Here is a 46,881-nt window from a genome sequence, read left to right on the forward strand (position 1 = left end):
ACGCTGCTCGTGAATAGACACCGCCAGCAGTTCCACGAGCGTTCCCTTGTTGAACTTCCCGTCACGCTTGCGGGCCGCCTCGACGAGCCACGGCACGTCCCAGCCCTGGTCCTTCGGACCGCGAAGCTGGGTGCGGTTGTCCCGGGAATTATCTCGGCCCTCGATGGAAGCGACTTTCGCTTCATGCAGAGCGGCGGCAGAGACGCCAGATAGTACAGTCATAGAAGTTCCTCCCTCGGAATCGGAATTGGTCATGTGGTCGTACCAGTACTGCGCCCGCTGCATCCAGCGATCATGGTGCTTTTCACCCTGAGCAAGCTGATGCGGGCACGACGTGCTGTGGTACTCCCGGTGATCTCGAATGTTCTTGCCAAAAACAGGCCGCCCCAACCGGTAATAGACGCACAGAGCGGCGGCAAGATGAGCGCCCTCCTCGATCGTCTTATCACTAATCGGCCATCCCTGTTCACCGCCACCAGTATTGGCATGTTCGATACCAATACTGGTTTGGTTCACCGGAAGGTTGTTTGCATGCCAGGCAGTGTCACTGTCCTTGACAAGGCGGCCAATGGTGCCATCCACCTCCACCTGATAGTGGGCACTGGCTTCTCGGATCTGCCACGTATCCCAACAATCTTCAGTGGTCATGTTGACACCAGCATTGTGATGTTTCACAATGTGGTCTATCTTTTTACCTGCTCGACCAACGTGAAAATTTTTATTCATAAGCTTGGTCTTGTCAGGCTCTAGTGTTTTCCAATTTTTCATCTTTCCTCCTTTCCCCTATGAGTAAACACCAACCAAGAAATACGGGCGCAGTCTGCGACAAATCCCGCGAAAGGCAACGGTCAAACAGCGGGGAGGCATACCCAAGAAGCAGCGTCCACCCCGTCGAGCCGGGACGATAAACCCCACCTCACGGCGGTGAACCTGGGGAGTCAACGCACCTCGCTTCTTCACACATGCGACCGTAACGCGCGGTTGCCACCGCCTCGGAAAGATCCTCCCAGGTCGCAGATCTTAAAACAGGCCATTTCCGACCGCAGGTTCGGTAGACAATGTCCTTGGATATCCCAAGACGACGGGCAAGGGCCCTATCCTTTTCACCCGGACGCCGTTCAGACTCTAGTAATTCTATGGCCTTATCCACGGGCCACTCCCTGCAGGAGGGATCGTAGTCGGCACCGATTTTCCCGCTGAACATCTGCCGATAGTGCTCGGCACAGAGGCCGATTCCATAAAAATCTGGCGCCACCCTTGGCAGCCAGCACCCCACTCGAAGGCATTTTGCCATAAAATCGAAACACCCTTCCACAAGGTTCACACAATTGCTTCGCCCGCCACAGGATGGTTCCCCCACTACATCCATTCCGGTAGCGCAAAATTAAAAATTGAAAAACGCCATAGCCTGCTCATCGCTACGCTCGACTCCCGCGGCCGCGCTTCCCCTCATCAAGCACCAGCACCCTTCCCGGGCGAGCCCCCATAGCGGCCAGCGCATCAAGCACGTCCGGCGTTGGCCGCCGCGTCCGTATGGCCCTGCTCCACGTTGAGCGCCCCATTCCCGTGTATCGCGCGATGTCCGCCACACACGTGAGCCCGTGCTTCCTCTTCAACCTGTCCAGCTCGTCCAGATTGATAAGAAAACGATTCATCGATCCACCTCCTCACCTCAAGATGGACCAATTATGAATCGGCCAGTGGCTATATGCAAAGTTTTTGAACCATAACCAGGGCACGATCACAGCGTTCGACCAGGAAGTGGCGGTATTGGTGTGTCAAAATTGATACAGTACAATGGCGGCCATGACAGACCTACGGCAGTGGATTTACTCCCGCAACGGACGCAGGGTAACCGCGGATGAGATAGGGGCGGCGCTAGGAATATCCCGTACCTCAGCAACACGCCGCCTCGTAGCAAACCAGTTCAACGCCAGCGAGATCATCACGCTCTGCAGAGCGTTTGACATCATCCCGCTTCAGGGGCTCATCACCTACGGTCACCTCACCGAGGCCGAGGTCCGGGCGCACCTCGATTCTTCCGGCCAGCTCGTAGAAACGGCCGAAGATGGCGCCCTCGCTCTCGAGCTGGCACGGCGGCTCAACCCCGCAACCCGCGCGGAGGAAATCGCCGACATCGAACGGCACTCCCCGCTTGCCGACGAGGGTCGTCGCTCCGAGGTCACTAGCCTAGAAAGGCGCCGTAAGCAGCGCGATCAAGCGATCGGGGGTACCAGCACTCCCCCCGCGGTCACGGAGGATCTTTATGCTGCCGATAGCTCACTAGACGAGGACGAACTGAGGTGGGAGCGTGGCGAAGAACCTATTGACTGAGAACCTCATCCGTTTGACCGAGGTGGAGGGGATCACCGTGGAGTGGCACTCAGACGGGCCCAAGGGCAAGTGGATTCCCTCTCGCAGAGTGATCAGCCTGCGCCACGACCTCTCCGAGGTGCAAACACGCTGCACCCTTGCCCACGAGCTAGGCCACGCCCACTACGAGCACCCCGCCGGGCACCATCCCCAGCACGAAAACGAAGCGGATAAGTATGCCGCCATGTTGCTCGTCTCCGCATCCGAGTACGCGCTAGCGGAACAGATATACGGCCCGTATCCCGCGCGCATCGCCGCCGAGTTGGGAGTGACGCAGCATCTTCTTGGCGTCTGGCGAAGATTGTGGGAGCAAAAGCGGCTCAGGGAGCGCGTCGCCTAGCGGCGCAGGAGAGCAATTCGGACGGCAAGCGACCACAGCCGGAGGATGGCCCCTCACAGGGTAAAGCCTTCATGCCCGTGCGTCCTCATAACGGATACCAACCAGACGGCCTGCTCGTCCCTTACTTCTCCACCCCGGCGACATCCCCGCGAAGCTGCTCGGGTATGGGAGGGCGTCGCGAAGCAGGCACCAGGGGGCGCAGCGCCTCGATGTGCTCCACCGCTACGCGGTAGCGTCCCTTCCAGGAACGCACATCGCCCTCCAGCCGGGCTACAGCCGTGCGTAACACCGCAGTCTCCTCCCGCAGCTCCTCGATACGCTCATCGCGCTCCGCAAGCCGGGTCTCGGTCCACTCCTGGATGTCATCAACCAAGGCCTTGTACTGCTCGGAAACCGACTTCTCCTTGGCTCCCCTGCTGGTGATCCACGATCCGGCCAGGCCAGACAAGGCGGTCAGGGCGATACCGAGCAGGCTAATCAGCGCGACGCTCATAGACTCATCTCCCATCCCGTCCCCTCCCAAACCCCCAATACGTCAGGGCCACCACCATGAAGTACGTCAGGGCCGTGGCGTACCCGCGCGGGGACTCATCAAGCAGCCACGCGGAAAGATAGAGCAGCCCCCACAAGAAATGCAGCGCCACGCAGATACCTACCGCAGGACCAAGCCCACGATGCAGCATCAGGCACGCCAGGCAGAACGCCCCAGCCGCGAGCCACAAGGCGGCCCACGCCGGCAACGGCAGAACCCGCTCGAGCGCGGGCACGCGATGATCGGCAGGCACCACCGCCGGGAGATAACACACCCCGCGCAGCACCACCCCGACCGTGAGGATCAGCAAGCCCACCCACCGGGAGCGCACAATCAACGCCACCGGGGGCCGATACATCGCATGCCCCGCCACCTGCTAGTCCTCCTGCCCAGGCATGCCCGGCACAACCGCAGCGGTACCCGACTCACCCACACCCGCCGACGCTACGGACGTCAGCACGGAGATCACCGCCGCCGTGGCCGCGATACCCAGCGCCTCGGCCCAGGCGATCTCGTAAATCGGGGTGCCCACCGCCAGCACCGCGATCAACGCCTGCGCCAACGTTTTCACCGCCCGCTCGGCGGTATCAAGCCAAAAAGTCCTCGTCCACATCATCATTCCTCCTTCTTGTAACACCGTGTTCGGTAGCCTCGATATCGCCTGTGAATCCATCCTCGGAAAGGACCGTCTTATGAAGCTCAGTCTGCGACTCACTACCGCCGCCGTGGCCGCCACCACCGCGCTAACCGGCACCGCCACCGCCGGGGCTGCCGAGATCAGCTCGGAAAGCTCCGCAGAAGATTTCCTCTCCCCCGTGCTGATCTATGAGGGGCTGCCCGAACCGATCCGCGAGGGCGTGGAAGCCTACGGGCGCACGTCGATGCTCCTCAGCGGCCCCGGCACGCTGGAGCAGAAAATGGAGCCCTTGGCGGACTACGCCGCCAAGTACTTCCCCCTCTTGGCCTTCTAAGCGATCTTTCCTGCGCGGAGCGCGGCTATCTCACCGCGCAGGGACTTAACCTCAGCGGCTAGGGCGCACAGCTCGTGGATCGCCACCACCAGAAGCTCCACAACGGTGCCCTTGTTCAGATTCCCGTCCCGCTTACGAGCGGCGTCCACGAGACGTCCCAGCCCTGGTCCTTCGGGCCTCGCAGTTGGGCGCGGTTGTCTGCGGATTCACCGGCACATGCGCAGGCCACGAGTTTTCGCCTCGTTGAGTGTGCTCAGGTCTTCCTTATCGAATCGTCAGGTCATGGTCGTTTCTCCCTTCACGGCGGTGCCCCTGATATGTCGCTGTACCTTCTGGATAAAAACGTCCCAGGGGAATCCCGCCCCGGGATCGCTGTGGTCGGTCTCGCCCCACGCTGCCGCGGCGTCACCGTGCCCGCCGATCCCGCGCTTGCCCGCACGCAGATCGGCCCCGTTAATCTTCACTGCGGGGATGCCGTAGCGCTTGCACCAATCCGCCACCACCGCCGCGCCCAGGTCTAGCTGGTGATCGGATACCAGCCAATCGCCCCGGGGAGATGACGCGTAGGCCAAGAAGCTCAGGTGCAACCCCCGCCGGTTGGCGGTATAGCCCGCCGCCCACGGCGCGTAGTCATCGTCGTTGGCGCGCAACGTGCGCTTCGTGCCCACCAGGATCGTGTACGAACCCGTCTTAGATCGGTCCTGCCAGTCCGCCCGGGATTCCAGATCATCGCCACGCGGGCACTCATAGGTATGGATGAACACCGCCTGGCACGCCTTGGGGTCACGCCAGCCAGAGTCGTTGTTGGTCAGGCGAATCACGCTCGCCTGGAATTGATCTATCGCCATACTTGCTCTTCCTTCCTCAATGAGAGACCCCCACCTGCGGACAGGCGGGGCAGGCTGCGACGCGACACCGCTAGGCGAGAATCTTCAGCAGACCTCGGAATCCATAGACGCCGTAGCCCGAGGAGATCGAGATGGGTTGATTGGGGTCCACCTTGTGCGCCGGATTATCCACGTGCGGCCACGAGGACAGGTGCAGGAAGGCGTTGGTCATCGTGCTCTTAGGATGCAGGCTCGGGGCATACATCGCGGGGAGCAGGGCGTGCGGCACCATCAGGTACTCACGCGACCACAACGTATCCGGGTGGTCAGCGATCCGGCACACCGCACCCAGTTCAGAGACGTAGGAGAGTACGACCTTACCGTCGATAACCTGGGCATCGATCTCACCGATAGGCCAATCACCCCTGGGGGTGATGATCGGCGTCGGAGCAACACGGTTCTGCCACTGCCAGCGCCCGTCGGTGAACGCCCAGAACTCCCATGCTTTATCGTCCGTGAGGCGCGTCCAGTGCGCGCGCCGCAGGTAGATGCCGGCACCGTTACCCTTCTTGCGCCCTTCGGGGGTGCCAAACACGTACACGTGCTCGTCGCCGGGCACCATGACCATGCTGATGTTCTGGAAGAAGCGCTCCCAACCGGAGTTCTCCCACTGGTACAGGCGGCCCAGGTTGTTCGCGTGGCGGCACTCCTGCCAATTCTCCGCGTGCCGCTCATTCGACCAGAACCACGCGTTACCGTAGGTGGTACACATCTGCTGGTCGCCAGAGTTAATCCACTGCTTGACGCGGAATCCACTACCCATGTAGTAACCGTTCGGGAGCTGAATCACGTCGTTGGGGATGATGGTAAAGGCGTCGAAGGTGCCCGGGCGGGGCGCACCGTTTCCGATACGCCGGTAGGGCCAGGCTTCCTTGGCTCGCGCACCGCCGACGGCGTTGTCCCACTTCGGTCCGCCCAGGCCTACGCCGTTGAAGGAGCTGGTGCGCAGGATGACCGGGGAACGCCAGCCACAGCCCTTGGCGCTGTCCGGGTCGGTGGCATCGAAGGTATCTCCGAAGATCGCGCCGGTCCACTGGCCCTTACCGCCGGTGAAGAAATAGCCGAGGTCGGTACCTAGGAATCCAAAGCGTGCCGTGGGCTTGATGACGTTGCCGGTCAGGGTGTCCCAACCTGCCGAGAGCCCCGTGGGGACCATAACCATGCCAGTACCTCCTTGAGGTATCGAGGAATACGTACCGGCATGAGGCTAGACCTAAATTAAAACATATGTTCGATATGCGACAATATCTTTCCCTCGGCCCCTCAAAGCACAGCCCAGCGTCGCCGCGCGCTAGCCGTAGAACGGCAGAGGCGCGCGAGATCGACTTCACACTGTCTTAAAACCTCGGGTTCTCCGTCCGCGTGCGCTTGAGCTCGAAGAAATGCGGGTATCCGGCCAGCGTCACGGCGGCGTCGAAAAGCTCGCCCGCCTGCTCGCCCTGGGGCACCCGGGTAATCACGGGCCCGAAGAAGGCGGTATCCCCCAGCTTGACCACCGGGGTACCCACCTCGTCGCCCACGGCGTCCATGGCGCCCTGGTGGTATTCGCGCAGGCGCGCGTCCCACTCGGTGGTGTTCGCAACCTCCGCGTAGTCGGGGTCGAGCCCCACCTCGGCCAGGGCCTGCGCGATCACCTCGTTGTAGGCGCCGTAATCCTTCTTCCCGCCCTGGCGCCCGGGGTGGATGAGGGTGCCCATCGCGGTGTACAGGGCGTCCACCTTCTCCGGCTCCTGGGCCTTGACGGCGGCGAACACGCGGGCCGGCCCCCAGTTGGCCTTCATCTTTTCCATGTATCCGGGGTCCAGGTCGCGCCCCTCGTTGAGCACGGAGAGGGACATGGGCACCCATTCCACCGCGATGTCTCGGACCTTCTCCACCTCCTTGATCCAGCGGGAGGTCTGCCAGCAAAACGGGCAGGAGGCATCAAACCAGAAGGTTACGGGAGTGGTCACGGGTTCTCCTTAGATCGTTACGGCGTGTGACTGCCTCCACGATAGCCGCCCGCCGCGCGGCGCGGCGTCCATAAAGCTCAAGGCCGCTGGGGCCGATCCCATTCTTGGTATCTCCCCATCACTACAATCGGTGGTGATGGCGGCAGGCCGCAACCATGCCCTCAAGGGGCACCACGGCCCCGTGGTAAAAGCGCGTGCTCCAAGCACACCGAGGACAAAGAGAAAGGGATGCCCATGAGTTCCATCAATCTCACCCAACAGGAGGCCCGGGCCCGGGCCGAGATGCTGGACGTGCATCACTACGACGTCACCCTGGACCTCAGCGACCCGGATTCCGGCCAGTTCAGCTCCACGACCACCGTCAAGTTCTCGGTGCGGCAGGCCGGGGACACCTTCCTGGACCTGCGCGCGGTGCGGGTGGACGGGGCGCGCCTGGATGGGGAGGACATCCTCGCCGCCGCGCACCCGGACGGCTCCTACCGCGAGGAGCGCGGCATCCCGCTGCTCGGCCTCACGCCGGGCGAGCACACCCTGCGCGTGGTGGCCACCTGCGCCTACTCCCGCACGGGCGAGGGGCTGCATCGATTCGTCGATCCCGCCGACGGCCGCACGTACCTGTACACCCAGTTTGAGACGGCCGACGCCAAGCGCATGTTCGCCTGCTTCGATCAGCCGGACCTCAAGGCCACCTATTCCTTTACCCTCCACACCCCGGACGATTGGCGGGTCATCGGCAACGCGGAGCAGAGCACGGTGCGCCGCGACGAGCGCACGCTGACGCACACCTCCTCCGTGGACTACCCGCTGTCCACGTACCTTATGGCCGTCTGCGCGGGCCCGTACACGGAGGTGCGCAGCACCTGGACCGGCGAGCTGACCCACCACCCGGAGACCCCGGAGGGGCAGCCGCGCGAGGTCAGCGTGCCGCTGGGGCTGTACTGCCGCAAGTCCCTGGCGGCGCACCTGGACTCGGATCGGATCTTCCGGGAGACCAAGCAGGGCTTTGACTTCTACCACCGCAACTTTGGCTTCGCCTACCCCTTTGGCAAGTACGACCAGATCTTCGTGCCCGAGTTCAACGCCGGGGCGATGGAGAACGCGGGCTGCGTGACCATCCGCGACGAGTACGTGTTTACCTCCCGGACCACGCACTACCGCTACGAGCGGCGCGCGGACACGATCCTGCACGAGCTGGCCCACATGTGGTTCGGGGACCTGGTGACCATGCGCTGGTGGGACGACCTGTGGCTCAACGAGTCCTTTGCCACCTGGGCCGCCTCCATCTCCCAGGCGGAGGAGACGCAGTACGATACCGCGTGGGTCACCTTCGCCGCGGTGGAGAAGGCCTGGGCGTACAGCCAGGACCAGCTCCCCACCACCCACCCGATCTCCACCGACGCCTCGGACATCGAGACGGTGGACCAGAACTTCGACGGCATCACCTACGCCAAGGGGGCGTCGGTACTCAAGCAGCTTCAGGCCTACGTGGGGCGGGAGAACTTCTTTGCCGGGGTGCGCCGCCACTTTGCGGCCCACGCCTGGGGCAACGCCACCTTCGACGATCTCCTCTCCGCCCTGGAGCAGGCCTCCGGCCGGGACCTCAGCGGCTGGGCGGACGAGTGGCTCAAGACCACCGGCATCTCCCGCCTGCGCCCGGAGGTCACGCTGAGCGAGGGCGCCTACTCCTCCTTCCACGTGGTGCAGGAGGAGCGCCCGCGCACCCACCGCGTGGCGGTGGGCCTGTACTCGCTGATCGACGGCTCCGTGGTGCGCACCCACCGCGTGGAGGTGGACCTTCAAGGAGAGCGCACCGAGGTTCCCGAGCTGGCGGGCCAGCCCGCCGCGGACCTGGTTCTGGTCAACGACGACGACCTCACCTACTGCCTCATGGGGCTAGACGACGCCTCCCGGGGCTTTCTGCTCGATAACATCGAGCGGATCGAGGACCCGATGGCGCGCACCCTGTGCTGGTCGGCGGCGTGGGAGGCGGTGCGCGACGGGGACATGCGCGCACGCGACTACGCGGCCCTGGTGGCCCGCGGGGCGCTGCACGAGACGGAGCTGGCCGTGCTGGAGAAGATCCTGGCGCAGGCCGCCACCGCCGTCACCCAGTACGCGGAGCGCTCCTGGGCCGAGTCCGAGGGCCGGGCGCTGCTCGCCTCGCTGCTGGTGGCAGGCGCCCGGCAGGATAACGAGGCCGCCGCCCTGATCTTTGCCCACCAGCTCGCCGCCGTGCCGCTGACCCCCGAGGCCGCGGACTACCTGCGCGGCCTCCTCGACGAGGAGTCCACCGACACGGACCTGCGCTGGCTGGCGCTGACCGCCCTGATCGCCCACGGGGACCTAGGGAACGCCGAGGAGGCGGCGCGGGCCATCGAGCGGCTCGGCGCCACGGACCGCACCTCCTCCGGGGCGCAGGCCGCGCTGCGGGCGCACGCGGCGGTGCCGGAGGAGGGCGCAAAGCGCGAGGTCTTTGCTCAGCTCGTGGCCGGAGACATGTCCAACCTGGAAACCCGCTCCAAGATGGCGGGATTGACCTGGGCGGGCTCGGAGCCGCTGCTGCGGCAGTTCAACGAGGAGTACTTCGAGGCCGCCCCGGGCGTGTGGGATCGGCTGAGCTCGGAGATGGCGCAGCGCACCCTGGTGGGCCTCTACCCCCTCTGGGACGCCACCCCGGAGGCCCTGGACCGCGCGGACGCCCTCTTAGCCGCCACCTCCTCGACAGGGCTGCGCCGCCTGATCCTGGAGAACCGGGACCGGGTTGCCCGCATCATCCGGCTGCGGGAGGCGGACGCCGTGCCCCGGGAGAGCTAGCGCGGGAGAACTAGCGCGGGAGAACTAGGAGGCGGGGTTCTCCTCCGTGACCACCTTGATCTTGGCGATGTCGGAGCGCACGGCATCGTCCGAGTACTCCACGTAGCTGCCGTCGCGGGACTGCGCCACGCGCTGAATCCGCATGATGGGCACGTTGCGGGGAATGTTGAGGTGGGTCTGCTCGGACTGCGAGGGAATGCCGGGGCTAATGATCTCCCACTTGCGCGCGGGGGCCATGTCCCACCGCTTTTCCATCAGCTCGTAGAGGGAGCCCGTGAGATCCTCCTCCAGCATGCCGGGCACGAGGTCCGCCGGGTAATAGCTGTTCTCGATGAGCAGCGGGGTGGTATTGACCGAGCGCAGGCGCACGATGTTGAGCACCGGGGCGTGCGGCGGCAGGTGCAGCGACTGCGAGATGCGCACGGTGGCCTCCATCATCGTGGCGGCGAGCACCTTGGAGTAAACGGATAATCCGCGCTGGCGGAGCTGGATCATCAGCCCCTCCAGGCGGGTCAGCTCCACCGTGGGCGGAACCCCCTTGACAAAGGTGCCGCCGGTACGACCGCGACGACGGTCGATAAGCGCTTCCATCTGAAGAATATCTAAGGCATGACGAACCGTCATGCGCGCCACCCCAAACTCCTCGACGAGCTGCCGCTCATTGGGCAACTTATCGCCTGGGGCGTAATCACCGCGCTCGATCCAGGTTCTCATTTCATCTGCGATGATGACGTACGCAGGACTCTTTCTCGGCATCCGTTCAGGCACCCGTATCACGATACCAATACATGAGCAATTTTGCATATGACGTCTGAGCACCTCGAGATAACTCACGTCACATTTTCACCATCTCCGCCCACATGAAGGGGCCATTCCCGTCCGCTGCGGACGGCACATTTATTGTGCACCCCACAGCAAAATCACCCCCATCAGGGGGAGGCTAAAACCACTCCAGGAGGTTCTCGGCGGAAATGAGACACATCGGAACTCCCACCCCGGGCGCGGTGGTGGCCCCGGCATAGAAAAGCCCTTTGACCTTGTGAGATCGCTGAGAACCACGCAAAAAGGCCGATTGTTTTAGGGTGTGGGATGGACCAATAGCACCGGCCCGCCATGCGTGATACCGCCGGGAAAAGTCCGCCGGACCCACTGTGCGCCGTACCACGATTCTATCCTCCAGGTCCCGCACCCCCGCCGCGCGCGCGATCTGGGCGATCGCGGCATCGGCCACGCCCTCCACCCACGCGCTCGGCTGCCCGTAGGCGCTGCCCGCCCCCAGGTCCTCCCGCGCGGGCACCGGGATGAGCGCAAAAAGGTTCTCGTGCCCCAGCGGGGCCACCCGGGGGTCCGTGGCGGAGGGCTTGCACACGTACAGGGAGCGCGAAGGCCCGGTCCCGCCGAACACGGCGTCAAAGTCCGGTCCCCAGTCCGGGGAGAAGATCAGGTTGTGGTGCCACAGGCCCGGCAGCGCCCCGCGCACCCCCAGCAGGGCCAGCACCACCGAGGGGCCCGGCTCGCGCCGCCGCCACCGGCGCGGCGAGGGACGGTGCCGGGCCTCCAGCAGCGCGGTCTGCGTGTGGTGGACGTCGGCGGCGCTGACCACGGCGTCGGCCGCCAGCCTCCCGCGGGCGGTGCGCACCGCCCGCACGCGCCCTCCCGGGGCCTCGATGCCGGTGACCTCGCAGCCGGTGCGGATCTCCGCCCCGGCCTCGCGGGCCAGGCGGGCGATGGACTCCACGATGGCGTAGAAGCCGCCCGTGGGATACCACACGCCCTGCCGCAGGTCGGTGTGGCTCATCAGGTGATACAGGGAGGGAATCCGCTCCGGGCGGGAGGAGAGGAACACCGCCGGATAGCCCAGGATCTGGCGCAGCAGCGGGTCCTTCGCCACGCCGGCAACCTCGGCCGCCAGCGGGCGGGAAAGCAGCCGCAGCAGGCGCGGCGCCTGGGCGCGCACCTCCGGGGTGAGCAGCTCCCAGGGCCGCTCGAAGGTGGTGTACAGGAAGGTCTCCAGCGCGATGCGGTAGGCGTCCGAGGCGCTGTCCAGGTACCGCCGCAACCGCTCCCCGGAGCCCGGCTCCACGGACTCGAACAGCTCCTCCGCCCGCCCCGTGCGCACCTCCACCCGGCGCTCCCCGTGGAACACCCGGTAGGCGGGGTCCAGGCGGGTCAACCCGTACTCGCGCTCCGGGGTGGTGCCGAAATGCGCGAAGAACCTCTCGTAGGCCTCCGGCATGAGGTACCAGCTCGGCCCGGTATCAAAGCGGAATCCCCCCACCTCCAGGGAACCGGCCCGGCCGCCCAGCTCCTGGTTCTTCTCGCACAGCGTCACCCGGTAGCCCCGGCGCGCCAGCAACGCCGCCGAGGCCAGGCCCGCCACGCCCGCGCCGATGACCACCACATGCCCGCCTGCCATGCCCACCATTCTAGGCGCCTATGATCGTGCCCCATGCACAGTAACCAGATTCATCTCGCCTCCCGCCCCACCGGCTGGCCGCGCCCGGAGAACTTCCGCGCGGTGCGCGCCGAGCTGCCCGCCCTGGAGGAGGGCCAGGTTCGCGTGCGCAACGAGTACGTCTCCGTGGACCCCTACATGCGCGGGCGCATGAGCGACGCCCCCAGCTACATCCCGCCCTTCGAGCTCGACGCCCCCATGACCGGCTCCGCCGTGGGGCGCGTGGTGGACTCGCGCTCCGAGGCCCTGCCCACCGGCGCCCTGGTCACCCACCAGCAGGGCTGGCGGGACGTGGCCCAGGGCCCGGCCGAGGAGTTCCGCGCCGTGGACGACGCCGTCTCCCCCTCCGCCTACCTGGGCATCCTGGGGCTCACCGGCATGACCGCCTACGCCGGGCTCACCCGCGTGGGCGGGCTGCAGCCGGGCGAGACGGTGTTCGTCTCCGGGGCCGCCGGGGCCGTGGGCAGCGCCGTGGGCCAGATGGCCCGCCTGCTGGGGGCACGAACGGTGATCGGCTCGGCGGGCGGGCCGGAGAAGGCCGCCATGCTCACCGAGCGCTACGGCTTTGACGTGGCCCTGGACTACAAGGCCGCGCCCATCGCCGAGCAGCTCCCGGACGGGATCGACGTCTACTTTGACAACGTGGGCGGGGATCACCTAGAGGCCGCCATCGGGGCCATGAACCGCTTTGGCCGCCTGGTGGAGTGCGGCATGATCAGCCAGTACAACCTGGAGGCTCCCCAGCCCGGCCCGCGCAACATGACGGAGATCATCAAGAAGTCCCTGCGCATGGAGGGCTTCACCCTGGGCGATCACCTGGACATCGCACCCGAGTTCCTCTCCACGGTGGTGCCCTGGCTGCGCGAGGGCGCGCTGGTGTACGAGGAGACCGTGGTGGAGGGCCTGGACAACGCCGTGGAGGGCTTCCTCTCCATGATGCGCGGGGGCAACAAGGGCAAGATGGTGGTGCGGGTGTAGCGGTTTCCGCCCCGGGGTGTGGCGGGTGGGGTTCGCCCACGCCACGGCGCGGAATGAAAGGATCGCGCCATTCCACTGCGAGGCAATCGGGAGCCCCACCCGTCACGCGGCGGGATGGTTAGGCCCCGCGAGCGGTCCCCAGACCTCCCCGGGCCACCGCCCACGCCTTGCGCGGCCCCGGCACCCGCACCCGCCGCCGGGTCAGAAGGCCCGCCGGGGTGGCCTCCAGCCGGGACAACAGCTCCGCGTAGACGCCGCGCGCCGCCGCCACCGCGCGGCGCGGGCGCGGCGGCAGCAGGGCCAGGCCCGGTTCCGCGGCGGCCAGGTCAGAACGAATATCGCGCACGATCCGCGCCTTGGCCTCCTCGGACAGGGGCACGGGATAGTACCGCCGCCCCAGCCGGGCGGCGTCCTCCCCCAGGTCGCGCAGGAAGTTGATCTTCTGGAAGGCCGCGCCCAGCCGCCGCGCGGAGGCCCGCATGGCCTCCCGCTCGTGTGGCGCCACCTCCACGCCCCGCACGAAGATCGCCACGCACATCAGGCCGATCACCTCGGCGGAGCCGTACACGTAGCGCTTAAAGTCCTCCTCGCTCATGGGGCGGGGCGCGATGTCCACGCGCATGGAGGTAAAAAAGGCGCGCACCCACTCCTCCTCGAAGCCGCAGGCCCGGGCGGTGCGGCCGAAGGAGTGCAGGACGGGGTCGGGGTAAAAACGGCTGCGCATGGCCGCCAGCGCGGCGCGCTCGTAGGCGTCCAGGCAGGCGGCCACGTCCACCCCGGCCTCGGCGCCCACGCCGTCCACGATCTCGTCCGCCACGCGCACCATCGCGTACAGCGCCCGAATATCGGCGCGCTCGCGGCGGCCAAGCAGCGCCGTGGCCAGGGAAAAGCTGGAGGAATACGCGCCGAGCACGCCCGCGCTGGCGCGGGCGGCGAGGGCGTCGAAGAACTCCAGGCGGCTGTGGCTCACGCCCCGTATGTTATCGGAATCGGCGCGGCAGCTCCGGCTCGCCCAGCCCCAGCATGAGCCGGTTGGCCCACTGGAAGAAGGCCGTGGCGTTGATGACGTCCACGGTTGCAATACTTCCGAACCCGGCGTCGCGCAGCCCGGCCACGTGCCGGGCGCCGAAGGTGACGGGGGTGTGGGTGAGCGCGCGGGCGGCGTCGCGCACCGCGTTCCACTGCGGCGAGCCCAGGTCGGCGGACGGGCCCTCGCTCAGCAGGCGCTCCACGTCCTCCGAGCGCCCGGACTCCCGGATCGCCCGGGCGGCGTGCACGGAGGCGCAGTACACGCAGCCGTTGATCCGGGAGGCCACGGTGGCGGCCAGCTCCCGCTCCGCGCGGCCCAGACCGCCCTCGGTGTTGTAGAAGATGTCCAGGTCCGTGAGGGTGCGGGCACGCAGGGCGCGGGGATCGCGGGCCAGCAGGCGGAAGTACTCCGACTTCTCCCGCTCCGGCTTGATCAGCGCCTCCCGCTGCTCCCGGTTCAGCCTCTCGGCGGGCGGCACCCAGGGGCGCCAGCCCAGGGAGTGGGACACGAAGTGCGCCGGGCGCGCCATCCCCGGGTAGGCGGGCGAAACAAAGCCGGGCGGGGTGGCGTCCTTCAGGGTCAGCGGTAGGCTCAGCGCCCTGATCCCGTGCACCACGCGCGCCTGGAAGGCCACGAAGCCAACGAGCTGGCCCATCGCCACCACCTGGTCCGGGCCCCACCCCTCCTCCGCGAGGTCCGCGACGTCCAGGGCGTTGGCGGAGGCGGGCCGCCAGGCGAGCTGGCGGGCCCAGTGCAGCGCGGCCGGGGCGCGGGGCTCGGGCTCGTCCGCGGCGAGGTCGCGGTAAAACGCCACGGCGTGCGGCACCCCGGCGGACTCCGCCGCGATCAGGGCCAGCCGGTAGCGCAGGCCAGCGGGCAGCAGCTCCCCCTCCAGCAACGCCTCGAAGGCCTCCTGGGCGTTCGCGCGGGCCTGGGGGCGGGCGTCGCGCAGCTCGTCCAGGTACGGGTCGTCGATGAGCAGGGAGATAATGTCCGTCACTTTATGTTCCTCTCACAGGCCCAGGTTGAGCCCGCCGTGCCGGTAGCGCCTCCCCGGCACGGCGTCCAACAGGGCCCTGGTGTAGTCCGATTGCGGGTTCTCGAAGATCTCCTCCGCCGGGGCGTATTCCTCCTGCCTGCCCCGGCGCATCACGCTCACGGTGTCCGCCACCTGGCGCACCACCGCGAGGTCGTGGGAGATGAACACGTAGGTCAGCCCCAGGTCCGCCTGGAGGCGGCGCAGCAGCGCGACGATCTGCGCCTGCACGCTCACGTCCAGCGCCGAGACCGCCTCGTCCAGCACCACCACCTCCGGGTTCACGATGAGGGCGCGGGCCAGCGCCACCCGCTGCCGCTGCCCGCCGGACAGCTCGGCGGGGCGGCGGGCGGCGAGGGCCGGATCGAGGGAGACCAGCTCCAGGTGGCGCCCCACCCGGCGGCGGATCTCGCGGGGAGAGCACCCGCCGAGGTTGCGCAGCGGCTCCCCCACGGAGTACCCCACGCTGCGGCGCGGGTCCAGCGAGGAGTAGGGATTTTGGTACACCATCTGCACCCGGGAGCGCAGCGCGCGCAGGCCCCGGGCGTCGAGCGTGTCCACGCGGGTATCCCCCACCCGCACGGTGCCGGAATCCGGGCGGCGGAAGCCCGCGATCATCCGCCCGGTGGTGGTCTTGCCGGAGCCGGACTCCCCCACGATCGCGTGCGTGCTGCCCCGGGTCACCCGGAAGCTCACGTCGTCCACCGCCGTCACGCCGCCGAAGCTCTGGGTCACACCGCGCACCTCCACCAGCGCGTCCCCCTCCCGCCCCGCGCGCGGGGCGGGAGGGGCGCTGAGCGAGGGGGCGTCGGCAAGCAGCCGCTGGGTGTAGCGATCCTGCGGCTCGGTGAGCACGCGGGCGGCGAGCCCGGATTCGCGCACCCGGCCGCGCTGCATGACCACCACCCGATCCGCGCGGTCCCCGGCCACCGCGAGGTCGTGGGTGATAAAGAGCACGCCGATGCCCCGCTCGCGGCGCACCGAGTCCAGCAGGTCCAGGATCACCTTCTGCACCGTCACGTCCAGGGCGGAGGTGGGCTCGTCCGCGATGATGAGCTCCGGCTCCAGGGCCAGGGCGGCGGCCACGAGGGCGCGCTGCTTGAGTCCCCCGGACAGCTCGTGGGGGTACTGGTCCGCGCGGCGGCGGGGGTCGTCGATGCCCACGGCGGCCAGGAGGTCCACCACCGAGGAGGTGTCCCTGCCGTGCATGGCCAGGGGCTCGGCCACGGCGGCCCCGATGGTCTTGAGCGGGTTGAGGCTGTTGTGCGGGTCCTGCGGGATCAACCCCACGCGCCGCCCGCGCAGCCCGCGCCACTGCCGCTCCGAGTAGGCCGTGACCTCGCGGCCCGCCAGCTCGATGCTGCCGGCGTCGATCCGCGCGTTCGGCGGGAGCAGCCCCATGCTGGCCAGGGCCGTGGTGGACTTGCCCGAGCCGGACTCCCCCACCACGCAGGTGATCCCGCCGGGCTGCACCTCCAGGCTCACCCCGCGCACGGCGCGCACCGGCTCCCGCCCCCTCCCCGCGTGGTAGGAGACGCTGAGGTCGCGGATGGACAGCAACGCGGACACGCTAGATCACCTTCCTCAGCGCATGGGCCAGGTGGTTGGCCGCCAGCACCACCGCCACGACCACCGCGCCCGGCAACAGGGTGAGCCACCCGGCGGTGGCGATGTAATCGCGGCTCTCCGCGATGAGCAGGCCCCACTCCGGGGTGGGCGGGGGCGTGCCGTAGCCCAGGAACCCCAGGGTGGCGAGCTGCAGCATGGCGGAGCCGAACTGCACCGCCGCCAGGGCCACCACCGGGGTCAGCGAGTTAGGCAGCACGTGGCGGTACACCACCTGCCAGGAGGTGGCCCCCGAGCCGTACGCGGCCTCCACGTAGTCCCGCTCCATCACGCCGAGCACCTGGGAGCGCGCCAGGCGGGCGAAGGTGGCCACCGAGGTCACCCCCACGGCGAGCGCGGCCTGCACGGTGCCCTGACCCACCGCGATGATCACGGACAGGCTCAGCAGCAGGCTGGGGATGGCGAGCAGAACGTCCACCCCGCGCATCACGAGGGTATCCACGAGGCCCCGGCGCACCCCGGCGAGCACCCCCACCAGGGTGCCCGCCACGAAGCCGAGCGCCACGGCCACGAGCGCGCCCGCGAGCGTCTGCCGCGCCCCGTACACCACCCGGGTGTAGAGGTCCCGGCCCACCTCGTCGGTGCCGAACCAGTGCTGCGTGCTCGGCGGCAGCAGCGCCGGGGTGCTGCCCCCGGAGATGGGGTCCTGGGAGGTCAGCAGGCCGGGGGCCACCGCCCACGCGAGGGCCACCAGGAGGATCGCCCCGGACAGGACCGACAGGGTGCTCGGGCGCAGGCGCGCAATCCTTGGGATCATGCCAGGGACTCCTTATCCTCGTCGTGCCCGCCCCCGGGGCGGCTGGGGGTTTCGCGTGCGCCGCGCTGTTTATCCCGGGCGGGCCCGGCGGGCTCGCCGCCGTGGGCCACCCCTCGACGCCCCTGGGAAGCGGCGGGGGCGCGCAGCCTCGGGTCCAGCACGGGATAGAGCAGGTCCACCGCCAGGTTGATGAGCACGAAGGCGGCCGCCGCGATCACCACCACCGCCATGAGCACGGCGGTATCGCGCTCCGCCACGGCGGATAAGGTCAGCGCCCCGATGCCGTTGCGGGCAAAGACGTGCTCCGTGACCACGGAGCCGCCCACCAGCTCCCCGAACAACACGCCCGCCATGGTCACGGTGGGCAGCATGGCGTTGCGCAACACCGTGCGCCACACCAGCCACCCGGTGCCCGCGCCGCGCGCCCGAGCGGTGTGCACGAAGGGCTGGGCGAGGACGTCGTCGATGCTGCGCAGCAGCACCTGGGCCAGGGGCGCCGCCACGGGCACCGCCAGCGTGAGCGCCGGAAGGATCAGCCCCTGCGCCGCTGAGGCATTGATCACCGGCACCCAGCCCAGGCGGAAGGAAAAGACCTGGATGAGCAGGATGCCCAGCCAAAAGCTGGGCAGGGAGACCAGCAGCGGCGGGGCGGAGCGCAGCAGCGCGCGGAGCCAGCCGAACGGGCCGAAGCTCGCCGCGAGGGCCACCGCGCCCGCCAGCGCCACCCCCAGCAGGAAGGCCGTGGTGGCCAGGGCGAGGGTGGCGGGCAGGGCCTGCGCGATCAGCTCGGAGACCGCCGTGCCCGAGGAAACTGAGTAGCCAAGCTCCCCGGTGAGAAAGCCGCCCAGGCTGCGCGCGTAGCGCAGCGGGATGGGCTGATCCGAGCCGAAGGCCTCGCGCATCTCCGCGATCTGCTGCGGGCTCAGCCCCAGGGCGGGATCCTCGTAGCGGGCCTGGACGGCGTCGCCGGGCAGGGCGCTCAGCAGCGCAAAGGCCAGGGTGAAGGCCGCCCACAGGACCAGGACGGCCTGCCCCACCCGCCGCGCAATGTGGCTCGCGGTCATCGTCGCTCCTCCGCGTCCTCGGGGCGCACCGAGACCGCGTAGAAGGAGGGCCGCCCGATCGCCTCGGTGCTCATCCCCTCCACGCGCGGGCTCACCCCGTAGACCTGGGGCTCCTCGAAGATCGGCAGCATGTAGACCCGCTCGGAGAGGTAGTCCTGCAACTCGCCCACGGCCCGGGCGCGGTCACCCGGATCGCTGAGCGAGAAGAACTCCTCCACCCGTTGTTGCAGCTCGGGGTCGCCCAGGGAGCCATCCTTGGCCCGGTTGAGCAGGGAGTTGCGGCCCTGCCCGTCCACCCAGTTGGGCAGCACGTCCAGGCTGGCGCGCCCCACCATGGAGTGCCGCACCTGCACCACGTCCTGCCGCTGCATGGCGGCCTGCTGGGCGGCGCGGTCCCCGGGGTAGATGTGGACCTCCACGCCGATCTCCCGGAGCATCTCCTGCACCTTGGTGACCATCTGCTTGGAGCGCGGCTGCGGCACCGCCTCGTTGAAGGTGAGCGAAAGCCGCCGCCCATCCCTCACGCGGATGCCGTCTGGGCCCGAGACCCACCCCGCCTCGTCCAGCAGCCGCCGGGAGCGCTCGGGGTCGAAGCGGTAGTGCTCGGACTCGTCCCGGAACCCCTGCGCGGTGCGCGCCAGCGGGGAGGCCGCCTGCGGGTAGGACCCGGAGAACAGCGTGGCGATGATGAGATCGCGGTCGATGCCGTGGATGAGCGCGCGCCGCACGCGCACGTCCTCAAGCAGCGGGTGACGGAAGTGAAAGTGGAAGGCGTTGTTCACCCCGTTGGTGGGCGCGGAGTACACCCGCAGCCCGCGCGCCGCGAGGTGCTGCTCGTCCGGGGCCTCCACCTGGCGGATCACGTCCGCCTGCCCGGAGGTGAGCGCGCCGGTACGCACGGAGTCCTCCGCCGCGAGGGTGATCTGGAGGCGATCCAGCTCGGCGGGCCCCTGGTGATCCGCGCGCGCCGGGGGCGCCCAGCGATAGTCCCGCCGGGAGCGCAGCTCAAGGTCCGTGCCCAGCTCCTCGTCCTCGATGTAGAAGGGGCCGGAGCCGGACACCGCCGTGGCGTTGCCGGGGGCAAAGCCCGAGGCGTCCAGGTCCAGCGTGGCGTCGGACAGCAGCGCCTGGTTCAGCGCGGAGGTGGCCTGCGGGAAGTCCGGGGCGGGGGCGTCGAAGCGGAAGCGCACGGTGAGATCGTCCACGGCCTCCACCGATTCCAGGCCGCCGAGCTGCTCCGAGGGGGTCAGCTTGCGGGCGGAGTCCCCATGTGCGTACAGGCGGTAGTTCTTCACCACGTTGGGGGCGTTGAGCGCGGAGCCGTCGGAGTAGGTGATGCCGGGGCGCAGGCGGTAGAGAAACTCCGTGGCGTCCTCGTTGACCTCCGGCAGCTCCAAAGCCACCCAGGGGTGCAGCTCCAGGGTCTGCGGGTCCTGCCAGAGCAGCCGGTCCGCGATGTTGTTGAGCACGCCGCCGTTGGGGTAGTAACCCGCCAGCGGCGGGTAGAGGCTGTTGAACATCCCGGCCTCCGCGTACACGAGGCCGCGCCGTGGCTCGCCGCCGGTGGTCGCGGGCGAGCAGGCGCTCAGGGCCACGGCCAGGGCGGTGGTGAGCGCACCGGCGGTGCGCAGCATTCTGTTCATCGCTCGCCTTTGGGTGTTGGGGTGTTTCCGAGAGCCAAAATAGACAGTTCTGTCCATTGACGGAAAACGGTACGCCAGCATGTTTACCACACCACCGACCCCTCACACGAATGCGGGCGAACAGATCGGTCTATTGTTTGGCGGCGTCGCCCCTGTGCCACAATGGACACATGAGCACCCCCTCCATCGCCATCGTGGGCGTGGGGCCTCGCGGCATCTCCGTCATCGAGCGCCTCGCCGCCCTCCGCCCCTGCGCCCCGCTCACCCTCCACCTCATCGACGATGCCCCGCTCGGCGCGGGCCGCATCTGGGACCCCGAGCAGACCCGGGTCCTGTGCATGAACACCCTGGCGGACCGGGTGACGCTGTTCACCGAACCGGGCGCCACGGTGACCGCGCCCGTGGCGGAGGGGCCCACGCTCTACGAGTGGATCAGGCTCCTCCGGGGTGAGCGCGCCGAGCTGCGCCCCGCCGCGGTTCGGCCCTGGGACGAGCACCCCGCCCCAAAGGGCGTGCGCGCGGCCTTTGCCGCCGAGGCCGCCGAGACCCTGCCCTGGTCGCACCCCAGCCGCGCCCTCTACGGCGCCTACCTGCGCTGGTGCTACGACCTCGCGCTGCGCCGCCTGCCCGCCACCGTGGAGGTCGTGGAGCACCGCGCCCGGGCGGTGGCCCTGCGCACCGAGGACGGGGCGGACGTCATCGACCTCGACCACGGCCCCTCGGTGCGCGCCGAGGCCACCGTGCTCGCCCTGGGCTGGCAGGTTCCCCGGCTCGACGAGGAGGAGCGCCGCCTCGCCCGCGCCGCCGGGGACCACGGCCTGGTGTGGGTGCGCCCCGACAACCCGGTGGAGCAGGACCTCGACGCCGTGCGCCCCGGCGAGGACGTCCTCGTGCGCGGCCTGGGCATGGGGTTCTTCGACGTCATGGCGCTGCTCACCCTCGGGCGCGGGGGCCGCTTCGAGAACGCCCCCACCCGCTCCGGGCTGCGCTACGTCCCCTCCGGGCGGGAGCCGCGCCTGGTGGTGGGGTCGCGGCGAGGCTACCCCTTTCTGCCCAAGTCCGACTACGGGGCGCTGCCGCCCGCACCGCGCCTGCGGCACCTGAAGGAGGCCATCGCCCGCCTCTCCCCCGGCGCGGAGCCCATCGACTTCCACGAGGCCCTAGAGGCCGTGCTCCGCGACGCCCGCGAGGCCGACCCCTCCTTCGACGCCGAGCGCTGGGCGCGCCCGCTGGCCGGGGTCTCCGGCGCGCCCGCCGAGGTGACCGAGCGCATCGCCGCCGGGTTGGCCGGGGACGTCCGCGCCGCCGCCGAGGGGGAGGGCAACGCCGCCAAGGCGGCGCTGTGGGAGATCAGCGGGGCCCGCAAGCCCGTCTCCATCCTCGGCGCCCAGGGGCGCTACACCCCGGAGTCCCGCCCCGCGCTGCGCGAGTTCATGGCGCTGGGGCAGATGGCGGGCTCCGGGCCGCCGCTGTTCCGCAGCAGGCAGCTCCTGGCGCTCATCGACGCCGGGCTGGTGACCATGATGGGCGAGGGAACCCGCGTGGAGGCCGGCGAGGCGTTCACCATGACCTCCCTCAGCAGCACCGAGCCCCGCTCCGCGCGGGTGCTCATCGACGCCTGGATGCACAAGTTCGACGCACGCGCCTCCGCCGACCCCCTGGCCGCCTCCCTGGAGGGCAGGTGGCGGCCCTTCCAGGGCAGCGGCTCCCCGGAGACGGACGCCAGCACCCGCGCGCTGGTCAACCCGGGCGGCGGCCTCGACCCGAGGGTGCACCTCATCGGCATCCCCACCTACGCCCAGATGCCGGACACCACCATCTCCCCCATCCCCGGCTCCGACGCGCTCATGCTCCAGGAGACGGACAGGGCCGCGTGCCACGCGCTGCGCGTGGCGCTGGGCGGGGAGGAGGCCTAGCCCCGGCTGGGCCCGACGAGCCTCGACGATCCCCGGCTGGCCGAGGCCGCCGCATCGTCCATGCCGGGGCGTGACCGTTGTGGCTCGCTCGGGCACCGCAGCGGAATGAAAGAACGCCGCCATGCCGGGGTGTGGCGGGTGAGATTCCCACCCGTCACACGGCGGCATAGAAACCGGCAGGGGCTTAGGCCACCCGCCGCCCTGCCACGTAGGTGCGCCAGGTCAGCGGCATGCCGGGCCGGTAGGCCAGGTCGATGGCGTGCGCGGTGTCCAGCACGTGCAGGTCGGCCGCCGCGCCCACCGCCAGGGTGCCCTTGGCCGGGCGGCCCTGGGCGTCCAACCCGCTCCCCACGTCGTGCCGCCGCAGGGCGCGCGCTCCCCCGCTGGTGGCGGCCGCGATCGCCTCGTCGAGGGAGAGCCGCTGCTGCAGCACCGCCGTGGCCACGCAGAAGGTCATGGCCGAGGTGTAAGAGGTGCCGGGGTTGAGGTTGGAGGCGATCGCCACGCGGGCCCCGGCGTCGAGAAGCCTGCGCGCGGGCGCCAGGGGCTGGCGGGTGGAGAGGTCGCAGGCGGGCAGCACGGTGGCCACCGTCTCCGAGGCCGCCAGGGCCTCCACGTCGGCGTCGCTGAGGTAGTTGACGTGATCCACGCTGGCCGCGCCCAGCTCCACCGCGAGGGCCACGCCCGGCCCCTCGCCCAGTTGGTTGCCGTGCACCCGCAGCCCCAGCCCGGCGGCGCGCCCGGCCTCCAGCACGCGGCGCGAGTGCTCCTCGTTGAAGGCGCCGCGCTCGCAGAACACGTCGATCCAGCCCACGTGGGGGGCCACGGCGGCGAGCATGTCCCCGCACACCAGGTCCACGTACTCCTCCGCGTCCGCCCCCGGGGGCACCACGTGCGCCCCCAGGAAGGTGACCTCGTCCGCCTCCTCGGCGGCAATGCGCGCCGCCAGCGTCTCCGAGTCCACGTCCAGGCCATAGCCGGTCTTGGTCTCCATGCAGGTGGTGCCCCCGGCGCGCGCGGCGGCCAGGCGCTGGCGCAGCAGCCTGCGCAGGCGCTTCTCCCCGGCGCCTCGGGTGGCCTTCATGGTCACGGCGATGCCCCCGGCGGCGTAGTCCTGGCCCGCCATGCGGGCCTCGAACTCCTCGGCGCGGTCGCCGTCGAAGATCATGTGGCTGTGGGAGTCCACCCAGCCGGGCAACACGGCGCGCCCGCCGAGGTCCACGGCGTCGTCGCAGGCGGGGGCGTCACCGGCGGGCCCGATCCAGGCCACCGCGCCGCCCTCGGCCACCAGGGCGGCCTCGCGCAGCGTGCCCGCCTCGGAGACGGTGCGCAGCTCGGATATTCCGGTAAAAAGCGTAGCCATCGGTGGTGTTACGCCTCCTCTCGGGAGCGGAAGGGCATGGGGATGTCCACGCCGCGCTCCTGGGCCACCTCGTGGGCGCGCTCGTAGCCGGCGTCGAAGTGCCGGATCACGCCCATCGCGGGGTCGTTGCTGAGCACGCGGTCCAGCTTGCGGGCGGCCAGCTCCGTGCCGTCGGCCACGGAGACCTGCCCGGCGTGGATGGAGCGGCCGATACCCACGCCGCCGCCGTGGTGGATGGACACCCAGGTGGCCCCGGAGGAGGTAGAGGTCAAGGCGTTGAGCAGCGGCCAGTCCGCGATGGCGTCGGAGCCGTCGAGCATGCCCTCGGTCTCCCGGTAGGGGCTGGCCACGGAGCCGGAGTCCAGGTGATCGCGGCCGATCACGATGGGCGCCTTCACCTTGCCCTCGGCCACCAGGCGGTTAAACAGCAGGCCCGCCTGGTGGCGCTCGCCGTAGCCCAGCCAGCAGATGCGCGCAGGCAGGCCCTCGAACTCCACGTACTCCTCGGCGGCGTCCAGCCAGCGGTGCAGGTGCTCGTTGTCCGGGAAGAGCTCCTTGAGCGCCTGGTCGGTCACGCGGATGTCCTCCGGGTCGCCGGAGAGCGCCACCCAGCGGAAGGGGCCCAGTCCCTCGCAGAACAGCGGGCGGATGTAGGCAGGCACGAAGCCGGGGAACTCGAAGGCCCGCGAGTAGCCCGCGTGGCGGGCCTCGTCGCGGATGGAGTTGCCATAATCGAACACCTCCGCGCCCTCGTCCTGGAACTCCACCATCGCCTGCACCTGGGCGGCCATGGACTCGCGGGACTTCTTGGTGAAGGTCTCCGGGTCATCCGCCGCCTCGCGCTGCCAGTCCGCCACGGCGATCTCGGTGGGCAGGTAGCTGAGGGGATCGTGCGCGGAGGTCTGGTCCGTGACCACGTCCACGGCGATCTCGCCCGCGCGGTGGCGGCGCAGCATCTCCGGGAACACCTCGGCGGCGTTGCCCACGATGCCGATGGACACCGCCTCCCCGGCCTCCTTGGCCTGGGCGGCGCGCGCCACGGCGGCGTCGAGGTCCTCGTACACCTCGTCCAGGTAGCGCTTGGACTGGCGGCGCTTGAGCCTGGTGACGTCCACGTCCGCGATCAGGCACACGCCGCCGTTGAGGGTGACGGCCAGCGGCTGGGCCCCGCCCATGCCGCCGCAGCCGCCGGTGAGCGTGAGGGTGCCCTTGAGGCTGCCTCCGAAGCGCTTGGCGGCCACGGCGGCGAAGGTCTCGAAGGTGCCCTGCAGGATGCCCTGGGTGGCGATGTAGATCCAGGAGCCCGCCGTCATCTGCCCGTACATCATCAGGCCCTCGGCCTCCAGGCGGCGGAACTCCGGCCAGGTGGCCCAGTCCCCCACCAGGTTGGAGTTGGCGATGAGCACGCGCGGGGCCCACTCGTTGGTCTTGAGCACCGCCACCGGCTTGCCGGACTGCACCAGCAGCGTCTCGTCCTCGCCCAGCTCCTTGAGCGTATCGACGATCGCGTCGAAGGCCTCCCAGCTCCGCGCGGCGCGCCCGGTGCCGCCGTAGACCACCAGGTCCTCGGGGCGCTCCGCGACCTCGGGGTCGAGGTTGTTCATCAGCATGCGCAGCGGGGCCTCGGTCTGCCAGGACTTGGCGCTGAGCTCCGGGCCCCGGGGGGCGCGGACGGTGCGCGGTTGGGATGCCACGATTTATTCCTCCAAAAACATCGCGTACCCGTGGCGCGGCGGCGCGGATCCGGCCTGAGCCGGGGCTGTCATCCCCACTACCCCGCCAGGGGCACTGTGGTGTCCAAGAACTACGAGATTGATCGTAAGCCGGAACACAGGCGGCGTCCGCGCCCGCGCGGGGCGGGGTGTCTGGGATACGAGACTATGGCAGCAGCAGATAGGCCAGCGGGGTGGCAATCAGGATGCTTAAGGCCACCCGCTCGAACCAGATCACCACCAGGTGCCAGATCCGCAGCGGCACGGAGGTGGCCATGATGCAGGGCACCAGCCCGGAAAAGAAGATCACGGCGCTCACGGAGACCACGCCGATGACAAAGCGCAGCACCAGGGACTCCTGATCCGCCACCACCGTGGCGGGCAGCAGCATCTCCGCGATCCCCAGCGCCGAGGCCTTGCCCGCCAGCAGCGGCTCCGGCAGGCGCACCAGCCAGGCGAAGGGGTAAAAGAGGTAGCCGAGCAGGTCAAACACGCGGGTATAGGTGGCCAGCACCAGGCCGATCACGCCCACCGAGAGGATGGACGGCGCCACCGCCGCGCTCATGCGCACGCCGTCGAGGAAGTTCTCCCCCACCGCCCGGCCCAGGCTGGGCGCCGCGCGCAGGGCCTCCTTGGACGCCGCCCAGGCCGCCGCCACGCGCCCCGTGGTGATCCTCGGCTCCGGGTCCGGGGTGGCCCCCGGGTAGTGCTCGGCGGGAATGGTGCTCAGCGGCGGAATCCACACGGTGATCGCCGTGACCGCGAAGGTCACCAGCAGGCTCACCGCAAAATACTGCCCCCAGTAGTCCATCAGCCCCAGGGTCCCGGCCACCACCACCATGAACGCGGCGGAGACCGTGGAAAAGCCGGTGGCGATGATCGCCGCCTCCCGGGCGGTGTAGCGGCCCTGGCGGTACACCCGGTCCGTAATCAGCATGCCCAGGGAGTAGCTGCCCACGAAGCTCGTCACGGCGTCGATGGCCGAGCGGCCCGGGGTGCGCCACAGGGGCCGCATGATGGGCTGCATGAGCACGCCCACGAACTCCATGAGGCCGAAGCTCACCAGCAGCGCCAGGAAGGCCGAGCCGATGGGGATGATGAGCGCCACGGGGATGGCGATCTTCTCCCACAGGAAGGGCACCAGGTCCGGGCGGCCCAGCGCGGCGGGCAGCGTGCCGGTGAGGATCATCGCCGCCACGCCCAGCCCCATCACCGAGAGCAGGGCGAAGATCGCCTGCGTGGGGTTGCGCCAGGAGGTGCGGCGCAGCGTGCGCACGGTGCCATAGAGCACCAGGGCGGCCACCACCCAGCCCACGGCGGGCCCCAGGGCCCCGCGCACGAGGGTGACCAGGTGATCGAGCACGATGGTGCTCTTGCCCCGAAACGTCACGGGCAGGAAGAACACGGCCACGCCCACGGCGCTGTACACGAACATCCGCCACAGGCCCGGGGTTGCTTTCGCGGAGGTCGTCATCGCCTAGGTCAGCTCCCCCACGGCCCGCTCCACGGCCTCCACCAGCGCGCCCGAGCGCACCAGCCCCACCGCATAGTCCATCTCCGGGGCCAGGAAGCGGTCCTCCCCCGCGCCCGGCACGCCCTCGCGCACCGCGCGGATCGCCGCCGAGGTGCCCGGCGCGGGCTCGCCCTCGCGCATCTCGATGGCGCGCGCCGCGGTGAGCACCTCCACCGCCAGCACCCGCGTCAGCCCGTCCACGGCGCGGCGCAGCTTGCGCGCCGCCGCCCAGCCCATCGAGACGTGATCCTCCTGCATGGCCGAGGAGGGGATGGAATCCGCGCTGGCCGGGGCCGCCAGGCGCTTGAGCTCGGAGACGATGCCCGCCTGGGTGTACTGGGCGATCATGTGGCCCGAATCCACGCCCGGGTCCCCCGCCAGGAAGGCCGTGAGCCCCCGGTTGCGGGCCGGGTCCAAGAAGCGATCGGTGCGCCGCTCCGAGATGCTGGCCAGGTCCGCCACCACGATGGCGAGGAAGTCCAGCGCGTAGGCCACCGGCGCCCCGTGGAAGTTGCCGTTGGAGGTCACGCGGCCGTCGAGTGCCACCACCGGGTTGTCCACGGCGGCGGACAGCTCCCGCCGCGCCACCGCGCGGGCGTGGTCCAGGGTATCGCGGAAACCGCCCGCCACCTGCGGGGCGCAGCGCACCGAGTAGGCGTCCTGCACCTGGCTCCGGCTGAACTCCTCGGCGGCGGCCGCCAGCAGCGGGGAGCCCGCCGCCACCGCGCGCACGTTGGCGGCCGACGCCGCCTGCCCCGGGTGCGGGCGCAGGTCCTGAAGGTCGGCGTCGAACACGCTCAGGGTGCCCAGCAGGCCCTCCACCGTCATGGCCACCGCAACATCCGAGGCGGTGGCCAGCGCCTCCAGATCCGCCAGGGCCAGGCAGAGCTGGCCCAGCATGCCGTCGGTGCCGTTGATCAGCGCCAGGCCCTCCTTCTCCCGCAGCTCCAGGGGCGCGATCCCGGCCTCGGCCAGGGCCTCGGGCACGGTGACCTCCTCCCCCCGGGCGTTACGGGCGCGCCCCTCGCCCATGAGCACCAGGGCGCAGTGTGCCAGCGGCGCGAGGTCGCCCGAGCAGCCCAGGGAGCCGTACTCGTGCACGATGGGGGTGATCCCGGAGTTCAGCAGCTCCGCGTAGGTCTGCGCCACCACCGGGCGCACGCCGGTGCGGCCCGTGCACAGGGTGGACAGGCGCAGCAGCATGAGCGCGCGGATCACCTCGCGCTCCACCTCCGGGCCGGAGCCCGCCGCGTGGGAGCGCACCAGGCTGCGCTGCAACTGGGCGCGGGACTCCGCCGGGATGTGGCGGCGGGCCAGCGCGCCGAAGCCCGTGGAGATGCCGTAGACCGGCGTGGGATCGGCGGCCAGCTCCTCCACCCGCTCCCGGGTGGCGGCCACGGCCTCCAGGGCCTCGGGGGCGAGGACGACGGGCGCGCCGTAGCGGGCCACGGCCACGACCTCCTCGATCGAGAGGGGGCCGGGGCGGAGGGTGACGGATTCGATGGCGCGGGCGCTGGCGAGAAGGGAAGGCATGGGGCTGCTCCTTGTGGCTCTGGGCGGCCCCGGGCGAGCGACGGGCGCGGCAGACCGCGCCGGTTGCCCGCGCGGGGTCCGCGGGGGTTCTCGGCAAAGTGGTCTGCGCGACAGCCAAGCGCAGTTATGGTGAATCTAGCACGTTTCCGTAGAGGCGACTACCCACACCCCGGGCGTGCCCCCGCAGGGCCTCGATCACGCCCCCGTGCCGCTCCTCGCCCAGGGCGGCCACCGGGAAGGTCACCGCCAGCGCCGCCGCCGGGCGGCCCAGGTGATCCAGCACCGCCACCGCCAGGCTGCGCTGACCCCGGCTGACCTCCTCCACCTCCTGCGCCCAGCCGCGCTCGCGGACAAGGGCGAGGTCCTCGCGGAGCCGGTTCCAGGAGGGGGCGGGCGCGGCGCGGGGGCGATCCGCCTCCTTCGAGGCGCCTTCCCCGTTGCCTTCCCGCCCGGTCTCCCCGACGTGCGCCCGCGCGAGGGCGGCCTTGACCTCGGCCTCCGGCAGGTGCGCGAGCATGACCCGCCCCGAGGCCGTTTTTAAGGCATCCAGGCGCACCCCCTCCTCCGTGACCAGGGAGACCGCCCTGGGGCCGCGCACCTCCAGCAGGTACAGCACCTCCGAACCCGCCAGGCGAGACAGGTGCGCCGAGCCGCCCACCGACTCCGCCAGGGACCGCAGGGGGCGACGCGCCAGGCGCACCAGGGGCTGCTGCGTGACGTAGGCGTTGGCCATCGAATAGGCCACCAGGCCCAGGCCCCAGGTGCGCGTCTCCGGGATGCGCACCACGTAGCCCGCCCGCTCCATCTCCGTGAGCAGGTGATAGGTGGTGGAGCGGGGCAAGTCCAGCTCCGCGCGAATGCGGGCGGCGGAGATGGGGACGTCGATGGAGGAGAGCAGCGTGAGGATGCGCAGGGTGTTGCGCGCGGCGGGGACGTGGGACATAAAATAAAGAAATTAATTTTACAGAGTCGTAGAAATAATCTACAATACATTATCGGGATAATTTTCACCCAACACGTAAGGGAAAGCTATACCCATAGACATGTGGAAATGAAATATTTTGTTTTGTTAAGATGGGAGTATTTAGATATTGTAAACATTTTCACTAAGCACTTTCCTGAGCTCATCATCGACCGCATATATGTAAAGACCGTTTACCCCTCGAGTAAGTAGGACATTAAGTTCATTTCGTAATAATTCTTCCGCCACACTTACCTTGACACCATTAGATAGCGTTCGCCGTTGGGTTGCATTTCTATTCTTACTAGAACAAGGATCAAAAATAATCTGACCATTTCGATACTTTACAGATTCGCCAATAATAACACCAGCATAATTAAGATCGAAGCCATGAATAGTAAATGTAGATCCAACCTCATTGATTGTATGTTCCTGTTCAGCCCATGCCTGATCTTCCGCTTTTCTCTTTTCAGCTTTACTCAGCGAACCTTTTTTAATTATCTCACGATTCCACGGGAGTGAAAAATCCCCAATTTCCACAGCCCACACCTCACCTACCTTCCCACCCTTCCCCTTTACCCCACTGTAAGACCAGTCGAACGTAGCCAATAAACGAGATAATTTTGACTCCAACACGCTTGCTTTACTATAAATTTTATTATACATATCTTGGGGATTTTGGAAAACTCGAACCTCATAATTATTTTTGTCTCGATAATCACCATTAAGGGAAAGGGGAAGCACTTCACCCCTATCGATAATTGACCGCACCCAATCAACAGTCTCTCTTGCCGCATTCATTCGCATTTGATTTTTTAAAATTATCTCTTCATCTGCTTGTTGGCGGATATTCTGATACTCCTCTTCAGTCCAATATTGATTAGTTGCCATCACCTGCATGGGGTCAAAAACAGCCACAACAATCTTTGCCCGATGAAGGATATCGAAAAGTTGATTCTTCCCTCGATAGCTCTGCTTTCCCTGAGTCAAAAGCAAATGAGCTTCATCGACAATTACTACGTCGGGAAAATCCTCAGGATATTGACCGGAATCTGATGCTACACCATGCAATCGGATAAACCGAGTCGGTTTACTAATTCTATCCTCATTATTTTGTAGCCAACCAAGTTTTTTACCGATTTGACGATAAACGGCAAGTTGTTCATCGTGGTTAACCAAAAGATAGGGATTAATTTTTCCAGAGATAGGAAGTGGACCCTGGTGATCTTCCATTCGGAAAAGATCATGAAAGAGATTACTTAGCAATACGGTCTTACCCGTACCAGCTTCGCCACCAACAAGAATAAGCCGCCCACCAAACTCAGAACAATCTTGGGATAGGGAATCTTTGATTTTCTGAATGATATTATCCTTAGCCTCGATCTGCTCCGCAGTGAGGCGATGGAAAGGGGAAGATTTAAATAAAGCAGATTCTTTTATGGATTCTTCAGAGGGAAAAAGTAACCCATTACGCTCGTGTAAATTGTTCCAAATCTTGGAAAATACCTCGTCAAGATATTCATGGGTATAATACTTCCCTTGAGGGTTGGATCGACGATTCCTTATTTTTCCAACAGAATCAACGCTTCCCAAATAAAGCATAAGACGATTTTCAATATCTAAAGTTAAAGATTTATTGAAAAGTTCATGTCCTACTATATACATTTTACTTTTGGGAGATTTAGAAAAATCATTCCACTCATCATTGCTACGAGAATCAGAAATTAGATGCTGCTTTGTACGCGAGTAAATATCTGAAGTTTCTCCTACATAAACATGGTAACCTTCACATTTTTTATCATGTATGATATATACAGTTGGATATTCAAGAAGATAGGACTCTTGCCCCATGTCTGTAGATTTTGCCCTACGGATATCTCCGATAAAAATATCTAACTCTTTCCTTGAGTAGTTGACTGTTTCAATTACTGGAACTGCAACCATGTAAGAACCCGCCTTCAGGATAAAATATTTATAATGGAAATTAATGGGCTGTAAACTTATTTATTTGGGACTTCCACCACTCTGAAATATATGTTTCAGATAGTGAATCTCCAGATAAATTCCTCCCCATTCCGAAAATGGAGAAATAAATTAATAGCGGCACTAGCTCAAGGGGTAGAATTTATACAACCGTAATGTTTGGGACATGTAAATTTTAATTTATTATATGGTGGATATTTTATATACAGCATTGGTGAAATTAATCTAAAAATTAATACCTTCTGCACTAGATTGTAATTCATTTGAATGAAGGGGTGATTTTTGCTACCCATCATCGGAATGCGAAGCGTGCCACCAGCTTATCATGTTCTCATGCCGTAAGCTTAAAGTTCCCTACTGTTACCCCTTCCTCACCGTCAACCTCTAGTATCACACTAAGAAAGATTCCGTGGCTCGCGCCATAGGGTCTACCGCCCTAGACCGCGCTCCGCGAACCTCGTAGAGCCAAATCATCCAAGGAGGATCGCCGTGCCTCAGCCTGCACAGTCTCCGCAGAACCCGTCACGCGGCTTAGCCGCCCGCGCCGCGAGCGCTCAGGCAGGCGGCGCCCACGGCGTCGGCACCGGCGCCTCGGCGGCCAAGGCCGCGCCCGCCGCGCCGCGCAGGGGCCTGCGCGCCCGCCACATCCACTTCATCGCCCTGGGCTCGGCCATCGGCACGGGCCTGTTCTACGGCTCCGCCGGAGCGATCCAGGCGGCGGGCCCCTCGGTGCTGCTGGTGTACCTCATTGCGGGCGCTGTGGTGTACTTCATGCTGCGAGCCCTGGGCGAGATGGCGGTGGCCACGCCGCTGACCGGCTCCTTCGCGGAGTACACCCGCCGCTACCTGGGCCCGTGGGCCGGGTACATCACCGGCTGGATGTACGCCTTTGAGATGCTGATCGTCTGCCTTGCGGACCTCACGGCCATCGCCATCTACATGCGCCTCTGGTTCCCCGATACCCCGCAGTGGGTCTGGGTGGCGGTCACGCTGTGCGTGGTGGGCGCGGCCAACCTCGCCAGCGTGCGGCTCTTCGGGGAGCTGGAGTTCGCCTTCACCATCATCAAGGTGGGGGCGGTGATCGCCATGATCGTCGGCGGCGCGGCCATCCTCGCCTTTGGCCTTGGGTCCAGCCCGGAGACCAGCGGGCTGTCCAACCTGTGGGAGCACGGGGGCTTCTTCCCCCACGGCGTGGGCGGCATGATCTCCGCGTTCATCCTGGTGCTCTTCGCCTTCGGCGGCACCGAGATCATCGGCGTGGCGGGCGCGGAGGCGGACGATCCCGGCGAATCCGTCCCCAAGGCCGTCAACACGGTGCCGCTGCGCATCCTGCTCTTCTACGTCCTGGCCATTCTTGTGATCCTGGTGCTCAACCCGTGGACCACCGTCACGGGCGAGGAGTCGCCCTTCGTGCAAATCTTCTCCACCCTGGGCGTGAACTGGGCCGCCGCGCTGCTCAACGCGGTGGTGATTACCGCCGCGCTCTCGGCCATCAACTCCGACCTCTTCGGCGCGGGCCGCGTGATCACCGGCATGGCCCGCACCCGACTGGCCCCCGCCGCGCTGGCGCGCACGAACCGCCACGGGGTGCCCATCGTGACCACGCTGTCCCTGGTGGCGGTGCTCACCGTGGGCGTGGTGCTCAACGCCGTGCTGCCGGAGCGCATCTTCACCATCGTCGCGGCCCTGGCCACCTTCGCCACCATCTACGTGTGGCTGATGATCCTGCTGGCCCACGTGGCGTCGCGGCGTCGCCTCGATCCCGCCGAGGCCCGCGCGCTCTCCTTCCCCGTGCCCCTGTGGCCGTGGGGTCAGTACTTTGCCATCGGCTTCATCCTCTTCGCCTTTGGCATCATGGTGTGGCAATCGGAATACTGGCTGGCCCTGGGCGTGGGCGTGGGCTTCCTGGCGTTGATGACCGCCCTGTACTACGCCACGGGCCGCCACCGGCACTCCGCCGACGTCGCCTAGAGGAGGAACCATGACCCTGCCCGGCATCGACCGCTCCCCCGCCCCCTGGACGGGGCGTAACGACGGCCCCGGCCCCGAGCACGCCCGCTGGCACTCGGTGGTGCAACCGCTCGACTCCCCGGACGCCATCCCCGGCGTGGCGCTGCTGGGCTTTTGCTCCGACGAGGGCGTGCGCCGCAACGGCGGGCGGCAGGGCGCCGCCGAGGCCCCCAAGGCCCTGCGCGCGGCCCTAGGCAGCCTGGCCGTCCACGACGAGCGCCCCCGCTACGACGCCGGGGACGTGATCACCTCCGGCACCGACCTGGAATCCGCCCAGGAGCGCCTGAGCGGCGCGGTGGCCTCGCTCAGCGGGGCCGGGCACACCGTGATCGCGCTCGGCGGCGGGCACGAGATCGCCTGGGCCACGCACCGGGGCCTGCGCCGCACCCACCCGCGGGGCGTGCAGATCGTGAACCTGGACGCCCACTTCGACCTGCGTCGCGCCGAGCGGCCCACCTCCGGCACGCCCTTCCTCCAGATCGCGGAGCACGTGGGCGAGGACTTCCGCTACAGCGTGCTGGGGATCTCCGCGCCCAACAACACGCGCGTGCTCTTTGACACCGCACGCGAGCTGGGCGTGGAGGTGGTCACGGACGACGCCGTGGAGGAGATGGGCCCGCGGCGCGCCGCCGAGGTGGTGGCGCGCGCCGCGGACAACGCGGAGCACCTGCACCTCAGCATCGACCTGGACGGGCTCTCCGCCGCCGTGGCCCCCGGGGTGAGCGCTCCCGCCGCCGTGGGGGTCTCCCTGGCGGCCTACCGGGCGATGGCGCGCGCGGCGGCGGCCTCCGGGAAGCTGCGCCTGGTGGACGTGGCGGAGCTTAATCCCCGCTTCGACGTGGACGGGCGCACCGCCAAGGTGGCCGCGCGGCTGATCGAGGACATCGTGGGGGCGCTGGCGTAGACGCCTCCTGACGCGGCGCCGCCGGGAAGGAAGCGCTCACCCCGGCCCGTTACAGCCCGAAGAAGGCGGCGGCAGGCGCGACTCAACGTAACAAGAAAACCGCGGGCACCCGGCGCGAAGAAGCCGCTCGCAGAGTTCGGATGCCCTGCCCCGCCTCATCCAGTACCTCCACTGAGCACGGATCACCCTGTCCACCACGCTGGGGGAGTGATGCCCGGCGCGCATGAGCCATTCGTCCGCCGTGTACACCCGGTAGGACCTCGACACAAGGCCCGAGCGGATCCTGCGAAAGTCTCGGACGTTATCGCTCACGATCTCGTCGATCCCGGCCGCCACCGCAGCCGAGTGCACGTGCGCGTCCCCGATGTCGGGGTACCAGAGCACGGAATCGTCGTGCGGATAGTTGGTGATTTTGTTCTTCCCTAGCATCGGCAGGAGACGATCTCGAACGTCCTCGATCTGCCTGCTGTGGGAGCGGGGAAACCTGCGGCGCCGCGCCCGCACCGCCTCCGCCATGATGTCCTCCGTCCAAGAGAAGGACCACAGACCCCACGATTCCGTTGCCATCACGCCGAACCAGCTATGCAGGGTAGCGGACGCCCAGATGTTGGCGTCCGGCAGAACCCGTATCTCCATGCGATCCCCCGATCGTGCGCCCCGCGGGGGCGTCTAGTCCCCCAGAGCCTCCCCCAGCGCCGCCTCCTGCGCCTCCAGCTCCAGCTCCAGGTCCATCAGCTCAAATACCGCCCGCTGTATCTCCTCGGCTGCTTCCTTCCGCACCACCACCACGTCGGAGGTGCGGAGCCGAGGCCGTCCGTCGCGCATCACCACCCCGATGCGCCCCTCGTGCACGTATTCCATGATGGCGGGGGCGTGGTACTAAACATCTCGGCGGCCATCGCGGCGCTGATCTCGCTGGGCATGTCCACGGCGCTCAGCGGCACCTGTTCGCGCACGGCGTGCGCCACCCGCCCCATCGCCTCGGCCTCCTCGGGGCTCATCTCCGCCCCGAGCGCCTCCACGTCCCACGCGTTCAGCGCACGCGGTTCCCCGTTTCGCCTCTCGGCAGCACTCATGCCGCTCGTCTCCTCCCCTGTGCTTAACTACGCAAATACCCCCTTAGCGTATCCATGTACACACATAAGCGCAATACCCTAGACCTCCCCCAGCGCCCGCTCCACGTCGGCAAGCAGGTCCGCCTCGTCCTCGACCCCGATGGAGATGCGCACCAGGTCGTCCGGCACCTCGAGCTGGGAGCCCGCGGCGGACTGGTGGGTCATGGTGGCCGGGTGCTCCAGCAGGGACTCCACCCCGCCCAGGGACTCCGCCAGGCAGATCAGCCGGGTGGCCCGGCAGAACGCCAGGGCCGCCTCGCGCCCGCCGGCAAAGCGCACGGAGACCATGCCGCCCGGCCCGCTCATCTGCCGCCGCGCCACCTCGTGCCCGGGGTGCTCCGGCAGCCCGGGGAAGAGCACCTTCGAGACCTTGGGGCTTTGCCGCAGCAACCGCGCCACCGCCAGCGCGTTGGAGCAGTGCCGCTCCATGCGCAGGCCGAGGGTCTTGACGCCCCGGTAGGCCAGGTAGGCGTCGAAGACGCTGGGCACCGCGCCCACCCCGCCCTGGAGAAAGAGCAGCTCGGAGTCCAGGGCGGCGTCGTTGGTCACCACCATGCCGCCCACCACGTCGGAGTGCCCGCCGATGTACTTGGTGGTGGAGTGCACCACCACGTCCGCGCCCAGTTCCAGCGGGCGCTGCAGGTGCGGGGTGGCAAAGGTGTTGTCCACCACCAGGCGGGCGGGGTGGCCGTCGAGGGCGCGGGCCATCGCGGCGATGTCCGTGATGTTCAGCAGCGGGTTGGTGGGGGTCTCCGCCCACACCAGGCGGGTGTTCTCCCGCAGGGCGGCGCGCACCTGTTCGGGGTCGGTCATGTCCACGATGCTGTGCTGCACGCCCCAGTCCTTGAGGGAGGTGTCGATGAGCCGGAAGGTGCCGCCGTAGGCGTCGTTGCCCAGGATGAGGTGGTCGCCGGGGCGCAGCAGCGCGCGGATCACGGTGTCCGTGGCGGCCATGCCGGAGGCAAAGGCCCGCCCGAACGCGCCGCCCTCCAGCGCGGCCACCACGTTTTCTAAGGCGGTGACGGTGGGGTTGCCCACCCGGCTGTACTCGTAGCCGCCGCGCAGGGTGGCCACGTCGTCCTGCGCGAAGGTGGTGGAGGCGTAGATGGGCACGTTGATCGCCCCGGTGTGGGCGTCCGGCCGGTAGCCGCCGTGGATGGCGGTGGTGGCAAGGCCCCGCCACTCCCGCTCCCCCGCCGCCGCATGGGCGAGGCGGGCGGCGGTACCGGCGTCGGCGCGATTGGTGTGCTGGCTCATCGGAGGGTCCTTCGGCTCGGTGGTGCGGCTCACTTAAAGGCACATAGTAGACCAAGCGGTTCACATTGCGCATACTTGTATGCTTATCGACGTCCCCCGGCGGCGCGGCTAGGGTGGGATCATATGCTCAACGAATTAACCCTTGCCGCGACAGAAGAATCCGCCCCGGGCGCGGAAACCGCCCAGCAGGCCGTGGAGACGGTGAGCAACTGGTGGGACAGCGAGCTGGCCCAGAAGTGGCTGATCGAGGCCCCCATCTCCATCGGCGTCACCCTCTTAGTGGCCGTCCTCGCCCACTGGCTGCTGCGCAGGCTCATCGACAAGTTCGCGCAGCACAACCTGAACAACAACGTCCCTCTCAAGCGCATCGGGCGTAAGGGGCGCGGGCCGCAGGAGGAAGTATCGGCCCGCATGGCCGCCATAAACGAGGTGCAAGAAAAGCGCCGCCAGTCCCGGATCAAGACGCTGGCCCAGGTGGGCAAGTCCGCCGTGGCCATCGTGGTGTGGGTCTTTGCCATCCTCTCCATCCTGGACAACCCGCTGGGCGTGAACATCGCCCCGCTCATCGCCTCGGCCGGTGTGATCGGCGTGGCCCTCGGCTTCGGCGCGCAGTCCCTGGTCAAGGACTTCCTCTCCGGCATCTTCATGCTCCTGGAGGATCAGTACGGCGTGGGCGACACCATCGACGTGGGCGAGGGCATCATCGGCGACGTGGAGGACATCTCCCTGCGCCTGACCACCATCCGCGACATCGACGGCACCCTCTGGTACGTGCGCAACGGCGAGATCCTGCGCGTGGGCAACTTCTCCGACGAGTACGCCATCGCCCGCATCCAGGTGCCGGTGGGCCTGTCCAACGACTCCACCAAGGCCTGGGAGGTCATCCAGAAGGCCACCGAGGAGGCCTGCGCCGACCCCACCACCCGCGCCTGGGTGCTCGACGAGCCGGAGATGAAGGGCGTGTCCGACTTCGAGGTGGATCACCTCTCCTACCGCATCTCCATCAAGACGATGCCCGGCATGCAGTGGGACGTGCAGCGCCTGGTGCAGGGCCGCATCCTGGACGCCATGCGCGAGCACAACATCACCGTGCCCTACCCGCACGGCATCGGCATCACCCACCCCGCCTCAAAGGAGCAGTCCTAGCCCCTACTAGCCCTTACAATGGGGCCATGACGCCTCCCAGCAGCCTGCACGACGCCCTCGGCGGCGAGGTCTTTGACCGCCTCGTCGCCGGTTTTTATGCCCGCGTGCGCACGGACGACATCCTCGGCCCCATGTATCCCCAGGACGACTGGGAGGGGGCGCAGTGGCGCCTGCGCGCGTTCCTCGAGCAATACTGGGGCGGGCCCACCGACTACCAGGAGCGGCGCGGGCACCCCCGGCTGCGCATGCGCCACGCGCCCTTCCCCATCGACACCGCCGCCGCGCAGCGCTGGCTGGACCTCATGGAGGCCTCGCTCGACGAGTTCACCGAGGAAGAGATCCCGCCCGCCTACCGGCACGCCCTGTGGGACCACATGAACCGGGTGGCCGCCATGCTCATCAACACCGCTGGCTAGCCGCGTCCCCTTAGACCAGGGAGAGCCGGGTGGAGTGATACACCGTGCCGAAAGGGGCGTCCACCCGCACCCACCGGCCCAGGACGGATACCCGCAGGTGCCGGGGCACGTCGATGGGCGCGGCAAAGCCCGGGATCAGCCCCAGCGCGGTGCAGGTGAAGATCATGCGCATGGGCACCTGCACCGCGCCCGCCTCGCCGCTGACCTCCAGCACGGGTTGATTGAGCAGGCTCGCCGGGGGGCCGAGGGGCCCGGAGAACTGGCGGGCCAGGGCCTGCCCGCGATCGGCCAGGGAGCGCACCACGGAGACGGGCACCTCGTCGAGCAGCCGGAACCCCTCGGCGGGCGGCAGCGCGCCCGGCCAGCTCGGGTCCCGGGCCGCGCCGATGTCGTGCGCGCTGGTCTTGGCCGCCACGGCGCTGTACAGCTCGTGAGCGCCCACCACGGCCCCCTCTCGGGAGGCCTCCCCCTCGATCCGGCGCGCCGCGAGGACCTCGAAGGGGGTGGTCACAAACACGTCCACGTGCCCGGCGTCCGGGGTGGCGCGCAGGCGGGCCAGCGCGGAGGCGTCCAGGCCCACCGCGCGGGCCAGGAGGGATTCCAGCCCCGGCGCGCCCGCGCGGATCAGCAGGCGCTCCCTCACCGCTGCCCCTGGGTGAGGATGCGCGCTTCCTCCTCGGTGATCTCCCGGGGCTTCAGGGTCTCGCCGTCCAGGGCCACCTGCACGCAGTCGATCACGCAGGCGGTGCGGCCCTGGTCGTCCTTGATCTCCTGGCGGGTGGTAAAGGAGGTCGTGCCCACCTTGACCACCGTGCTTTCCACCAGCACCTTCTTGGAGGGCCCCGGGACGAGGGGAATGCGGTAGTCCGCCTCGAGGTGCCGCACCACGAACATGGGCATGGGCAGGCCCCGGGCCACGAAGTTATCCAGGCTGAACTGCACGCGCGATTCCTGCACGATCTCCACGTACTGCGCGTTGTTCATGTGGCCAAAGCGGTCAAAGTCCGACCACCTCAGCTCCACGTACGCCTGGTGCGTGCGGCCCTCGGCCATGTCCGTGTTCCCTTCCACCTAGCGGCTCAGCTTGCGGTGCGTGACGCGGGAGGGGCGGGCCGCCTCGGCGCCCAGGCGCTGGACCTTGTTCTTCTCGTAGTCCTCGAAGTTGCCCTCGAACCAGAACCACTGCCCCTCGGCCACGTTGCCCTCCCAGGCCAGGATGTGAGTGCAGGTGCGGTCCAGGAACCAGCGGTCGTGGGAGATCACCACGGCGCAGCCGGGGAACTTGGTCAGGGCGTTCTCCAGGGAGCCCAGGGTCTCCACGTCGAGGTCGTTGGTGGGCTCGTCGAGCAGGATCAGGTTGCCGCCCTGCTTGAGGGTGAGCGCCAGGTTCAGGCGGTTGCGCTCGCCGCCGGAGAGCACCTTGGAGGGCTTCTGCTGGTCCGGGCCCTTGAAGCCGAAGGCGGAGAGGTAGGCGCGCGAGGGCATCTCGTTCTGGCCCACCTGGATGTAGTCCAGGCCGTCGGACACGACCTGCCACACGGTCTGCTCCGGGTCGATGTTCTCGCGGTTCTGGTCCACGTAGCTGAGCTGCACCGTCTCGCCCACGTTCACGGAGCCGTCGTCGGGGTTTTCCAGACCCACGATGGTCTTGAACAGGGTGGTCTTGCCCACGCCGTTGGGGCCGATCACGCCCACGATGCCGTTGCGGGGCAGGGTGAAGGAGAGGTCCTTGATGAGGGTGCGGCCATCGAAGCCCTTGACCAGGTTGCTTACCTCCACGACCTTGTTGCCCAGGCGCGGCGGGGTGGGGATCTGGATCTCCTCGAAGTCCAGCTTCTTGTACTGCTCGGCCTCCGCCGCCATCTCCTCGTAGCGCTCCAGGCGGGCCTTGTTCTTGGCCTGCCGCGCCTTGGCGCCGGAGCGCACCCACTCCAGCTCGTCCTTGAGGCGCTTGCGCAGCTTGGCGTCCTTCTTCCCGGCCACCTCCAGGCGCTGGGCCTTGGTGTCCAGGTAGGTGGAGTAGTTGCCCTCGTAGGGGTAGAGCTTGCCGCGATCCACCTCGCAGATCCACCCGGCCACGTGGTCGAGGAAGTAGCGGTCGTGGGTCACGGCGAGCACGGCGCCCTTGTAATCCTGGAGGTGCTTCTCCAGCCACTGCACGCTCTCCGCGTCGAGGTGGTTGGTGGGCTCGTCGAGCAGCAGCAGGTCCGGCTCGGAGAGCAGCAGCTTGGCCAGGGCCACGCGGCGGCGCTCGCCGCCGGAGAGGTGGGTCACGGGCTCGTCGCCGGGCGGGCAGCGCAGGGCCTCCATGGCCTGCTCGATCTTGGAGTCCATCTCCCAGGCGTCGGCGGCGTCGATCTTGTCCTGGAGGGCGGTCATCTCCTCCATCAGCTCGTCGGTGTAGTTGGTGGCCATCTCCTCGGCGATAGCCTCGTAGCGCTGCTTGATCTCGAAGATCTCCCCGAGGCCCTCCTCCACGTTCTCGCGGACGGTCTTGTCCTCGTTGAGGGGCGGCTCCTGCAGGAGGATGCCCACGGTGGCGCCGGGGTCGAGGAAGGCCTCGCCGTTGGAGGGCTGGTCCAGGCCCGCCATGATCTTCAGGATCGAGGACTTACCGGCTCCGTTGGGGCCGACGACGCCGATCTTGGCGCCCGGGTAGAAGGCCATGGTGACGTTGTCCAGGATCACCTTGTCTCCGATGGCCTTGCGCACGTTTTTCATCGTGTAGATGAACTCGCCCATGTTTCCCCTCATGTCGTGGTTATGTTCTTAAGTCACCTGAGAGGCTACCCTACCTAGGCCGCCGCGGGGTGATCCTCCTCGTCCTCCGGACGCGGGGGCAGCGGCGGGCGCTCGGCCCGCTCGCGCGGCGCGGGGCGCGCCGCCTCCGGCTCCCCCGGCTCCCTCGGCTCAGCGTGGGGAGCCTGGGAGAATCCCTCCTCTTGAGCCTCCTCGGGGCCGCCGGGGTTCTTGTCCTCGTCGAGGTAGCGGGGGTCGATCTCGTCCGGGGCGCACAGCGCCCCGTTATCCGCCCGCTGCGCGGTCACGCGGCAGCGCCGCCACCGCACCTGGTACTTGGCCAGATCCACCCCCACGTGGCGGGCGCGCAGCAGTATCCGGGAGCGGTTCTCCCCCGTGGCGGAGTCCACCCATTGGGTGGTCACCAGCGTGCCGCTGACGATCACGGGCATCCCCTTGGCCACCGAGCAGCGGGTGTTATAGGCGAGGTCGCCCCACATCTCCACGTCGAGGAAGAGGTTATCCAGGCTGGTCCACCCGGTGCCGTCGGCCGCGGGGACGCGGCGGTCCGCGCCCATCCTGATCCGGCACACCAGGGCGCCGCTTTCGGTCCGCTTGAGCGTGGGGTCCTGCGTGAGGTTCCCCGCGATAGTGATGGGCGTGTTGGACATAGCGTGTTCTCCCTCCGAGACGGCGCCCCGCGGTGCGGGTGCGCGGCGATTGCTTCTGAAGAAAGCCTGCGCGCCACGGCGCGGTGACGCCATTCACCTGCGCCTATGCTGTGGATAACTCCTTTCTTTCCACAGTGCAGTATTCAACACCGCCCATGCTGTAATGTTCAATAGTATGGCCGTGAGACGATACGGGAAGACCCTTCAGACCGCTCTCCTCAACGCCGCGTGGGAAGAGCTAGAAGCCTCGGGTTACACCGGCATGACGATGGATGCCGTAGCCACCCGGGCGCAGACCAGCCGCGCCGTGCTGTACCGCCGCTGGGCGGACAAGACCGAACTGACTCGGGACGCCGTGCGGCACTACTTTGACACCAACCGGCTCCACCTGCCGGACACCGGCTCGCTGCGCAGCGACCTCATCGCCCTGCTCTCCGAGGCGAACAACACCTACCCCAACATGATCACGCTGGTACGCCTGCACCTCTCGGGGTTCCGCGCCGAGGACTCCAGCGGCTCCAACCCGCTGATGAGCATGCTCCCCGAGGATCGCTTCGCGGTGATCGACGAGATCTACCGCCGCGCGTCCCAGCGCGGGGAGATCGACTTTGCCGCCACCACGCGGCTCACCCGCACGGCGGCGCTCTCGGTGCTGCGCGAGCTGCTGATTACGCGGGTGAACTCGGTGCCGCTGCGGACCGTCGAGGAGCTGGTGGACACCATCGCCCTGCCCCTGGCGCACGCCACCGCCCCGGGCGCGCCGAGCGCGGATTCTGCGGCCTAGGAGAGCGGCGTAGGAGAACGCCCTAGCGCCACGGGGACCGCGAGACGGGCCGCCGGGCGCGGGACGGGGACGCACGGGCGCACAGCGCAGGGCCGCGATGGCCCAGCCGCGTCAGGGCGGCCGTCGTTCCCGCTCGCCCGATCCCCCGCCGCTCCTAGCGGCGCGCGCCCTTCCCGAACTCCTCGGTGTAGTAGGACTCATCCCCGGGCCGCTGCCCGGCGTTCATGCGGGCGAGCATGGCGTTGTAGCTCTCCATGTCCACGTCGCCCTCCGCCTCGGCGCGGCGATCGTAGTCCCGCGCCTTGCCCTCGTCCTCCCTGCGCCACTGCATGAAGAGCACGCTGAAGACGATGACCAGGGGGAAGGCCCCGGAGGCCCAGGCTATGCCGCCGCCGGCGCGCTGGTCCGCCAGCAGGTCCGGCTCCCAGGGCAGCCCCAGGGAGGCGTAAAAGTCCCCGGCGAGGATCTGCGTGAGCTGCATGAGGTACACACCGAAGTAGAGGTGGAAGGGCATAGAGAAGATCAGCCACGCGATGCGCGCCACCGGGGTGCCCCGGCGCGGGACGGGGTCGGGGCCGATCATGTCCCAGAAGTACAGGCACCCGGAGATCAGGAACACCACGTTCATGCCCACGTGCCCGCCGTGCTCGGAGACTAGGACGTCGTAGAGCGGGGTGAGGTAGAGCAGGTAGAAGATCACGATGAACTGCACCGTGTTCACCCCGGGCGCGGTGATAAAGCCGATGACGCGGCTGTGGCACAGCGCCCACGCCCACTCGTGCAGCCCCGGCGGCTGCCCGGCCTCCGTGTCCGCCGGGGGCACGGCCTCCATCAGCAGGGTCAGCGGCGCGCCCAGCACCAGGAACACCGGCACCACCATGGACAGCCCCATGTGGACGATCATGTGCATGGAAAAGAGCGCCATCATGTTCATGCCCATGCCGGAGCTCATCATCACCGCCAGCGCGATGCAGCCTAAGAGGAACCAGGCCGTGCGCCACCAGGGCCAGGGCGTGCCCGCCCGGCGCACCCGCAGCAGCGCCCACAGGTAGCCCGCTGCGAGCAGGAGGGCGATGGTGCCGAACATGAGGTCAAAGCGCCACATTCCCCAGACGTTCCACGCGGTGGGGCTCTCGTGCAGGTCAAAGCCGATGGCGATGGCCATGGGGGAAAGGTTGGGGTCGCGCGGCGGGGGCGGCGGGGTGCGGCCCATCGTGATGGCGATGCCCGTGACGGCGGCCATCACGGCCACCTCCACCGCGGCCACGCGCAGGAACGCGCCCGAGCGCGCGGGGTCCTCGCGCAACTGCGGGATGGTGAGCTGCCGGTGGACGAAGCCCAGGAAGGCCAGCAGCACCACGCCCGCCGTCTTGGCCACGATGATGCGCCCGTAGGTGGTGGTGAACCACTCGGAGAACTCGATGCGGATCGCGGCGTTGATCACGCCGGAGGCCGCCATGAAGAGCACGGACACCAACGCTATGGCGGAGTAGCGCCGCACGGCCACGTCCAGGCGCGGCCCCAGGCGCCGCCCGTGGGCGATCAGCGCCATGAGTCCCCCCACCCAGAGCACCATGAAGATGAGGTGCCAGAGGTAGGAGTTGGTGCCGTAGTCGTGATCCCCGCCGGCGGCGGAGTGCCCCTCCATGCCCAGCGGGATGACCGTGAGGACCGCGCCGACGAGCAGGAAGGGCTGGCTGCCCCAGCGCCGCGAGAACAGCCCCAGCGCCCCCACCACGGCGCAGATCAGGGCCACCCACAGCCAGGCCAGCGCCGTGGAGACCTGGCTGATGGCCACCGACCACGCCTCGGGGCGCAGGGTCTGGGCAAAGGGGGTGCCCGAGACGTCGGAGAGCGTGAGCGGGATCATGAGCAGGGCCACCAGGCCGAAGCACAGGATGCTCAGCGCCCCGGTGCGGGCGGCGATGTGGCCGTCCACGCTCAGGCGCGCCCTCAGGATCGGTTCGGGGCGCGGGGCGATGAGGAAGGCGGAGGCGAGGAAGGACCCGGCCCCCAGCGAGGCCAGCATCCAGCCCACGGCGCGGAAGAAGGGCAGCCCGGCGGTGGTGAGGCGGCCGGGATCGGGAATGCCCAGGGCCTGGAGGGACTCGCCCAAGAATCCCCAGGAGATCACCGCCCCCACCAGCCCCGCGATCAGGGAAAACAGCAGGTACAGCGGCCAGGAGCCGCGCGCTTGACGACGCCTCGGGGCGCGAGGTTCGGCGGTGGTGGTCATGGCCTCCACCCTACTTCCCCGCGCCGCGGGCTCCCCACCTGCCCATTGGAATTCAATAGGTTGAACTCTTAAGATCAACGCTATGGATTATCGCCCTCCCGACATCGTCTACTTCTCCTCCGCCTCGGAGAACACCCGGCGCTTCGTGGACAAGCTCGGCCTGCCCGCCCTGCGCATCCCGCTGCGCCGCGGCGACCCCGCCGCCCACCCGGAGCGCCCCTTCTACCTGATTACCCCCAGCTACGGCGGGGGCGACCCCGCCCGCGCCGTGCCCAAGCAGGTCATCCGCTTCCTCAACGACCCCGCGCACCGCGCGCTGCTGCGCGGCGTCATCACCAGCGGCAACACCAACTTCGGCAGCGCCTACTGCTGCGCCGGGCCCCTGATCTCCCACAAGTGCCAGGCCCCCGAGCTGTACCGATTCGAACTCCTGGGCACCTCGCGCGACGTCGCCCGCGTGCGCGCCCTCCTCCACGAAAGGACGTAAAAACCGTGCACTACATGAAGCGCTCCATCCTGCCCAGCGTGTGGCGCACCGCCACGGACGCCCCCATCCGCCCCATCAACTGGAACCTCCTCGAGGACCCCAAGGACACCGAGGTGTGGCGCCGCCTGACCAGCAACTTCTGGCTGCCGGAAAAGGTGCCGCTCTCCAACGACCTCCCCGCCTGGCAGGCGCTGGACCCCCGGCACCGCGCGCTCACCGTGCGCGTGTTCACCGGGCTCACGCTCCTGGACACGGTGCAGGCCACCGTGGGCGAGCCCGCCCAGATCCCCGACGCGCGCACGGAGCAGGAGCAGGCGGTGTACACCAACATCGCCTTCATGCAGTCCGTGCACGCCCGGTCCTACAGCTCCGTGTTTTCCACCCTGTGCTCCACCCGCGAGATCACCGAGGCCTACTCCTGGGCCGTCGATAACCCGCTGCTGCAGCGCCGCGCCACCACGGTGCTGGCCCACTACCACGGCGCCGATCCCCTCAAGCGCAAGGCGGCGGCCACCATCCTGTCCTCCCTGCTGCTCTACGCCGGGTTCTACCTGCCGCTGTGGTTTGCCAGCCGCGCCACCATGCTCAACACCGCGGACATGATCCGCCTCATCCTGCGGGACAAGGCCGTGCACGGCTACTACTCCGGGTACAAGTACCAGCGCGGGCTGGACGCCCACCCCGAGCGCGCGGAGGAGATGCGGGACTTCACCCACCGGCTCGTGGCCGACCTCCTGGAGCAGGAGCGGCGCTACTCCTCGGAGCTGTACGACCTCGTCCCCGAGCCCACCATCGACGGCGTGATGGCCTTCGTCCACTACAACGCCAATAAGGCGCTCATGAACCTCGGGTACGCCCCCGCCTACGAGGAGGAGGCCGAGGCCGTGGAGCCGGAGATCCTCGCGGCGCTCACCCCCGACGCCTCCGAGACGCACGACTTCTTCAGCGGCTCCGGCTCCAGCTACGTCATCGGCGCCACCGAGCCCACCGAGGAGTCCGACTGGGACTTTTAAGCCGCCCTGCCCGCCCGCCCCGGCGCGCGCATGCGCTAAAATCTCCCCTGGCGGGTCAGCCGTGGCTCGCCGGGCCTCCGTAGCTCAGTGGATTAGAGCAGTGGGTTTCTACCCCATTGGTCGCGGGTTCGAATCCTGCCGGGGGCGCTTTTTGTAACCCCAGGTTCTAGCAGGGAAAATGCCTAGCAGCCTGGGGTTTTGCCTTTTCCTCCCCCCGTGACGAATACCGCGAAACACGGTCAAATACGGCCAAACACGGTCGCGCATGTAGTCAATTTGTAGTCAGATTTTTTCGTCACGCCAGGACCTGAAACCGCAGCTCAGCCATCTAGACCAAAGAAAAACCACTCCCGCCCACCAGACGCAGCCCCATATCACACACCGCATCGAAGCATGGACGCCACGCGCCTCAACTAGGCAAGCCGTAAGCACCGGAAATCGCTATCACCATTATTGACATCGATTCCCTTATTGACACCCTATTGGGAACCTCCTTAGAATAAACTCACCATCCACAAACCACACCCGCAATAAGAAGGAGCAACAACACATGGCACAAACATGCCTCGCCCACAAAGACCACGATCACCAGCACGGCCCCAACTGCGGGCACGTCGCCATCCCCCACGGAGACCACGTGGACTACATCCACGACGGACACATC

General features: G+C 67.7%; 43 protein-coding genes and 1 tRNA gene (1 of these 44 running past the window's edge). 14 read left to right on the forward strand and 30 right to left on the reverse strand.

Features of this window, described 5'->3' with window-relative positions; translation table 11 throughout:
• Positions 1–768, reverse strand: partial view of a peptidoglycan recognition protein family protein gene (locus B140_RS13165; protein ID WP_083912195.1) — the 5' portion only. Its footprint begins 60 nt before the window's first position; only the first 768 of its 828 coding nucleotides appear in the window; its start codon is at positions 766–768; the stop codon falls past the left edge of the window.
• Between the two features lie 1,038 nt (positions 769–1,806).
• Between B140_RS13165 and B140_RS12875 the strand changes: the two genes are divergently transcribed.
• Both B140_RS12875 and B140_RS0102175 read left to right on the forward strand, forming a co-directional pair.
• The gene (locus B140_RS12875; RefSeq protein WP_156801604.1) at positions 1,807–2,334 is read left to right on the forward strand and encodes a hypothetical protein; all 528 of its coding nucleotides are present in this window, start codon (positions 1,807–1,809) and stop codon (positions 2,332–2,334) included.
• Positions 2,312–2,713 carry an ImmA/IrrE family metallo-endopeptidase gene (locus B140_RS0102175; RefSeq protein ID WP_244874366.1) on the forward strand — a complete coding sequence of 134 codons (402 nt, stop codon included), beginning with the start codon at positions 2,312–2,314 and terminating at the stop codon, positions 2,711–2,713. The genes B140_RS12875 and B140_RS0102175 overlap by 23 nt, the downstream gene beginning before the upstream one ends.
• Positions 2,714–2,834: 121 nt before the next feature.
• Here B140_RS0102175 and B140_RS0102180 read toward each other — a convergent pair whose 3' ends face one another.
• Genes B140_RS0102180 through B140_RS0102190 form a run of 3 tightly spaced genes read right to left on the reverse strand, consistent with a single transcriptional unit; the run spans position 2,835 to position 3,864 of the window.
• Positions 2,835–3,221, reverse strand: coding sequence for a hypothetical protein (locus B140_RS0102180; RefSeq protein WP_156801605.1), 387 nt, complete (start codon positions 3,219–3,221; stop codon positions 2,835–2,837).
• Positions 3,211–3,561 (reverse strand): hypothetical protein, encoded by a 351-nt coding sequence (locus B140_RS0102185; RefSeq protein ID WP_244874372.1) that lies wholly within the window; start codon positions 3,559–3,561, stop codon positions 3,211–3,213. Before B140_RS0102185 ends, B140_RS0102180 begins: the two co-directional genes overlap by 11 nt.
• A 60-nt stretch (positions 3,562–3,621) precedes the next feature.
• Complete coding sequence (locus tag B140_RS0102190; RefSeq protein ID WP_018117716.1) at positions 3,622–3,864, reverse strand: holin; 243 nt, start codon at positions 3,862–3,864, stop codon at positions 3,622–3,624.
• A gap of 73 nt (positions 3,865–3,937) precedes the next feature.
• Here B140_RS0102190 and B140_RS11655 point away from each other — a divergent pair, with 73 nt between their 5' ends.
• Positions 3,938–4,216 (forward strand): hypothetical protein, encoded by a 279-nt coding sequence (locus B140_RS11655; protein ID WP_018117717.1) that lies wholly within the window; start codon positions 3,938–3,940, stop codon positions 4,214–4,216.
• A 275-nt stretch (positions 4,217–4,491) separates the two neighbouring features.
• Here the strand turns inward: B140_RS11655 and B140_RS11660 are convergent, their stop codons facing one another.
• The 3 genes from B140_RS11660 to B140_RS0102215 all read right to left on the reverse strand — a co-directional run bounded on the left by B140_RS11660 (position 4,492) and on the right by B140_RS0102215 (position 7,055).
• Positions 4,492–5,064: a peptidoglycan recognition protein family protein gene (locus tag B140_RS11660; RefSeq protein ID WP_018117719.1), complete on the reverse strand. Its 573-nt coding sequence runs from the start codon at positions 5,062–5,064 to the stop codon at positions 4,492–4,494.
• 70 nt (positions 5,065–5,134) lie between these two features.
• Positions 5,135–6,265 (reverse strand): DUF4185 domain-containing protein, encoded by a 1,131-nt coding sequence (locus tag B140_RS0102210; protein ID WP_018117720.1) that lies wholly within the window; start codon positions 6,263–6,265, stop codon positions 5,135–5,137.
• 175 nt (positions 6,266–6,440) lie between these two features.
• A complete protein-coding gene (locus tag B140_RS0102215; protein ID WP_018117721.1) occupies positions 6,441–7,055 on the reverse strand; it encodes a DsbA family protein in 615 nt (204 codons plus the stop codon).
• Positions 7,056–7,289: 234 nt separating this feature from the next.
• Between B140_RS0102215 and pepN the strand changes: the two genes are divergently transcribed.
• On the forward strand, positions 7,290–9,869 hold the full coding sequence (pepN, locus tag B140_RS0102220; RefSeq protein WP_026165894.1) for an aminopeptidase N: 2,580 nt from the start codon (positions 7,290–7,292) through the stop codon (positions 9,867–9,869).
• A 24-nt stretch (positions 9,870–9,893) separates the two neighbouring features.
• On the opposite strand, the gene B140_RS13175 is transcribed toward pepN, so the two are convergent.
• Positions 9,894–10,583 carry a GntR family transcriptional regulator gene (locus B140_RS13175; RefSeq protein ID WP_169332516.1) on the reverse strand — a complete coding sequence of 230 codons (690 nt, stop codon included), beginning with the start codon at positions 10,581–10,583 and terminating at the stop codon, positions 9,894–9,896.
• A 226-nt stretch (positions 10,584–10,809) separates the two neighbouring features.
• A complete protein-coding gene (crtI, locus tag B140_RS0102230; protein WP_018117724.1) occupies positions 10,810–12,294 on the reverse strand; it encodes a phytoene desaturase family protein in 1,485 nt (494 codons plus the stop codon).
• A gap of 24 nt (positions 12,295–12,318) precedes the next feature.
• Between crtI and B140_RS0102235 the strand changes: the two genes are divergently transcribed.
• Entirely contained in the window at positions 12,319–13,302 is a 984-nt protein-coding gene (locus tag B140_RS0102235; protein ID WP_018117725.1) for an NADP-dependent oxidoreductase, read from the forward strand.
• Between the two features lie 118 nt (positions 13,303–13,420).
• Here B140_RS0102235 and B140_RS0102240 read toward each other — a convergent pair whose 3' ends face one another.
• From B140_RS0102240 to B140_RS0102265, 6 genes are read right to left on the reverse strand one after another with little or no spacing between them, the layout of a single operon-like run.
• On the reverse strand, positions 13,421–14,272 hold the full coding sequence (locus B140_RS0102240) for a squalene/phytoene synthase family protein (RefSeq protein ID WP_018117726.1): 852 nt from the start codon (positions 14,270–14,272) through the stop codon (positions 13,421–13,423).
• A 10-nt stretch (positions 14,273–14,282) separates the two neighbouring features.
• Positions 14,283–15,332, reverse strand: a complete 1,050-nt coding sequence (locus B140_RS0102245) for an alkylhydroperoxidase domain protein (RefSeq protein ID WP_018117727.1) — start codon at positions 15,330–15,332, stop codon at positions 14,283–14,285.
• 12 nt (positions 15,333–15,344) lie between these two features.
• On the reverse strand, positions 15,345–16,937 hold the full coding sequence (locus B140_RS0102250; RefSeq protein WP_018117728.1) for a dipeptide ABC transporter ATP-binding protein: 1,593 nt from the start codon (positions 16,935–16,937) through the stop codon (positions 15,345–15,347).
• 1 nt (position 16,938) lies between these two features.
• Entirely contained in the window at positions 16,939–17,751 is an 813-nt protein-coding gene (locus B140_RS0102255) for an ABC transporter permease (protein ID WP_018117729.1), read from the reverse strand.
• Positions 17,748–18,815: an ABC transporter permease gene (locus B140_RS0102260; protein WP_018117730.1), complete on the reverse strand. Its 1,068-nt coding sequence runs from the start codon at positions 18,813–18,815 to the stop codon at positions 17,748–17,750. The genes B140_RS0102255 and B140_RS0102260 overlap by 4 nt, the downstream gene beginning before the upstream one ends.
• Complete coding sequence (locus B140_RS0102265) at positions 18,812–20,449, reverse strand: TIGR04028 family ABC transporter substrate-binding protein (protein WP_018117731.1); 1,638 nt, start codon at positions 20,447–20,449, stop codon at positions 18,812–18,814. The genes B140_RS0102260 and B140_RS0102265 overlap by 4 nt, the downstream gene beginning before the upstream one ends.
• A 179-nt stretch (positions 20,450–20,628) precedes the next feature.
• Between B140_RS0102265 and B140_RS0102270 the strand changes: the two genes are divergently transcribed.
• The gene (locus B140_RS0102270; RefSeq protein WP_018117732.1) at positions 20,629–22,374 is read left to right on the forward strand and encodes an FAD/NAD(P)-binding protein; all 1,746 of its coding nucleotides are present in this window, start codon (positions 20,629–20,631) and stop codon (positions 22,372–22,374) included.
• 184 nt (positions 22,375–22,558) lie between these two features.
• Here the strand turns inward: B140_RS0102270 and hutI are convergent, their stop codons facing one another.
• The 6 genes from hutI to B140_RS13180 all read right to left on the reverse strand — a co-directional run bounded on the left by hutI (position 22,559) and on the right by B140_RS13180 (position 31,400).
• Entirely contained in the window at positions 22,559–23,737 is a 1,179-nt protein-coding gene (gene hutI, locus B140_RS0102275) for an imidazolonepropionase (RefSeq protein WP_018117733.1), read from the reverse strand.
• Between the two features lie 8 nt (positions 23,738–23,745).
• Complete coding sequence (hutU, locus tag B140_RS0102280) at positions 23,746–25,431, reverse strand: urocanate hydratase (RefSeq protein ID WP_018117734.1); 1,686 nt, start codon at positions 25,429–25,431, stop codon at positions 23,746–23,748.
• A gap of 184 nt (positions 25,432–25,615) precedes the next feature.
• Positions 25,616–26,923 (reverse strand): YjiH family protein, encoded by a 1,308-nt coding sequence (locus tag B140_RS0102285; protein ID WP_026165896.1) that lies wholly within the window; start codon positions 26,921–26,923, stop codon positions 25,616–25,618.
• Positions 26,924–26,926: 3 nt separating this feature from the next.
• Positions 26,927–28,495, reverse strand: a complete 1,569-nt coding sequence (hutH, locus tag B140_RS0102290; RefSeq protein WP_018117736.1) for a histidine ammonia-lyase — start codon at positions 28,493–28,495, stop codon at positions 26,927–26,929.
• Between the two features lie 124 nt (positions 28,496–28,619).
• Positions 28,620–29,438, reverse strand: coding sequence for an IclR family transcriptional regulator (locus B140_RS0102295; protein WP_018117737.1), 819 nt, complete (start codon positions 29,436–29,438; stop codon positions 28,620–28,622).
• Positions 29,439–29,579: 141 nt separating this feature from the next.
• Positions 29,580–31,400 (reverse strand): DUF2075 domain-containing protein, encoded by a 1,821-nt coding sequence (locus B140_RS13180; protein WP_083912205.1) that lies wholly within the window; start codon positions 31,398–31,400, stop codon positions 29,580–29,582.
• A gap of 669 nt (positions 31,401–32,069) precedes the next feature.
• Here B140_RS13180 and B140_RS0102305 point away from each other — a divergent pair.
• Complete coding sequence (locus B140_RS0102305) at positions 32,070–33,410, forward strand: amino acid permease (RefSeq protein ID WP_051069223.1); 1,341 nt, start codon at positions 32,070–32,072, stop codon at positions 33,408–33,410.
• A gap of 10 nt (positions 33,411–33,420) precedes the next feature.
• Positions 33,421–34,353, forward strand: coding sequence for a formimidoylglutamase (gene hutG, locus B140_RS0102310; RefSeq protein ID WP_018117740.1), 933 nt, complete (start codon positions 33,421–33,423; stop codon positions 34,351–34,353).
• 36 nt (positions 34,354–34,389) lie between these two features.
• On the opposite strand, the gene B140_RS0102315 is transcribed toward hutG, so the two are convergent.
• From B140_RS0102315 to B140_RS0102330, 4 genes are all read right to left on the reverse strand, one after another.
• Positions 34,390–34,989, reverse strand: coding sequence for a PIN domain-containing protein (locus tag B140_RS0102315; protein ID WP_018117741.1), 600 nt, complete (start codon positions 34,987–34,989; stop codon positions 34,390–34,392).
• A gap of 33 nt (positions 34,990–35,022) precedes the next feature.
• Positions 35,023–35,205 (reverse strand): hypothetical protein, encoded by a 183-nt coding sequence (locus B140_RS0102320; RefSeq protein ID WP_018117742.1) that lies wholly within the window; start codon positions 35,203–35,205, stop codon positions 35,023–35,025.
• A complete protein-coding gene (locus B140_RS0102325; RefSeq protein ID WP_018117743.1) occupies positions 35,178–35,429 on the reverse strand; it encodes a hypothetical protein in 252 nt (83 codons plus the stop codon). The genes B140_RS0102320 and B140_RS0102325 overlap by 28 nt, the downstream gene beginning before the upstream one ends.
• A gap of 78 nt (positions 35,430–35,507) precedes the next feature.
• Positions 35,508–36,725: a cystathionine gamma-synthase gene (locus tag B140_RS0102330; RefSeq protein ID WP_018117744.1), complete on the reverse strand. Its 1,218-nt coding sequence runs from the start codon at positions 36,723–36,725 to the stop codon at positions 35,508–35,510.
• A gap of 123 nt (positions 36,726–36,848) precedes the next feature.
• Between B140_RS0102330 and B140_RS0102335 the strand changes: the two genes are divergently transcribed.
• Positions 36,849–37,871 (forward strand): mechanosensitive ion channel family protein, encoded by a 1,023-nt coding sequence (locus B140_RS0102335; RefSeq protein WP_018117745.1) that lies wholly within the window; start codon positions 36,849–36,851, stop codon positions 37,869–37,871.
• A gap of 26 nt (positions 37,872–37,897) precedes the next feature.
• On the forward strand, positions 37,898–38,287 hold the full coding sequence (locus B140_RS0102340; protein WP_018117746.1) for a globin: 390 nt from the start codon (positions 37,898–37,900) through the stop codon (positions 38,285–38,287).
• A 10-nt stretch (positions 38,288–38,297) separates the two neighbouring features.
• On the opposite strand, the gene B140_RS0102345 is transcribed toward B140_RS0102340, so the two are convergent.
• From B140_RS0102345 to B140_RS12880, 4 genes are read right to left on the reverse strand one after another with little or no spacing between them, the layout of a single operon-like run.
• A complete protein-coding gene (locus B140_RS0102345) occupies positions 38,298–38,930 on the reverse strand; it encodes a DUF8185 domain-containing protein (protein ID WP_018117747.1) in 633 nt (210 codons plus the stop codon).
• Positions 38,927–39,340 (reverse strand): acyl-CoA thioesterase, encoded by a 414-nt coding sequence (locus B140_RS0102350; RefSeq protein WP_018117748.1) that lies wholly within the window; start codon positions 39,338–39,340, stop codon positions 38,927–38,929. The genes B140_RS0102345 and B140_RS0102350 overlap by 4 nt, the downstream gene beginning before the upstream one ends.
• Before the next feature lie 18 nt (positions 39,341–39,358).
• Positions 39,359–41,029: an energy-dependent translational throttle protein EttA gene (gene ettA / locus B140_RS0102355; protein WP_018117749.1), complete on the reverse strand. Its 1,671-nt coding sequence runs from the start codon at positions 41,027–41,029 to the stop codon at positions 39,359–39,361.
• Positions 41,030–41,082: 53 nt separating this feature from the next.
• Positions 41,083–41,697: a single-stranded DNA-binding protein gene (locus B140_RS12880; protein ID WP_018117750.1), complete on the reverse strand. Its 615-nt coding sequence runs from the start codon at positions 41,695–41,697 to the stop codon at positions 41,083–41,085.
• A 181-nt stretch (positions 41,698–41,878) separates the two neighbouring features.
• On the opposite strand from B140_RS12880, the gene B140_RS11670 reads away from it, so the two are divergent.
• Complete coding sequence (locus B140_RS11670; protein ID WP_169332517.1) at positions 41,879–42,481, forward strand: TetR/AcrR family transcriptional regulator; 603 nt, start codon at positions 41,879–41,881, stop codon at positions 42,479–42,481.
• Between the two features lie 154 nt (positions 42,482–42,635).
• Here the strand turns inward: B140_RS11670 and B140_RS0102370 are convergent, their stop codons facing one another.
• Positions 42,636–44,717 carry a bifunctional copper resistance protein CopD/cytochrome c oxidase assembly protein gene (locus tag B140_RS0102370; RefSeq protein ID WP_040425838.1) on the reverse strand — a complete coding sequence of 694 codons (2,082 nt, stop codon included), beginning with the start codon at positions 44,715–44,717 and terminating at the stop codon, positions 42,636–42,638.
• Between the two features lie 82 nt (positions 44,718–44,799).
• Between B140_RS0102370 and nrdI the strand changes: the two genes are divergently transcribed.
• From nrdI to B140_RS0102385, 3 genes are all read left to right on the forward strand, one after another.
• A complete protein-coding gene (gene nrdI, locus B140_RS0102375; RefSeq protein ID WP_018117753.1) occupies positions 44,800–45,204 on the forward strand; it encodes a class Ib ribonucleoside-diphosphate reductase assembly flavoprotein NrdI in 405 nt (134 codons plus the stop codon).
• A gap of 5 nt (positions 45,205–45,209) precedes the next feature.
• Positions 45,210–46,217 (forward strand): class 1b ribonucleoside-diphosphate reductase subunit beta, encoded by a 1,008-nt coding sequence (gene nrdF, locus B140_RS0102380; protein ID WP_018117754.1) that lies wholly within the window; start codon positions 45,210–45,212, stop codon positions 46,215–46,217.
• Between the two features lie 73 nt (positions 46,218–46,290).
• Positions 46,291–46,364: transfer RNA gene (locus tag B140_RS0102385), tRNA-Arg, on the forward strand.
• Positions 46,365–46,881 lie beyond the last annotated feature (517 nt).

It is taken from the genome of Corynebacterium mastitidis DSM 44356 (genome assembly GCF_000375365.1).
GTDB lineage: Bacteria > Actinomycetota > Actinomycetes > Mycobacteriales > Mycobacteriaceae > Corynebacterium > Corynebacterium mastitidis.

Coding starts and splice junctions, on each gene's coding strand:
- B140_RS0102295 (WP_018117737.1), bottom strand. CDS start 29,438: ATGTCCCACGTCCCCGCCGCGCGCAACACCCTGCGCATCCTCACGCTG.
- hutG (WP_018117740.1), top strand. CDS start 33,421: ATGACCCTGCCCGGCATCGACCGCTCCCCCGCCCCCTGGACGGGGCGT.
- hutH (WP_018117736.1), bottom strand. CDS start 28,495: ATGCCTTCCCTTCTCGCCAGCGCCCGCGCCATCGAATCCGTCACCCTC.
- B140_RS11655 (WP_018117717.1), top strand. CDS start 3,938: ATGAAGCTCAGTCTGCGACTCACTACCGCCGCCGTGGCCGCCACCACC.
- B140_RS0102340 (WP_018117746.1), top strand. CDS start 37,898: ATGACGCCTCCCAGCAGCCTGCACGACGCCCTCGGCGGCGAGGTCTTT.
- B140_RS0102350 (WP_018117748.1), bottom strand. CDS start 39,340: ATGGCCGAGGGCCGCACGCACCAGGCGTACGTGGAGCTGAGGTGGTCG.
- B140_RS0102285 (WP_026165896.1), bottom strand. CDS start 26,923: ATGACGACCTCCGCGAAAGCAACCCCGGGCCTGTGGCGGATGTTCGTG.
- B140_RS0102270 (WP_018117732.1), top strand. CDS start 20,629: ATGAGCACCCCCTCCATCGCCATCGTGGGCGTGGGGCCTCGCGGCATC.
- B140_RS0102370 (WP_040425838.1), bottom strand. CDS start 44,717: ATGACCACCACCGCCGAACCTCGCGCCCCGAGGCGTCGTCAAGCGCGC.
- B140_RS0102265 (WP_018117731.1), bottom strand. CDS start 20,449: ATGCTGCGCACCGCCGGTGCGCTCACCACCGCCCTGGCCGTGGCCCTG.
- ettA (WP_018117749.1), bottom strand. CDS start 41,029: ATGGGCGAGTTCATCTACACGATGAAAAACGTGCGCAAGGCCATCGGA.
- B140_RS0102325 (WP_018117743.1), bottom strand. CDS start 35,429: ATGAGTGCTGCCGAGAGGCGAAACGGGGAACCGCGTGCGCTGAACGCG.
- B140_RS12880 (WP_018117750.1), bottom strand. CDS start 41,697: ATGTCCAACACGCCCATCACTATCGCGGGGAACCTCACGCAGGACCCC.
- B140_RS0102315 (WP_018117741.1), bottom strand. CDS start 34,989: ATGGAGATACGGGTTCTGCCGGACGCCAACATCTGGGCGTCCGCTACC.
- B140_RS0102255 (WP_018117729.1), bottom strand. CDS start 17,751: ATGATCCCAAGGATTGCGCGCCTGCGCCCGAGCACCCTGTCGGTCCTG.
- B140_RS0102210 (WP_018117720.1), bottom strand. CDS start 6,265: ATGGTTATGGTCCCCACGGGGCTCTCGGCAGGTTGGGACACCCTGACC.
- B140_RS13180 (WP_083912205.1), bottom strand. CDS start 31,400: ATGGTTGCAGTTCCAGTAATTGAAACAGTCAACTACTCAAGGAAAGAG.
- hutI (WP_018117733.1), bottom strand. CDS start 23,737: ATGGCTACGCTTTTTACCGGAATATCCGAGCTGCGCACCGTCTCCGAG.
- B140_RS0102235 (WP_018117725.1), top strand. CDS start 12,319: ATGCACAGTAACCAGATTCATCTCGCCTCCCGCCCCACCGGCTGGCCG.
- pepN (WP_026165894.1), top strand. CDS start 7,290: ATGAGTTCCATCAATCTCACCCAACAGGAGGCCCGGGCCCGGGCCGAG.
- crtI (WP_018117724.1), bottom strand. CDS start 12,294: ATGGTGGGCATGGCAGGCGGGCATGTGGTGGTCATCGGCGCGGGCGTG.
- B140_RS0102330 (WP_018117744.1), bottom strand. CDS start 36,725: ATGAGCCAGCACACCAATCGCGCCGACGCCGGTACCGCCGCCCGCCTC.
- B140_RS0102335 (WP_018117745.1), top strand. CDS start 36,849: ATGCTCAACGAATTAACCCTTGCCGCGACAGAAGAATCCGCCCCGGGC.
- nrdI (WP_018117753.1), top strand. CDS start 44,800: ATGGATTATCGCCCTCCCGACATCGTCTACTTCTCCTCCGCCTCGGAG.
- B140_RS0102180 (WP_156801605.1), bottom strand. CDS start 3,221: ATGGGAGATGAGTCTATGAGCGTCGCGCTGATTAGCCTGCTCGGTATC.
- B140_RS0102190 (WP_018117716.1), bottom strand. CDS start 3,864: ATGATGATGTGGACGAGGACTTTTTGGCTTGATACCGCCGAGCGGGCG.
- B140_RS0102260 (WP_018117730.1), bottom strand. CDS start 18,815: ATGACCGCGAGCCACATTGCGCGGCGGGTGGGGCAGGCCGTCCTGGTC.
- B140_RS11660 (WP_018117719.1), bottom strand. CDS start 5,064: ATGGCGATAGATCAATTCCAGGCGAGCGTGATTCGCCTGACCAACAAC.
- B140_RS12875 (WP_156801604.1), top strand. CDS start 1,807: ATGACAGACCTACGGCAGTGGATTTACTCCCGCAACGGACGCAGGGTA.
- B140_RS13175 (WP_169332516.1), bottom strand. CDS start 10,583: ATGAGAACCTGGATCGAGCGCGGTGATTACGCCCCAGGCGATAAGTTG.